Genomic DNA, 56937 nt, shown 5'->3' with positions numbered 1-56937 from the left:
CGATCTCGGGCCTCAACACCTCAAGATCTGCACGGGGGACGGCGTGTGCTGCGTCAGGCGCTCTGGATCCACCCACGGATGGAGCAGAAGAGCCCTTTTTAGCTGGCCGTTTAACCGTTTGTGGCAGTTCATCGGGGTTTGGTGCCCTTGTTGTCATGGGCGGGCCGGGCATACACCTCGCCGGTGGCCAGGACTTTGCCCACCTCGTAGCGGACGGCTTGAGCCGGGTGGCCGACCCGGTCCGGGGCGGGTAGGTGTGATACACGTGCTGGTGAACGTCCCTACGTGTGTAGGTTCCTGAGCTTGCGTCGGATGCGGGCGGGCGTGAGCTTGTTCGGTTCCGCCGGCCGTTCCCACGGGTGGCGGAGGTCGGCGACGAGCAGAACGGGCGAGACGGAGCTGGGTGTGGGCGGCGATCACCAGCCAGGTCCAGCGGTCGGCCGCCGCCGAGTCGCACAGGCGGGGGCGGGTCCAGCCCAGGGTCTGCCTGAGCAGGCGGAACGTGTGCTCCAGGTCGAAGCGGCGGAGGAACGCCTGCCAGCAGCGGTCCACGTCGGCCGGGGTGGCGCCGGTGCGCGACCACCACAGCCAGACCGGTCAGCTCACCCCGTCGCTGGGCAGCTTCTCCGCGGCCGGATCACGGTGCCCTCGATCACCGGCAAGGGTCCGTCGTGCTCCAGCCAGGCCTCCCGCCGGGTCAGGCGCGGGTGGAACCGGCCCCAGGTCCGCTCGATGGCAGTGCCGAAGCTGCGGGTCGCGGTGCTGCTCATCGCCTGCTCGTCGCCCCAGGTGGAACGGGATCGCCGAAGACGAACTCGCCGCCGTGCTTGGGCGGCCCGCCGTCGGCCGGATTCGCCGCCGCGAACTCCGCGCGGCTGGGCGCCGGGCGGCGCATCACCCAGTCCGAGCGAAGCCGGCCCAGCACCTGCACCGGCAGGTCGCCGAGCAGGTGGGCGATCCGCGGGGCTTCGTAGCCAGCGTCCATCATCACCAGCGCCTCCGGATCGCCCGCCCTCCACTGCTCGGCACCGATCAACCGCACCACCGTGTCACGGAGTTGGGCGGTGGCGCTGGCGTCCAGGTCTGCACCGGGCTCCAGCCGGACCGCGTCCAGCGTCGCCGTCCACGACATCCGCCCGGCCTTCAACGCGACCACGAACGGGTACGGCCAACCGGGGATCACCTGGTGCTTCGCACGGCCGCGGCCGAAGGTGTGGCCGAACGAGCGGTCCGGGCAGCTCTCCGCGTCCGGCCGCAGCCACGGCGAGACGTCCACCCGGCCGCGGTTCAGCGCGCCGTACAGGGCACCGTGCCCGCGCCGATGCTCGGGCACCGGCGCCAGGTCCACCAGCGTCCTCACTGGCCCGTCGCTGCACAGCACCGCGCCGGTCAGCTCGAGCAGCGCGTCGCGCCGCCCGGTCAGGCAATCGTAGAAGACCCTCCGGAGGCGGGACAGTTCTGCGAACGGCTCGTCCCGCACCCCCGTTCCAGCATCCTCACCACTGCGGCCTTCGCATCAAGTCCTGCAGCTCTTGGCCGACTTCAGGATCACGCGAAGGCCGCACCCACGTCCCGGAGACACCCGAACGAGTGACCAACGAGCCTCTTCGTTCGAAGCTGTGCGTGAAGGACGAGCTCAGTTGGCCGCTTTGCCGAGAGATCCGAAGGCCCGGGTCACGTAGCTATCGAGCTGGTCACCGAACGCTGCAGCCGAGTCGATGTCGGAGGTGGGAAGGGTGCCAGCATCATCGATACCCGCGAAGTACTCCACGTCCGTCCAGCCGCCACGAAACAGCACGACGGACAGTTCACTCCCCAGGCCGGTGAGAACGACTCCGAAGGAGTCCGGGTCCACCACGGCTGCTCGGTCTGACTCAAGCTGCTGGGGCCACTTCTGCTCCTCGTCGCGCCATGTGACCGGCTCGACCGTCAGCCCGGCCTCCTCCCAACGGCTCCTTCGTTGTTCCACCTCAAGGACAGCCTCGTCAAGATCGACAACTCGCTTCATGTCCCGATCATGCCGCAAGGTCCGCCCGTCGCGTCAGGTGGACTGGAGGGGCGGCGGAGCCCGGGGTGAGCGAGCACCTACCTGCTCGTTCGAAACGGAGCGCTAAACGGCAAGTTTAGAGCCGTGCGCGGTGCCACTCGATCGCTTCCCGGATCAACTCACGGCTCCGCTGCCTGCCCGGTGCGCGAAGAAGCAGCTCGTCCAGGACTTCCTTGTAGTCCTCGAACTCCGCCGAGCTGTCCTTCCTGTCGGGATAGTAGTAGTAACTGCTCTGCGGGCCCTGCTCGACATAGATCAGTTCGGGAACGGAGCCAGGCGCGCCGAAGACCAGCCTGGTCACGTTGGTGAGCTGGAACGCCAGTGGCAGCTCGACCGGGATGATCCGCACGCCGACACCGGCCGTCTCGGTCCACTCCAGCAGTATCTCCATCTGCTGGACCATGACCTCGTGGCTGCCCACCGCCCGGTAGAGGGCGGACTGGTGCACAAAGAACACCGCCCGCACGCCGGCCGCGAGAAAGTCGCGCTGTCGCTCCAGGCGCGCATCGACGATCTGCGCGACCCGGTGCTGCCGGCTGCGCACCAGCGTGGCCTTCGTGACGGCCACCATGTACGGCTCGGTCTGGAGCAGGCCGGGGACGACGTGCGCGTCCATGGAGATCATCAGCGTCGCACGGCTCACCATTCCGGACAGGCGTCGCAGAGCCTCCGGCTCGGCGTCCCGGTGGAACCCAGGCTGGCTCTTTATCGAGGCTGCCTGCGCGAGCTCCATCAGCCGGGCGTGGTCCGGTCCTCGCCGGAGCCCAAGGGCGTCGAGGATCTTCGCGATGTCGTTGGGGTCGTTCAGCCGACGGTGACCGCACTCGATGCGGCTGAGCTTGGAGATCGACATGTGGGTGCGTGACGCGACCCACCCCTGCGTCCGGGAGCCACGCAATTCCCTCAGCTCGACACCGAGCTGAGCGGCGGGAATGCTCCATTCCGGCTCGCCCTGCCTACCAGACAGGGAATTCGGACCGGTGTTCGGATGCCCGTCATCAAACAGGCTAGCGGCCACAGGGCCCCCCTTGCGGAAAAACTGAGCAGACTACGCTCAGCTTTCCACACGGGGGGCCCTGCCGTCATGCCGAGTCTCCCTTCAAGCGGGAAACCCTATTGCATCAGGCCGCCATTTCGTCGAAATCGCCATCCTTCGCCCCGTAGACCCACGCGCCGATCTCGAGGGCAGCGAAGATCAGGGCCGGCCCATCCGGGTCCGCGCTGTTGCGCACGGCCACGCGCCCGTCCGAAAGACGCCGCATCTCCACGCAGAGCCCCTCCTGCTGGCTCCTGCGGCTCTTCTGCCACGGATAGGGGGATTCGATGCCGCTCGCAGGCATCCCGTTGCGGTAGCCCTCACCGTCACCCATAGCCAGCCTCCTCCTGTGCGAACGATACCTACCAGTCATCTGGTAGCACTTTTCGGGAACTCCACAGGCCAGCGACCCATGCAATCCCACGTGCAAATTGCCCGGGACAAGCAAAATGAATCATTGCGCCCAGAAATCGAACGACGCTACTCCCCGATTGGGTGACATCAGAGCGAAACAACGACCACTTATCACTATTTCATAGGGGTAAGTGTGCAGATTTTCGGACATAAATGATTACTTGAAGCGACAAAGCTGTTCATGCCCGCGGCAAGCATGATCCGGCCCGTCCAACCCGGCGACGCAGAGGGGCGGCCCCAGATCGGCACGACAACAGGCCGGCCCCGCCCCGGTCGAACTCACCGCCGTCCTCCTCCACCGCCGGCAGGCTACCGACAGGTGACCGGCGGGCCCACCGGCCGCACGCGGTTCCGGCCCTGCCAGTACGTGGATGGCGGTTCAACGGCGAAGAATCCCGTGGGGATGACGGATTCGACGGCGCCGAACGGTCCGAACCAGGGCTTCGTTTGTGGGCGCCTACCCGTGTTGCCGCTCGGGTCACCGTCCGGGGCCTAGACGCCAGCGAAGCGACTCTGCCACAGAGCGCGAGGGCGTCAGTGACCCGGAAGCACAGTCTGTACAGCGTCGAAGCTGTAGTGACGCGGTTGGCCAGCGGTCCGTCGGGTGCTGTCAGGGTCGTCTTCAAGTTGGCCTACGAGCTTTTGGGCCATCCACGGACACAGAACGCCCAGGATGCGCCGGTGGGCCCACCGGCCCCTCCCGGGAACACCACCACCTGTCAGCACGTCAGAATGCCGTGTGGCCCGGCGGTGTGCCGGCAGGACCGAAGACAGGACGTCATGACCCTCTACAGCATCGACCCGGACCGTCGCGAGCTGATCGCCGCCTGGGGAACGGGCGAAGGCTCGCTCACCACCCGGGTAGCCGTCCTCCCGGCCGAGGCCGGCACCTCCGTCCTGCTGGGCCTGGCCCGCGCACTCGACCACCTGTCGGATGCCGCCTGGCGCACCTACACCCACCCCGCCAGCGCCGCCGGCTCCCTGGAGCCCAACACCGAGGGCTGGCGGCGCGAGGAGGAACGCAAGCACTTCACCGCGGTCCCCGACGCGATCGCCAAGCCGAACCTGCCCAGCGGCGGCTCGATGGTCGTCTCCTACAGCCCCCTGCTCGAGTCCGCCCACCAGATCGGCCGCGCCCTCCACGGCCTCGACAACCCCGAGCTCACCAAGGCCATCCTCGCCGAGACTGCCACCGAGCTCGCCGCCGTCGAGAACGCCGAACTGGGCGACCTGGCCGGCCGCGCCCAGCAGGCCGTCCTGCTCAGCCGTGAGGACGCCTCCCCCGTCCAGGTCGCCGCCGCCGACCGCCTCCTGGAGCAGAACCCGTTCGGGTCGGCCGAGCTGTTCTCCGCCGTCGACCCGACTGCGGCTGCCGTCGCCGCAGCCCACTGGCTCGCCGCCGCGGCCGAGGTCACCGCCGACGCCTCCGGACACGACCCCGCCCAGGTCGTCCTGGAAGCCGACAACATCGAGGCCCTCCCCCACGAGACCCCGACCCTCCTCCTCGGACTCATCGAGAGCGGCGCCACTCCCCACGAAGCCGTCACCGGCCTCGTCCGCCACGCCATGCGCATCGCCGACGGCCTCCTGCCCGACCCCGCCGCCCTGCGCGAACAGCTCGACGACCTGGAAGAGACCCTCGCCGACTACGGCGACGACGGACCCGACCTCGACGACGTCGAGCTGCGCCTGACCCCGCTCGACCCCCGGCGTCCCGCCCGCGACCTCCTCGAAGACCTCCTCACCGGCATCCACGCCTGCTGGCTCCTCCACAACGAGTACGACGACCTCGACGACGAAGACGACGACACCAGCGCCGAGGACTGGACCGACGAACAGGCCGAACAGCACCAGCAGCGCAACCGCGAGCGCTTCGCCCAGCTCGTCCGCGAAACCGCCGCCCACCGCGAACCGCTCATCTGACCAGCCCGCTCCCGGCCAGGGGCTGACAAGCGACCTCCCTCGGATCTCCCTTTGCCACTGGTCAAGGGAGATCCGCAGATCAGCGCGCGCTTTTCATGCCCGGTGGTCGCATGGTGATCGCCCGCGGGCGCAGACTGGAAGTGCGGACAACTCGCGCACGACCCTCCGAGGCGATCACCATGCGCTGCTCACCGAATCCCTCAGGCGACCAGAGTCGGGGGCGTGTCTACCGGCGCTGCGGCTGCCGCGACGACCACCACCGCCAACTCGGCACCCATTGCCCCAACCTCGCTGCCGACCCCCTCCACGGGACCTGGGCCTTCGCCGTCGACACGCCGCCCGTCGACGGCCACCGCCACACCGTCCGCCGCGCCGGCTTCCCCGACGAACTCGACGCCCGGATCGCACTGCGGCGCTTCAACGAGGGCCTGGCCCTGTGCGTCATCACCGACCCCCGACAGCGCACCGGCGACTACCTGAGGGACTGGCTGGACGAGAAGGAGCTGCGCCTCAAGCCCACCACCATGGCCCGCTACCGCTCCTACACCGAGCAGGACCTGATCCCCGCCATCGGCGCGATCCCCCTGGTCGACCTCACCCGTCGGCACCTGAGCGCGTTCGTCACCGCCCAACTACGTCGGGGCCGCGGCAAAGTCACCGTCTACCGGATCCTGGCCACCCTCTCCAGTGCCCTCAGCAGTGCCGTCTACGACGGCCTGCTGGCACGCAACCCCGCCAAGCCCCCGCTTCTTCCCCGCCCTGTCTCCGCCCCGCGCCGCTTGTGGACCGAGGAGCAGACCGCCCGCTTTCTACGATTCACCCACGTCACCGACCCCCTCTACGCCGACCTCGCCGAACTCATGATCGGCACCGGCATCCGCAAAGGCGAAGCCCTCGCCCTGCACTGGGACGACGTCCACCTCCCCGACCGCGTCCTGTTCGTCCGCGCGACACTCTCCGCCATCGACAACAACCAGCTCCTGCTCACCGCCCCGAAGACCAAGGCCAGCAGGATGTGGGTCGCCGTCTCCGACCGCGTCGCCTCAGCCCTCAACGACCGCGCCGACACTCCCTTCGGCAACATCACCGACGGCGGCGGGTACGTCTTCCACCGCCACGGACGCCCCCTCCACCCCAAGAACGTCCTCGACCACTTCCACCTGCTCTGCGACAAGGCCGGCGTCCCCCGCATCGCGCTGCACGACCTGCGCCATCTCATGACCAGCTTCGCCCTGGCCGCAGGCGTCCCCCTGCCCGTCATCTCCAAGACCCTGCGTCACCGCACCCTGTCGACCAGCGCCAACATCTACGCCGAGCTCACCAAACTCGCCGCCCGCGCGGCCGTCGACGCCGTCGCCTGGATCCTCGACAGTGCCGACCACGACGTCCTCGGACTCCCCACCTGCCGCGCCCAGCGCCCCTGGCGCCAGCGCCCGCGCCTCCACCGGCAACTGCCTGCCTACCAACACACCCGCGCAGCGGAGCCGGCCACGCCCTGGCCGATGTGGCCCGGTGACCACCATGCGACCACCAGCTGACGGAACAACAGGAAGAGCCGGCACTCGGTTTCCCAAGTACCGGCTCTCACAACCGACTTCACAGTCGGGACGACAGGATTTGAACCTGCGACCCCTTGACCCCCAGTCAAGTGCGCTACCAAGCTGCGCCACGTCCCGTGGTCTCGGTGCCTTCAGCTGGGCCTGGGGGGCTCTGCTGTGGGCTTCTCGACCTTGTCTCCGGTTGTCCCGGCGACGTGGAAAACAATACAGCACGTCGGGGGGTGCTCGCTGCCAGGTTCGGGGGAGTGGTTCAGGGGGTGGGGTGGCGGGCGTCGTAGGCGAGGAAGGCGGGGCGGCGGGCGGCGAGGAGGAGGACGGCGGCGACGCAGGCGAGGCCGCCGGTGATCACGGAGGTGGCGGGGTTGGTGAGAGCGGCGACGGTGCCGGACTCGAAGTCGCCGAGGCGGGGGCCGCCGGCCACGACGACGATGAAGATGCCCTGGAGGCGGCCGCGCATCTCGTCCGGGGCTGCGACCTGCATCATCGTGTTGCGGAAGATCATGCTGATGATGTCGGCGCAGCCCGCGACCGCGAGCAGCAGGAGGCCGAGCCAGAGGTTGTGGAGGGCGCCGAAGGCCGCGATGGCCAGGCCCCAGGCGGCGACGGCGGCGAGGACGGCGAGGCCCTGGCGGTGCACGCGGCCGACCCAGCCGGAGAAGAGCGCGCCGGCCAGGGCGCCGACGGCCGGGGCGGAGACCAGCAGGCCGACGGTGCCGGCGTCGCCGCCGTAGAAGGTGATCGCGATGGCCGGGAAGAGGGCGCGCGGCATGCCGAAGACCATCGCGGCCAGGTCGGCGAGGAAGCTGGTGCGCAGGTTGGGCTGCTCACGCAGGAAGCGCAGGCCGTCGAGGACGGAGGCGCGGCCCTTGCGCTCGCCGAGCGGCCGCATGGCGGGCAGGCGCCACATCGCGTAGAGGGTGGCGGTGAAGGCGACGGTGTCGACCAGGTAGGCGGCCTGGGCGCCGTACGCGCCGATCAGGACGCCGCCGAGCATCGGGCCGACGGTGAGGCCGAGGTTCATGCTGACGGTGTTCAGGGCGTTCGCCGCCGGGAGCTGGTGGCTGGGCACCAGCCGGGGGATCATCGCGGAGCGGGCGGGCGAGCTGATCGCGAAGAAGCCGGCCTGGACGGCGACGGCGGCGTACAGGACGGCGACCAGCCCGAGGCCGGCGAGCGCCTGCGCGGCCAGGACAGCAGAGACGACCGCCAGGCCCGTCGAGCCGATCAGGCCCAGCCGCCGCCGGTCGACGGTGTCGGCGATGGCGCCGCCGTAGAGGCCGAAGGCGACCAGTGGGACGAGGGAGAAGATGCCGACGAGCCCGGTCGCGAAGGCGGAGCCGGTCAGGTCGTAGACCTGGACGGAGACGGCGACGGCCGTCATCTGCTGGCCTATGGAGGAGATGGCCTGCCCGGCCCAGACCCGGCGGTAGTCCGGGTGGTCGCGCAGCGGGCTGAGGTCGGCGAACGCCCGCCGGTACCAGGGCGCACCGGCGGCCGCCTCCGGCCCGGGGCCGTCCCCCGGCCCGGGATCAGGTTGGGGTTCGGGTTCGGGCTCCGCGACGGACGGCGGAGGGGGCGAAGCGGGTGAGGGGGAGGAGGACGGGGTGGAATGTTGATTGTTCGACATAACCCCCCATGCTCCGCTCCGCCCCCGGACGCCCTCGCACTGGGGCCCCACCGCGGCGGCGGCCCGCAGTGGACGACCAGTGGACCACCAGTGGCCCGCCGGGGCTCGCGGCGGGGCCCTGCCCGCGCCCGGCAGAGGCCCGGCCCCGCCCCGCCCGCTACCGGCTCAGCACCTGCTTCTCCCCCGCCTCCACCGCGAAGTCCAGCCGGTTGCCCGGCGGCGGGAACGGGCAGATGAAGTGGTCCGAGAAGGCGCACGGCGGCAGGTAGGCCCGGTTGAGGTCGAGGACGGTACGGCCCTCGGCGTCGGGTGCCGGCAGGGTGATGAAGCGGAAGCGGTAGGTGTCGATGCCGCTGGTCGCGTCCGCGATCACGCCGCTGAGCCACTCGCCCGACCTGCTGACGGTCAGGGTGCGGTGCTCGCCCGCCACGGTGAAGGCGATCTGCCCGGAGACGGCCAGCGGGCGCTCCCGCCCGTCGGCGTTCGGGACCACGACCGACTGCGCGTCACCGTCCTCGAACGGGGTGAAGACGGCGGGCACCGCCCACTCGGGCGCGTACGGGTAGGCGGCGATGCCCGCGAACGCGGTCCGCCGGGGTGCCGCCGGGTCGAAGACCCGCAGGGCCAGCTCGCCCTCGCGTTCGATCGGGACGAGCAGCAGGGCGCCCAGGGTGGCGGTGTCGGCGGCCGGGTCGCTGTCCGGGCGGAGCAGCACGTCGCCGTCCACCGGTGCGCCGGCGCCGTCGACCGTGATGCCGTCGGACGCCTCCGCCCGGACCCGGATGCCCTCGGCGTCGGCCCACCAGCGCCCGGGCAGGCCGGGGATCTCGGCGGGCTCCGGCTCCAGCCAGTGCGTGCCGGTGAGTGCGAGCTGGCCGTGCGGCGCGCTCACCGACGCCGCCCGGCCGTCGCTCCAGTGCTTCCAGTCCTCCGCGGCCGTCGCCGTCATCGGTCCACCCTCCCGGTCTGTCCGTGGACGGCCCGCCGTTCGGGCCGCCCGTCTCGGTCATCCACAACACCGTCCACGCGGACGGATCATTCCCGTCGGCTCGAAACCGCCGAAACCGCAACACGGCGGCAACGCGCCGAAACGGGGCACAACACACGGCACGACACAGGGCCCGACGACACCGGGCACACCAGCACCGGGCACGCCGACACGGGGCACGGCGACACGGCCACGGGCTTCACCTACCCGTCGTGGCGCTTCAGCGGACGGAACAGCCCTTCCTGCACCACGGACACCACCAGTCGGCCGTGCCGGTCGAAGATCTGCCCACGTGCCAGGCCGCGCGCGCCGTGCGCGATCGGGGACTCCTGCTGGTACAGCAGCCAGTCGTCCGTCCGGAACGGCTGGTGGAACCACATCGCATGGTCGAGCGAGGCCATGTCGAAGTTCCGCTCGCCCCACAGTGGCTCGACCGGGGCCCGGACGGCGTCCAGCAGCGTCATGTCACTGGCGTAGGTGAGGGCGCAGACGTGTATCAGCGGGTCGTCCGGCAGCGGGCCGTTGGTGCGCAGCCAGACGCCGCTGCGCGCCTCGACTCCCGCCAGCTCCTCCTTGCTCCACCGCAGCCGGTCGACGTACCGGACGTCGAAGGGCTGGCGGCGGCTAATGAACGGGGGCAGCTCGCCGAGCCGGGAGCCGACCTCGTCCAGTGCGCTCGGCAGGCCCTCGGGGGCGGCGACGGCCGGCATCGGGTACTGGTGCTCGATGCCCGCTTCCTCGGGTCTGTGGAAGTCGGCCGTGAGCGCGAAGATCGACCGGCCGCCCTGGATGCCGAGCACCCGGCGGGTGGTGAAGGAGCGGCCGTCCCTGATCCGGTCGACCTGGTAGACGATCGGCACGCCGGGGACACCGGGGCGCAGGAAGTAGGCATGCAGCGAGTGGACCGGGCGCTCGTCATCCACCGTACGCCCTGCCGCGACCAGCGCCTGCCCGGCGACCTGACCGCCGAACGTCCGCTGCAGCGCCTCCTCGGGGCTGCGCCCACGGAAGATGTTGAGTTCGATCTGCTCGAGGTCGAGCAGATCGACAAGATCGTCGACGGGGGTACTCATGCGCGCACGCTTCCTCTCCTGACTCCGAACGAATTCTCCAGCTCACTCGAATTCTCCGGCGACCCTGGTCATTCCCGCACAGCGGCCCGGAATCCCCAGTTCACTCGAACGAGTAGACGAGTCGGTGAGTCGGCGAGTCAGTGAGTCGGCGAACTGGCAAGTCGGCGAACTGGCGAACCAGTGGCGGACGGGACGACCTCACGCCCCCAGGGAAACCCTCCCCGGCTACTCCCCCAGCCCCGACTCCCGCACCGTGATGTTGAGCCGCCCGGTCAGCCCCAGCGCCGGATCGGCCGTCCCCGGCAGCGTCCGCACGACCCCGTGGTACGCGAACCGGACCGGGCCGCCGAACACTAGCAGGTCCCCGCTGCGCAGCTCCAGGTTCGTCCACGGCCGGGTCCTGGTCTCGGTGTTCCCGAGCCGGAAGACGCAGCCGTCGCCCAGCGAGAGCGACACCACCGGCGCGTCGGCCCGCTCGTCGCGGTCCTGGTGGAGGCCCATCTTCGCGCCGTGCGCGTAGTGGTTGACGATCGCGATGTCCGGCGCGTACGTCGCCGCGCCCGCGATCTCCCCCACCGCGGCCCCGTACGCCTCGGCGACGGCCCTGCGCGCCAGGTCCCCGAGCAGCGACGGGAACGGCTTGACGGGCGCGCCGTCCTCGGCGACCCGCCGGTACCCGTACGGGTACCAGTGCAGGCCGAGGCTCACCATCCGGACGGACATCGTCCCGCCGGTGGGCATCCGCACGGCGTGCAGGCCGGCCGGCGGACGGGCCCACTCCCGGCAGGCACCGACCAGCCGGCGCTGCGCGTCGAGGTCCAGCCAACCAGGGAGCAGAACGGCGCCGGGGGCCGGCTCGGAACGATCGCGCCCGCCCGGGAACCCGCCCGGATCGCTGAACAACTCGCCCTGGATCACCCCACCATCCTCCCGCACCGCGACCGCCCGGGCCCGGCCCCACCACCGACGGCGGGCACACCCCGGGAGTCCCAACTCCCGCCCGCAGGAAGGCCGGCGACGCCGCCACGGTGACACCCGGGCACCACGCCGAACCCCTCGGAGCAGCGCCGAACACCACGAGACGCCGCGAAGCATCGCGAGAAGCCGCGAAACGCCGACGGCCGCTCCCCCGACCGGCGGGGGAACCCGCGCGGTGGAGAAGCGGCCGTGGGAGCCGAACGCCTCGACCCAGGAAGCCGAACACCTCGGCACGTCGACACGTCAACACCATGGCGCCCGACCGGGCACCGGCACCGTGAAGCCCGAGCAGCCGGTACCGGCTACGCAGGGGGCCTCGGGTGCTGGGCGAGACCTCAGATGCTGAGGGTCTGGCCCGGGAAGATCAGGTCCGGGTTGCCACCGATGACCTTGGCGTTGTTCTTGTACAGGTCGTGCCAGTCCAGGCCCTGCGCGGCGGCGATGGAGCTCAGGGTGTCACCGGCCTTGACGGTGTAGCTGCCCTTGTCGGCCGGCTTGGCGTCGTTCGAGCGGTTCCAGGACTTGGCACCCTGGTCGGCCTTCGGCGCGGACTTCTGGGCGTCGGCCTTCGGCGCGGCAGCGTCGTTCTTCGGCGCGGCCTGGGCCTTGGGGGCGGCCTTCGGGGCCTCGGCCGGCTTGGCGGCAGCCTTCGGGGCCTGCGCCGGCTTGGCGGCGGTCGAGCCCGCCGAGGTGTCGACGGCAGCCGGGGCGCCGCCCTTGGTCAGACCTGCCTTGACGGAGCAGACGGGCCAGGCGCCCGGGCCCTGGGAGGCGAGGACCTTCTCGGCGACGGCGATCTGCTGCGCCTTGGTGGCCAGGTTGGCCTGCGAGGCGTAGGCGGTGCCACCGAACGCGGCCCAGGTGCTGGAGGTGAACTGCAGACCGCCGTAGAAACCGTTGCCGGTGTTGATGGCCCAGTTGCCGCCGCTCTCGCACTGGGCGACGGCGTCCCAGGTGGCGACGGAGGCGGCGGAGGCCGAGGTGGCCGTGACGAGGCCGGCCACCGGCAGGGCCGCGACAGCGGCGCCCGCCACGACGGCCATCCGAACGCGGTTGCGCTTGGTGGCGGCGGAGGTGGTGGCAGCGGCGGTCTCGTTACGGAAGGTCATGGGGTTCCTCTCGACAGCCCCGGGCGGGCATGCGGAACCAGGCCCTGGAGAGGGCCGCGATCGCTTGCCGCGTCCGTCGGACGGCCGTGCACGTGTCGGACGTGCCGCTGCCGCCCCGGCCACCCAGCCGCTCGCCGAGCGACCTGTTCGAGCGATCGCGTCGGCGGGCACCAGCCACGCCCGGCGAACCGGGGAGCCGTGCGTCGGGGGTGAACCCGGGTGGCGCTCGTTGCGCCGACGAAGAAGCTACGAGCCGGTCGGCGGGGAAACCAAAACCTCGGCGGTCTGCCCAGCTCAGCCAAGGGTTACCGAGGGTAACAACCAGGCAATCATGCCCGAAATGTCCGCTTTGGCCGTCGATTCCTAGATCAAACATCCAGGCCGCGTGACTCACCTCACTGTTTGATTCCGGCAGTCCTGGCATCGACATCGACAGATTGCGACCACGAGAACACGCCGTGCGGTCGGATCCGACGCAATTCCCGTCAGCCTCGATGGGCACCCGTGACGCCTGACACAAGGGCCCGTTGGGCATGGCGACCTCCCCGTGTCCGCCCCCGAACCCCATCCACACCCATCCGAGGAGACCCTGTGCCGCGCATGCTCGACGTCAGCGACGAGGTCCGGTCCGAGATCGGCGACGACGAGGCCGACCGCCTGCTAGGCGGCGACCGCGCCCCCGACAGCTACGAGTGCACCTCCTGCCGGACCCCCGGCGACACGCACGTGGAACCCACCAGCACCGTGCTGTTCGTCGGCGACGAGACGGCCGTCCTCGCCTTCGCACATGCCCGCTGTATCCCCTCCCAGGTCGTACCGGTCTCCGAGGAGCAGCTGGCCGGTGCCGTCCGCAGCATCAGCCAGTCCCAGCCCGGCGGCCCGGACCTCGCCATCCCCACCGCCGTACCGCACGCCCCCGCCCCGGCCCCGGCCTCGCCCGCCGGTCCGGCCCCGACCCAGCCGAGCGCTCCCGGTCAGGCCGCCATCCTCGGCATCACCTGCGGGCTGGTCCTGCACGGCAAGGTCGGGCGCGCCTCGCTGGTGGTCGAGCCGACCGGCCCGGTCGGCCGCCCCGGCAGCACCTCGGGCGAGGACGAGTTCCTCGACCTGCTCCAGGACGCCGGCTTCCAGCCGGTCACCGACCTGGACGAGACCCCGGAACAGCTGCCCGGCTGGTCCGTCCTGGTCGCGATGGGCAAGCTGCACGCGGTCCTCCAGCCCGCCGCGGCCGGCGGCAGCACCGGCTGGTGGCAGGCCCACCAGCCGCTCCAGGTCACCGACGCCTGGCGGATGGCCGCGAGCCAGCTCTCCGAGGTGACGATGTACGCCGTGCCGGCCGGAATGGTCGGCCGGCAGCCCCGCGAGGACCTGCTGCGCCAGGCGCTGGAGCGGGCGGTGGCGCTGGGTCAGGTGGTGGCCGCCTCCCTCCCGCTCGCCGGTACCTGATCCGCCTGCGCGCCCGACCCGCCGGAAGGCGGCCGCCAACCCCCACGGCCGCCTTCCGGCGGGCGCATGCCCGCCGCGCCCCGGCGTGCCTGCACTCCGCCCGGCGCACCCGCCCCTTCCACGCCCCGGCGTGTGGGCGCGCCCGCACTCCCACGCCCCGCATCCCCCGCCCCTCTCGCTCGTTGGCCCCTACGTGTACAGCTACGACGTCTCCGCGTCCCCCGGCCGGTCCGCCACCGCCTCGCGCTCGATCCCGGGCATGCGCCCTTCGTACGACGCCGAGCACCCGCACTCCGCCACGCCGATCTACGACGAGCTGTACTCCGAGTACCGGCGCCTCTTCCGTGCCCTTCCCGGCGACCGCTCGGGCGAGGAGGACCTGAAGTTCACCGGGTTCGCGGTCCGCGACGGTTACCCGTTGCTCGGCGAGCAGCGCTCGTACCCGCCCCAGCAGCAGGCGTTCCACACCCTCGCGGGCCAGGTGCCGGGCCTGCCCCAGTTCGTTCCGGGCCCCCAGAGCCACGGCTCGGGCCCCACCGGCGGCCAGCAGCCCGGTCATACCGGTGGGCACGACCGGGGGCACACCAGCAGTCACACCGGCGCCCAGCAACACGGCCACTCCAGCGCCCACACCAGCCCCCACCCCGGTGGTCACACCGGCGCCCACACCAACCCTCACCCCGGCAGTCACACCGGCGGTCACACTGCTGAAAGCCACATCGGAAGCCACAGCACCGGCCACCACCGCCACGGCCACTCCGTCGGCCGTCCCGAGCCCACCGCCCCCACCAGCGACGGCCTCGGCCACACCACCTCGACCCCCGTCCAGGCCCAACCCGCCGTCCCCGCTGCCCAGTTCACCAACGGTCAGGGCTGGGTGGCGGCCGGCTACCTGGGCGCGGCCCCGCACTCGCTGCCGGTGCCGGCACCCGTACCGCCGACGCCGCCCGCGCCAGCCCCGGTGATGGGCACGGCCACCGGCCTCGCCCCCGCCCCTTCCTCGCCCAGCGGCGGCGGCCGCCACCGCCAGATGCTCTCCCTGCCCCCGGGCCCCACCGTCGACCACCGCTGACGCCCGGCCTGCACCCCGAGCAGGAGCCTCGAACGGGAACCCCGAGCAGGGACCGTGGACAGGAACCGCCAGCGGGAACCCTGGAGACCCGGGCGGGAGCCGCGCGCAGGAACCCCGGCCGAGCCCGGAAACGCCGGAGGGCCCCGCCACCACCGTGGCGAGGCCCTCCGGCCGGCGGTCGGTCGATCAGCGGACCGACCGCTCCTGCCCACTACTTCTTCTTGCGCTTCTCCCGGACCCGCACCGAGATCGAGATCGGGGTCCCCACGAACCCGAACTCCTCGCGCAGCCGGCGCTCGATGAAGCGCCGGTAGCCGGCCTCCAGGAAGCCCGAGGCGAACAGCACGAAGCGGGGCGGACGGATGCCCGCCTGGGTGCCGAACAGGATGCGCGGCTGCTTGCCGCCCCGGATCGGGTGCGGGTGGGCGGCGACCAGCTCGCCGAGGAAGGCGTTCAGGCGCGCGGTCGGGATGCGGGTCTCCCAGCCCTCCAGCGCGGTCTCGACCGCCGGGACGAGCTTCTCCATGTGCCGGCCGGTCTTGGCCGAGACGTTGACGCGCGGGGCCCACTGCACCTGGACGAGGTCGCGCTCGATCTCGCGCTCCAGGTAGTAGCGGCGCTCCTCGTCCAGCTGGTCCCACTTGTTGTAGGCGATGACGACGGCGCGCCCGGCCTCGACGGCCATCGAGATGATCCGGGTGTCCTGCTCGGCGAGGGTCTCGCTGGCGTCGATCAGGACGACCGCGACCTCGGCCTTCTCCAGCGCGGAGGCGGTGCGCAGCGAGGCGTAGAAGTCGGCGCCGGCGGTCAGGTGGACCCGGCGGCGGATACCGGCGGTGTCCACGAACTTCCAGGTCTTGCCGCCGAGCTCGATCATCTCGTCGACCGGGTCGCGGGTGGTGCCGGCCAGCTCGTTGACGACGACGCGCTCCTCGCCGGCGACCTTGTTCAGCAGGCTGGACTTGCCGACGTTGGGGCGGCCGATCAGCGCGATGCGGCGCGGGCCGCCGGGGGCGGCGTCGCCGAAGGTCTGCGGCGGGGCCTCGGGCAGGGCGTTCATGACGGCGTCCAGCAGGTCGCCGGAGCCGCGGCCGTGCAGGGCGGAGACCGGGTACGGCTCGCCGAGGCCGAGCGACCACAGGTAGGCGGCCTCGGCCTCGGTGGAGGGGCCGTCGACCTTGTTGGCGCACAGGACGGTGGGCTTGCCCGCCCGCCGGATGATCTTGATCAGCGCCTCGTCGGTGTCGGTGGCGCCGACGGTGGCGTCCACCACGAACAGCACCGCGTCGGCCTGCTCGATGCCCAGCTCGGCCTGGGCGGCCACCATGGCGTCGATGCCGAGGACGTCGATCTCCCAGCCGCCGGTGTCGACGACCTTGAAGCGGCGGCCGTTCCAGCTGGCCTCGTAGGTGACCCGGTCGCGGGTGACGCCCGGCTTGTCCTCGACGACGGCCTCGCGGCGGCCGATGATGCGGTTCACCAGGGTCGACTTGCCGACGTTCGGGCGGCCGACCACGGCCAGCACCGGCAGTCGGACGTGCTCGGCACCGTCCACGGCGTCGAAGCCGTCGAGGTCGAAGCCCTCCTCGGCGGCGAGCGCCATGAACTCGGCGTAGTCGGCGGCGTCCAGCTCACCCTGGCCGGTGGCGGCGTGCTCTGCGGTCATGTTCGTCTGTTCCGTTTCCCGGCCCGGCCCTTCCCAGGGGCGTGCCGTGCGTACCTGCCCCGCTCGGGGCAGCGCGGTGGTTGTCTCCGCGGCGCCTCGACGGCCCGCGGTTCACTCGTTGGTCGGCCCGAAGGCCCGAAGGCCGGTCGGACCGGTCCTGATCGGACCGGCGGCAGCCGGTCAGACCGCGGACAGTCCGGCCCGCTCCTCCACCAGCCCGGCGATCCGGTCGATCACCTGCTCCAGTGTGAGGTCGCTGGTGTCCACCAGGACCGCGTCCGCGGCCTGGGTCAGCGGGGCCGTCTTCCGCGAGGAGTCGGCGGCGTCGCGGCGGGCGAGGTCGGCGGCCATCGCGGTGATGGTCGCCTCGTCCACGCCCTTGGCGCGCAGCTCGGCCGCCCGACGGGCGGCCCGTGCCTCCTCGGAGGCGGTCAGGAAGACCTTGACGGTGGCGTCCGGGAACACCACGCTCCCCATGTCCCGGCCCTCTGCGACGATGCCGCGCTCGGCGACCTCGGCGCAGCCGCGCTGGAGCTCCACCAGCCGGGACCGTACGGCCGGCACCGCGGACACGGCGCTGACCTTGGCGGTCACCTCGGGGCCGCGGATCGGGCCGGACACGTCCTGGCCGTCCACCGTGATGGTGGGGCCGTCGGCGTCGGTGCCCGAGACGATCACCGGCTTGCCGCACGCGACGGCCACGGCCTCCGGGTCGTCGACGTCGACGTCGTTGGCCAGCATCCACCAGGTCATCGCCCGGTACATGGCGCCGGTGTCCAGGAAGCTCAGGCCCAGCCTGGCGGCGACCGCCCGCGAGACGGTCGACTTGCCGGAGCCGGAGGGTCCGTCGATGGCGACGACGACCGGGGCGTGCGCTCGGTCGGCAGTGTCCACGGGGCGAACCTCTCTCTGAGCATGGGAACCGGAGCCTGGGCAGGCTGACGGCCGGGATTGTCTCCACTCAAGGTTAATGGACCGCCGACGTGACCCACTCCGCACCGTCCGGCCCGACCGGTCGACCCGGCCCCCGACCCCCGACCCCGACCCCGACCAGTCGTCCCTGATCAGTCCATCCCGACCAGTCGGTACCGACCGCCCCCGGCCGCTACCCCGCCGCCTCCAGCACCGCCGTCCCCAGCCGCGGCCGCAGGTACTCCCCGTCCCGTTCGACCCCGAGGACCCCGCCGACCAGCACCATCGGCACCTCCCGCCCCAGCACCTCCCACACGAACGGCACGCTCGACAGGTGCGACGGGAAGTCGTTCACCTCGAACGCCTCCTGGTGGTACTCGCGACCCGCCGCCTCCCGCCAGTCGAAGGAGCGCCGCAGCCTGGGCCCGTCAGGCGTCTGGGTGTGGGCAAGGAAGGCGGTGAGCCAACCGGTCACCCGGGGCCCTCCGGACATCTCTCGCCACTTGAACAGCGAGCGCCAGAACTCCTCGTCCACCGGACCGCCGGCCGCCGTCGCGGCGATCTCGTCCACCACCGGCCGCAGCTGCGCGAACCACGGCGCCAGCCAGCCGAAGCGTCCCGCCAGCGCGCCCACCCCGGCCGCCAACCGCGCCCAGTCCCCGGCCGTGCCCTCCAGCCGCACCCTCGGGATCCCGCAGCGGGTCTCCCAGCGGAAGTCGTAGTACGGACTGACCACGTCCATCAGCGCCACCAGCGCCGAGGAGGCGTCGTCCGGCGTCGTGGTGGAGAAGTCCGGCCGGAACAGGTCCACCAGCTCCGCGCCGACGGCCGCCGCGAGCGGCTCCCGCACCAGTCGGACCGATCGCGACCAGTCCGGCTCCGACCAACCCGCCGACGGCCCCGCCAGGGTGTCGTCCCGCACCACGATCGGGCCCCGTCGCCCGCCGACGGCACCGAACAGCGCCCGGTAGCGCGGCGGGTACATCCGTACGTGCACCGCGACCTCGTGCACCACCGCGTACCAGAGCACGTCCGGGGACAGGCTCAGCGGCAGGTGCTCGGCGAACGCGGCGTGGGCGGCCCGCAGCAGCAGGCTGAAGGTCGGCTCCGGCTCGGCGAACTCCGGGTACGGCGGTACGGGCCGGAGCCGCTCGTACATCACCTCGACGCTGCGGTGGCGGATCAGGTGCCCTCCGCCCAGCACCGCCCGCAGGAACCGCTCGTTCCCGAGGTCCACCAGGCCTCCGGCGAACCCGTGCCCGGTCTCCCCCAACGGCAAGTCGATGATCACACCCGCCCCCTCCCCGGAACGCCCCACCCCGGAAACGTCTGCCCCGGGCACGTCCGCCCCGGGCTCGGCGACTCAGTCCCGGACGCTCCAGCCGCTCGCCCGCAACGCCTTGGTCAGCCGCTTCACCGCCGTCGGCGCCACCGACAGCTGGACGAAGCCGACCTGCTGCCCGGTCGAGTGCTCGATGACGACGTCCTCGATGTTGACCCCGGCGTCGCCGACCTCCCCGAACAGCCGGCCCAGCTCGCCCGGCTGGTCGCCCAGCACGACCGCCACGGTCTCGTACCGGGTGGGCGGCGCGCCGTGCTTGCCGGGGATGCGGGCCTGGCCGGTGTTGCCGCGCCGCATGACCGCCTCGATCCCGGCCGCGCCCGCCTGGCGCTCGCTCTCCTCGACCGCCTCCATCGCGCGCAGCGCGGTGACCGTCTCGCCGAGGTCGCGGGCGACCCCCTCCAGGACGTCCGCGACCGCACCCGCGTTGGCGGAGAGGATGTCGACCCACATGCCGGGGTTGGAGGCGGCGATCCTGGTGACGTCGCGCACGCCCTGGCCGGAGAGCCTTATGGCGGTCTCGTCTGCGTTCTCCAGCCGGGCCGCGACCAGCGAGGAGACCAGCTGCGGGGCGTGCGAGACCAGGGCGACCGCCCGGTCGTGCTCGGCCGCGTCCATCACGATCGGCACCGCTCCGCAGAGCGCGACCAGTTCCAGCGCGGCGTTGAGCGTCTCGGTGTCGGTGTCCGCGCTCGGGGTGAGCACCCAGGGGCGGCCCTCGAAGATGTCGGCGCGCGCGGCCAGCGGACCGGAGCGCTCGCGGCCGGCCATCGGGTGACTACCGATGTAGTGGACGGTGTCGCAGCCCAGCTCGGCGATCTCGCTGCGCGGTCCGGCCTTCACACTGGCGACGTCGGTGTACCAGTGCGCCAGGTTGCGGCGCTGGCAGTCGGCGAGCACGCTGCCGACCAGCGCGGGCGGGACGGCGATGATCGCCAGGTCGACCGGGCCGTCGACCGGGTCGGTGGTGCCGGCGCCGAGCGACTCGGCGGTGCGGGCCGCGTCCGGGTCCGCGTCCTCCAGATGGACGGTCAGCCCGCGAGCGGTCAGGGCGAGCGCGGCGGAGGTGCCGATCAGTCCGGTGCCGACGACGACGGCAGTGCGCATGGCGGGTCGCTCTCCTCATCACGATTCTCGACAGGTGCCGGGACCGTCCGGGAGCACCCGCGCCCCATCCTCCCTCATCAACCGCGCCGAAGTCCCCACCCGGCGCCCGGCAACCGGGACGACGGTCCGGCAGCTTCCGGCACCGGCAACCGCGACGGGCCCGCCCCCGTCCCACACAGTGCACTCACGCCGCACCGGAAATCCTGCGACGCCCGCCCCCGAGCCGGGCAGACTGGCCGCCCGGGGGAAGGCGACGGACAGGCCGGAACCCGCGCGGCACGACCAGCGGCAAACGGCAAACGGCAAACGGCAAACGACGAGTAACAAGCGACACGCACGAGCGACAAGCGACAAACGACGAGCGCCACGCGGCGGGCGACACGCGAACGAAGGGGTTGCGCATGGACGATCAGCACAGCGGCCGGAGCGGGCAGTCGAAACCGCCGGCCGTACCGGCCCACCCGTCGGCCCTGGACTCCGTCGTGGTGTACGCCGAGGGCGCGGTGTGCCGCCGACGGGCCACCGTCCCGCTCCCGCCCGGCGGCCGGCTGCGGCTGACCGGCCTGCCCGCCGCCCTGGACGGCCGCTCGCTGCGCGCCCGGGTGCTCGCCGGACCGGCCGGCACCGCGGTCACCGAGGCCCGGCTGGAACGACTCGCCGAACTCCGCGAACCGAACGAACTTCCGGACCTGCAGCGGGCCCTGGAGGAGGCCGCCGAACGCCGCAGCGCGCTCGCCGAGCGCCTCCGACTGGTCCTGGCCGCGATCGCCGAGACGGCCGCGCTGCGCGCCGTCCCGCCGCAGCGCCGACGCGACGAACCGCTGCGCCGCACGCCCGCCGACGCCTGGCTGGAGCTCGCCGACTTCGTCGACGAGCGGCTGGCCCGGCTGCAGGAGCGCGCCGAGGAGCTCACCCAGGAGCTGGAACTCGCCGACCACGAACGCGACCTGGCCGCCGACCGGCTGGAGCGGGCGTCCACGGCCGATCGGGCCGAAGCGGTCGGGACCAGCACTACCGTCCTGCTCACCCTCACCACCGCAGGCACCCCCGACGCCACCACGGCGGACACCGCCGAAGGCGCCGCCCCCGGCAGCGACCACCTCGACCTGGAACTGGAGTACGGCGTCCCCGCCGCCCGCTGGGTGCCCGCCTACCGGCTGTCCTACCGGACCGGCTCCGACACCGCCCACCTGGTCCTGCGCGCCGCCGTCGCCCAGCGCACCGGCGAGGACTGGACGGGCGTGCGCCTCGCCCTGTCCACCGCCGACCTCGACCGCCGCACCGACCTGCCCCGGCTCGCCTCGCTGCGGATCGGCCGCAGCCAGCCCGCCCCGCCGCCCTCCGGCTGGCGGGAGCCCCCGGCCGGCCTGACCGACCTCTTCACCGGCTACGACGCGGCCGGCTCCGACCGCCCCGCGCCGCGCCGCGCGCCCCACCTCGACCTGTACCGCCCGATCGCCGCCGCCGCCGTGGCCCCGACACCTTCCCCCGTCCTGGCCACCGCCCGCTCCGCCCGTCTCGGCGGCGCCCGTCCGGGCGGTCCCCGGGCCGAGGCCTTCGCGGCCGACGACCAGATCGCCCCCGCCGCCGGACCGTACGGCGGTGGCCTGCTGAGCGCCGACCAGCCGATGCCCCCGCCCCCGGGCGCCCCCGGCGGCTTCGCCGGCTACGGCGCCCCACCACCGCCACCGGCCCCGGTCGCCCCCGCGGCGCCGCTGCCGAAGGCCCCGGGCGGCCTCCCACCCACGGAAGCCCGTCGCCGCGCCGGCCACGCCGCCCCGCCCACGGAGGCCGGCCTCGCCCCGGACGCCGCCCTGCTCGACTACCCCGACCTCGTCCTGGCCGGCCCCGAGGAGCCCGCCGGCCGGCGCGGCACCCTGCATCCCCGCGCCGAGCGGACCGAGCGCGCGGAGGCGTTCTGGACACCGCCCGGCGCCGGCGGCACCAGCCGGCTCCGTGACCTCGCCCTGCCCCGGCACGCCGTCCCGCCCCGCGAGTCGGCCGGCTCCTTCGACCACCGCTTCGACGCCGCCGCCCCCGCCGACATCCCGTCCGACGGCACCTGGCACACCGTCACCGTCGGCGAGATCCCGCTCGCCGTCCGGCCCGAGTACGTCACCGTCCCCGCCGTCGAGGAGAAGGTGTACGCGACCCTGGTGCTCGCCAACCGCACCGACCAGGCCGTCCTGGCCGGCCCGGCCGAGGTCACCGTTGACGACGAGTTCCTGCTGACCGCCGCCCTGCCCACCCTGGCGCCCGGCGGCACCCGGCGGCTGGGCATCGGCGTCACCGAGAGCATCGAGGTGGCGCGCCGCACCGAACTGCACGAGTCCACCACCGGCATGCTGAAGGGCAACAGCACCGTCCTCGACCACCGGGTGCACGTCCTGCTGGCGAACCGGCTCGGACGCGCCGTCACGGTGGAGGTCCGCGAACGGGTGCCGGTCACCTCCGACGCCGAGATCCGGATCGAGGAACGGGCCGACTGGCACGCCCCGACCGTCTCCACCCCGGACTGCCCGCCCAGCACCCGGCTCTGGCGGGTCGACCTGCCGCCGGGCGGCCGCACCGAACTGGACGGCGGCTACCTGATCAAGATCCCGGCCGGAAAGGCCATCGTCGGCGGAAACCGGAGGAACTGAGCGATGACCGTCGAGACCCTTCCCCTCCCCGTCACCGCCGTGACCTGCCTGGAGGACCGCAGCCAGGTCGAGCGCACCAGGACGGTCGGGCTCGCCGCGGGCGTGCAGCGGCTGCGCCTCGGCCCGCTCACCGCCCTCGCCGTCGACCGCACCCTGCGCGTCGAGTCCGCCACCGACGGCGTCCGCGTGCTGGACGCCCGGCTGGTGCGCAGCTGGGCCCCGCGCGCCCCGCTGCCGCCCGGCCCGGAGGACTCGGAACTGCGCCACCGGCTGCACCGGCTGGACGCCGAGACCCGGCTGGCCGACCAGACCCGGGCCCGGCTGGACGCCCGGCTGGCCCTGCTCGCTCAGCTGTCCGCCGATCTCCTGCGCGAGATCGGCGAGGGCGCCGGCCTCGGCGAGCTCGAACCCAACCGCTGGGCCAGGGAGCTCGGCCGGGTGGACGCCGAGCGGGAGCGCTACGGCGAGGAACTGCGCGCCACCCACTCCCGCCTGCGCCGCCTGGAGCAGGAACGCTCGCAGGCCCTGACCGCCCTGGACGAGGCCGAGGAGGAACCGGTCGAGCTGACCGCCCACCTGGAGCTCACCGTCGAGGCGGCGCGGCCCGGCCCCGCCGAGCTGACCGTCTCCCACCTGGTGCCCTGCGCACTGTGGCGCCCCTCCTACCGGGCGACCCTGGACGGCGGCGAGCTGCGCCTGGAGTCGGAGGCGGTGGTCTGGCAGCGCACCGGCGAGGACTGGACGAACGCCCGGCTCACCTTCTCCACCGCCCGCTCCGCCCTCGCCGCCGCCCCGCCCGCGGTCGCCGAGGACGTCCTGGTGCTGCGCGAACGCACCGACGAGGAGCGCCGTACGGTCGAGGTCGAGCTGCGCGAGGAGGCGGTCGCCACCCTGGGCCCGGCCTCCGGGGTGCCGGGCGTGGACGACGGCGGCGAGGTCCGGGTGCTGCCCGCCCCCGCGCCCGCGACGGTGCCCTCCGACGGCCGCGCGCACCGGGTGCCGCTGGGCTCCTTCACCGGCCCGGCGACCGGCGAGTACGCCTGTGCCCCGGAGCTGTCCCCGCTGGTCACCCAGGTGGTTCGGTTCCGCAACGCGGCCGGACACCCGCTGCTGTCCGGCCCGGTCGAGCTGGTCCGCGGCAGCGGCTTCACCGGCCGCGGGGAGCTGCGCTTCTCCGCCGCCGGCGCCGAGGCCGAACTGTCCTTCGGCAGCTCGGACGGCTACCGGGTGGTCCGGGAGACCGAGGAGCGCCAGGCCACCGGCGGCCTCACCGGCCGCCAGACCACCACCCGGACGGTCCGGCTGCACCTGTCCCGCTTCTCCGGCCCGGAGGAGCACGACGAGCGGGTCGTCACGGTGCGCGAGCGGGTCCCGGTCTCCGAGGTGTCGGCGGTCGAGGTACGGCTGCGCAAGGAGGACTGCTCCCCGGCACCGGACTCCTTCGACTCCGAGGGCATCGTCCGCTGGAACGTCCCGCTCGCCCCCGGCGCCCGGCGCACCCTCACCCTGGTGTACGAGGTGTCGGCCTCGGCCAAGGTGGCCGGGCTCTGACCGCTGCGGCCGGTCGGTGGCGGACACCGCCGTGGCGATGACGGCCGCTCAGGACCAAACCGGAGACAACGGGTAGAAAAGGAAGCATGATCCTCCACCTTGCTCCCCTGGACGACTGGCTGGCCGACCCCGGTCGCCCGTACGCCACCGCGTCGCTGCTCACCGACGGGTTCATCCACTGCTCGGCGGACGAGCAGACGGCGCTCGCGGTGGCCAACGCCTTCTTCGCCGACACCCCCGACCCACTGATGGTGCTGCTGATCGAGGAGTCACTGGTGGAGCCGATGGTGAAGTGGGAGGCCCCGCACGGCGCCCCGCCGCCCGGGGCCACCCCCGGCGTGCTGTTCCCGCACATCTACGGGCGACTGAACCGCACCGCCGTGGTCGGCCTGGAGAAGGTCGAGCGCGGCCCGGACGGCCGCTGGGCCTCGCTCAGCCCCTGGAGCTGACGGGGGCGCGGCCGGGAAAAGTTATGACAATTCCCGTGGATCCCGTGGTTCCGGCGACTCCCGCCGAACACACGGGCCGCCACGACTCCGCGAACGGCCACAACCCCCGGGAAAAGTTATGACTTTTCTCGAAGATCCCGTGGTTCCGGCGGCTCCCGCCGAACACGCGGACTGTCGCAACACCGCGGACAACCACGCCCCCGCACCCGTCGCGACGCCAGGAATTGTCACAACATTCCCTACAGCCACCCCCGCTCCCGGGCCGCCATCCCGGCCTGGAAGCGGGTGGTGGCACCCAGCGAGCGCATCAGGCTCTGGAGTCGGCGCTGGGTGGTCCGGGCGCTCCAGCCGAGCGACCGTGCGATCGACTCGTCGGTGAGCCCGGCCGCCAGCAGGCCCAGCAGCTTGCGGTGGTCGGCCTCCGGCCCCGACGGGGCGTCCCCGGTGCCGGCCTCCGCCTGCAACCGCACGGCCCGCTCCCACTCCGCCTCGAACAGCGTGTCCAGCGCCTGGAGCAGGGCCGAGGGGTGGATCACGTACGCGGCGTCCAGCACGCTGTCGCCGACGCTGATCGGAATGATCGCCATCCGGTCGTCCGAGATGATCATCTTCATCGGCAGCGTCGGCCGGACGCGCGCCTCCTCGCCGTCCGCGACGCCGACCAGGATGTTCTTCTCCAGCCGCCCCGGCCAGGCCACCGCCTCCCGGTCGTAGACCGTCCGGAACTTCACACCCTCGCGCAACCGCCGCCGCTGCAGGGGCATCGGTGCCACCGGGTCCTGGATGTACGGCGGGCGGTCGAAGCCGCGCACCTGGTACTGGCTGGTCTCGGTGATGTGCTCCAGCCGCTGCGCGATCGCCTCGCCGCCCGTCAGCACCTCCACGGAGTGCGCCGGGTCGGTGTACCGCGAAGCCTCCCGGAAGGCGTCCATCAGCCGGTGCATCTCGGCCCGGGCGTAGCGCAGTTCCGACTCCCGGTGGCCGATCAGGGTGCCGATCGCGACGTCCGGCGGCACCGGCAGGTAGCGGTGCCGGTCCACCGGCGCCCGGGTGGCCATGCCCTGCTGCGCCAACCGGTCCAGTGCGCGCACGCTCTGCTGGAACGTCAGCCCACAGCTCTCCGCCAGTTCCTCCGCCGTGGACTGCGGGTTGGCCACCAGCGCCGCGTAGACCTGCCCGTCCGGCTCCGCCAGTCCCAGCGCGCCGAGGGCCTGTCCGCCGGCCCGTCCCAGTGCTGCATCGGACACGACGCCCTCTCCCCCTGCTCGCCCGTTCCCGTTGGCCCTGTCCAGTCGGCCCGGCCCCGCCCCGACCCCGCACGCCGCGCGTACCGGCGCCGCCCCGTGCCGACGCGGTCCCGTACTGGCGCGGTCCCGCCACACGGCGGGGTGGTGCTCCGGTGGCCATCCTCGGCCACGGATCATGACGCTGACAAGGCCGTGACCAGCGGTTGCGTCCCGGCTCACACGACTCGTCCGAAACGTGGACATCCGCACCCGAACGCCCGCGTGCCACTCCCACCCCAGCCCACACCACCCCACCGCGGCTCCCACACCCGCCCCACACCCCCGCCCCCGAGAACGCCGGAGCCCCCGGCCGCAGCGCGCGTGCGTCCGGGGGCTCCGGTGGAGCGGAAGGGCCTACAGGCCGACCTCGTGCATCAGCTGACCGACCTCCGGGTTGGTCAGCCGGCGCAGCCAGCCCGACTTCTGGTCGCCCAGGGCGATCGGGCCGAAGTGGGTCCGCACCAGCTTCTCGACCGGGAAGCCGACCTCGGCCAGCATCCGGCGGACGATGTGCTTGCGGCCCTCGTGCAGGGTCACCTCGACCAGGTAGTTCTTGCCGACGTTGGAGATCACCTTGAAGCTGTCGGCACGCGCGTAGCCGTCCTCCAGCTCCACGCCCTGGGCGAGCTGCTTGCCCAGGTCGCGCGGGATCGGGCCCTGGATCGCGGCCAGGTAGGTCTTGGTCACGCCGTAGCGCGGGTGGGTCAGACGGTGGGCCAGCTCGCCGTGGTTGGTGAGCAGGATGATGCCCTCGGTCTCGGTGTCCAGGCGGCCCACGTGGAACAGCCGGGTCTCCCGGTTGGTCACGTAGTCGCCCAGGCACTGGCGGCCGTCCGGGTCCTCCATGGTGGAGACCACGCCGGCCGGCTTGTTCAGCGCGAAGAACAGGTAGGACTGGGTGGCGACGGTCAGACCGTCCACCTTGATCTCGTCCTTCTGCGGGTCGACCCGCTTGCCCTGCTCGGTGACGCGCTTGCCGTTGACCTCGACCCGGCCCTGCTCGATCAGCTCCTCGCAGGCGCGACGGCTGCCGACGCCGGCCCGGGCCAGCACCTTCTGGAGGCGCTCGCCCTCGGGCTCGCCGAAGGTCTTGGGCAGCTTGACGGCGGGCTTGTCGTGCCGGGCGAGGACGGCGTCCTCGATCTTGGCCTGGAGCTCGCGGGAGCGCTGCGGCTGACGGCGCGGGTCGCCCGGGGCGCCCTGGCCCTCGCGACGCGGACGCGGGGCCGGGCCGGGGCGCCGGCCGGCGTAGCCGCCGCGGGCCGGGGTGGCGTTGGGGCCGCCGCCGTACTCGGGGCGGTCGTACTTGCGCTCCTCGGGCCGCAGCGGGCGGTCCGGGTAGCGCTGGTCGTCGCGACGGTCGTCCCGGCGCCCCTCGCGCCGGTCGTCACGACCGTACGAGCCCGAACCCGAGCCGCCACGACCGCTCCCGCCGCCGTACGAACCCCCGCGCGAGCCCGAGCCGCCGCGACCGCTGCCGCCGCCGTAGGAGCTGCCGCCCCGGCCCCCGCCCTGTCCGCTGCGACCGCTCCCGCCGCCGCTGCTGTTCCTGCCGTTGCCACTGCTACGCATCAAAGTGTCCGTACGTCGTTCCGTCTGGGATGTGCGGTCGTTTCGGCCGACCTCACCGCCCCCTACCGATCGGGCCCGGCCCGACCGGCCTCGCCACTGCCGTCCGCGGCCTGCGCGGCAGCGGCGGCGACCGCCTCCGCGATCATCGTGCCCTCCAGGGACTCCGCTTCCACGTCGTCGACCTCGGGCAGGAAGGGAGCGAGCTCCGGCAGCTCGTCCAGGCCGCGGAGCCCCATCCGTTCCAGGAAGTAGTTCGTCGTCCGATACAGGATCGCACCTGTTTCGGGCTCGGATCCGGCCTCTTCCACCAGTCCTCGCTGTACCAGGGTACGCATCACGCCGTCACAGTTCACACCGCGGACTGCGGAAACCCGCGATCTGGACACCGGCTGCCGGTAGGCGACCACCGCGAGGGTCTCCAGCGCGGCCTGGCTGAGCCGGGTCTGCTGGCCGTCCAGGAGGAACCGGTCGACGGCCGCGGAGCAGGTGTCCCGGCTGTAGAACCGCCAGCCGCCCGCGACCAGCCGCAGGTCGAAGCCGCGGCCCTGGGCCGCGTACTCGGCGGACAGCTCGCGCAGCGCCGCGGCCACCTCGGCCCGGGGCCGTTCCAGCACCCCGGCCAGCCGCTCCTCCGCCACCGGCTCGTCGACGACCATCAGGACGGCCTCCAGGTCGGCCCGCAGCCCGGCGTCGGCGGGGCCCACGGCACCGGAAGTCGACGGGGCCGACTTCTGGTGCACGACACGCACCTCCGCCCCCACCCCGGCCGGCTCCACGGACTCCGCCGACCCGTCCGACCCGACCGGCTCCACTCGCACCCCGGGCCCCACCGGCTCCCCGGGCTCCCCAGGCCCCACCGGCCCCACCGGCTCCCCGGGCTCCACCACCCCCGCCGTCCCCACGGCCTCCACCGGCTCCGGCAACAGCTCGAAGACCGGCTCCAGCCACTCCTCGGCCCGCGGCCGCCCCGGCAGCCCCAGCGGGCGCCGCACCGGCCGCCCGCCCTCGTTCCCACCGCTCGTCACCGCTCCTCCTCCTCCTCGACCTCGCCGGCCGGCCGGTCGAACTCGTCCGTCACCTCGACCGCCTCCCGGCCCTCCTCGGCCACCCAGCGCACCAGCAGCTCGCCGAGCGCCTCCGGCTGCTCGAAGGCGAGCACCCGCTCCCGGTACAGCTCCAGCAGCGCCAGGAAGCGGGCGACCACCACCAGGTCGTCCGGCGCGTCCTCGACCAGCCGCTGGAACGAGGCCTCGCCCAGCTCGGTGAGCAGCCCCACGACCAGCCCGGCCTGCTCGCGCACGCTCACCGGCGGGGTGTGGATGTGGTCCACGTACACGACCGGCGCGGGCCTGGGCTCCATCGCCTTGGCCGCCAGCTCGGCGAGCCCCTGCGGCCCGACGGTGAGCACGACCTCGGGCAGCAGCTCGGCGTGCCGGGGTTCCAGGGCGGCCGTCCGGGGCCGGCGCAGCAGCTCGGCCGCCCAGCGCTCGCCGAACAGTGCCGCCGCCCGCTTGTACGCCCGGTACTGGAGCAGTCGCGCGAACAGCAGGTCACGGGCCTCCAGCAGGGCGATGTCCGCCTCGTCCTCGACCTCGGCCACGGGCAGCAGCCGGGCGGCCTTGAGGTCGAGCAGGGTGGCGGCCACCACCAGGAACTCGGTCGTCGCGTCCAGGTCCCAGTCCGGGCCCATCGCCCGGATGTGCGCCATGAACTCGTCCGTCACCGTGGCCAACGCCACTTCGGTGACGTCCAGCTTGTGCTTGGCGATCAGGCTGAGCAGCAGGTCGAAGGGGCCCTCGAAGTTGTCCAGTCGTACCCGGAAGCCGCCCCGCGACTCGTCCTCGGTCGATCTCACGGCAGTGGCGGCTGGTTCGGCGGTACTGGGCATGGCGGTACTGGGCATGGCGGTCCATCTTCACCCGTCCCGGCCGCCGGCCCCGCCCCGGGGCCACCCGACACGCCGTCCCGCCGGGCCCGGACCGGACGACCACCCGGCACCCACGGGCCGGTACGAGGCCCTCGGAACGCGCGCCCGCCCCGACTGTCCGACCAACCGTCCGACCAACCGACCGTCCGACGGGACGACTACCCGACGGACCGACCATCCGACCGCAGAGCCCCGCCAGAAGCCCCCCACGCCCCCAGGAGCGGCCCCGCGGCGCCCGACACGCCCCCTCGTGCCCCGAGGCCCGCCCCGGCCCCGCCCCGCACCCCTGAGGCCTCTCGCCTACCCCTCCAGCGTCCGCCGGCACCGCCGACACCCGGCGCCCCACCGCTCGACCGGCGGCCTCCCCACGCCGGGCCCGCGGCCCCCTCGACGCCCGATGCAAACCCGTCGGCCGCCCTCCACACCGCGTACCACTCAGCGCCTGACGCTCAGCACGCACCGCTCAGCGCGCACCACTCAGCACACAACGCACCACTCGGCGCCGGCCGCCTACCGGCCGCGCAGCCGCCGAACCAGGATCGAGGCCTCGCCACGCTGCTCCAGGTCCGCCAGGACGACCGCGATGGCCTCCCGGACGATCCGCCCGCGGTCCACGGCCAGGCCGTGCTCCCCGCGCAGCACCAGCCGGGTGTGCTCCAGGTCCATGAGCTCCTCGGCGGACACGTACACCGTGATCTTCTCGTCGTGCCGCTCGCGCCCGCTGGGCCGGCGCGGCGCGCGGCCACGCGGCCGGGCACGTCCGGCGGCACCGGGCTGCTCCTCGGCGGCGCCCTGGTGCGTCCGGGGCGCCGGGGCGGAACCGGCACCGCGACCGCCCGAGACGCCCTTCCCGGCCGCGGCGGCGCCCGCGGCACCCACGGTGCCCGCAGTGGACGCGGGCCCGGCCGGGCCGGATCGCTGGACGGGCGGCTGCGCGGCCGCCGGCACCCCACCGGCCGCCTGCTGCTCCGGCGTCACCTGCCGGTCGCCCCGGTCGCCCTGTGCACCCTGGGCGCCCTGGCCGGACTCGGCGCCGTCCGCGCCGTCCGGTTGGCCGTTGACGGTCCGCGCGGTCTCCGGTCTGGATGCCTCGGCGGCCGGACGCGGCGCGAGGGAGGGCGACAGCGCCATCCCTCCCGTGGTCCGGAACAGCTCGTCGGCACCCGGGAGACTCACTCGGCGGGGCGGCACCGGTCGAGCACCTCCCTGGCGAGCTGGCGGTAGGCGGCGGCACCGACCGAGTTGGTCGCGTACGTCGTGATGGGCTCGCCGGCGACGGTGGTCTCCGGGAAGCGCACGGTCCGCCCGATGACGGTGTGGAAGACGTGCTCGCCGAACGCCTCGACGACGCGCGCCAGCACCTCACGGCTGTGCACGGTGCGCGAGTCGTACATGGTGGCCAGGATGCCGTCCAGGCGCAGCTCGGGGTTGAGCCGCTCGCACACCTTCTCGATGGTCTCCGTCAGCAGCGCGACACCGCGCAGCGCGAAGAACTCGCACTCCAGCGGGACGATCACGCTGTGAGCGGCCGTCAGCGCATTGACCGTCAGCAGGCCCAGCGAGGGCTGGCAGTCGATGATGACGTAGTCGTAGTCGGGCAGCAGCGGCTTCAGGGCGCGCGCCAGCGCGGACTCCCGGGCCACCTCGCTGACCAGCTGCACCTCGGCGGCGGAGAGGTCGATGTTGGACGGCAGCAGGTCCATCCCCGGGACCGCCGTCTTCAGCAGCACTTCATCGGCCGTCAGGCCCCGCTCCATGAGCAGGTTGTAGACGGTGACGTCGAGCTCCATCGGGTTGACGCCGAGGCCGACCGAGAGAGCGCCCTGCGGGTCGAAGTCGACGAGCAGCACCCGGCGGCCGTACTCGGCCAGCGCCGCGCCCAGGTTGATGGTCGACGTGGTCTTGCCGACGCCGCCCTTCTGGTTGCACATGGCGATGATCTGGGCGGGGCCGTGCTCGGCGACCGGCGCGGGGATCGGGAAGTACGGCAGCGGGCGGCCGGTCGGGCCGACCCGCTCGCGGCGCTGGCGCGCGGCGTCGGGGGCCAGCGTGGCGGCGTACTCCGGGTCCGGCTCGTACTCGGCGTCCGGGTCGTCGTAGGCGCCGTAGGCGAACTCGCCGTAGGCCAGGCCGTAGGCCGCCAGGTCGGCGTCGTGATCGGTCACCGTGGTCACCTGTGCTGTGTTCTGGCGTGCTTCGAAAGTACGGAGTGCGACCGAGCCGACCTCGGCCGAGCCCACGGAGGGCTGCCGGGCCCCGGGCTCCTCACTCGGCTGGCCGGCGGTGAGTTCCGCCAGTCCTGGCTGACCACCCCCGGGAGCAATTGTCGACTCATTCACAAGTCGTCTTACCTCCTTGGGCATCCAGGACTCTATGTCGATTCGTCAGCGTGGCAGCATGCCGACGGTTTGCGACTCTAGGCCGTTCAAGGCGTTCGCAGCAACACAATCCACGGTAGTGGGCAGGATGTGTCGACTATCGAGCGGGCCGCTGTCAAGGGATGAGAGGGTCACTGGCCCCAACGTTTCTGCGGGCGGGTGACATGACCGACGGATATTGACGACAGAGCGACGTAGCCGGCCGACCCGCTGATCACGGGCATGGCGAAGCCCCCGGCCCGAAGAGATCGGGTCGGGGGCGAACGACCGCCGGGCGGTCAGGGTGTTCAGGCGAGCACGCTCTCCAGGGAGACCGACTCCAGGCCGAAGGCCTCGGCCACGGCCGGGAAGGTGATCTGGCCCTCGTGCACGTTCAGGCCCTTGGCGAGCGCGGCGTCGCGGCGCAGCGCGTCCTTCCAACCGCGGTTGGCCAGCTCCAGCACGTACGGCATGGTGGCGTTGGTCAGCGCGTAGGTGGAGGTGTTCGGGACCGCGCCCGGCATGTTGGCCACGCAGTAGAAGACCGAGTTGTGGACCTTGAAGGTCGGCTCGTCGTGCGTGGTGGCGTGCGAGTCCTCGAAGCAGCCGCCCTGGTCGATGGCGATGTCGACCAGCACGGAGCCCGGCTTCATGCGGGAGACCAGCTCGTTGGTGACCAGCTTCGGGGCCTTGGCGCCCGGGATCAGCACGGCACCGACGACCAGGTCGGCCTCGAGGACGGCCTTCTCCAGCTCGAAGGCGTTCGACACGATGGTCTTGACCTTGGTGCCGAAGATGCGGTCGGCCTCGCGCAGCTTGTTGATGTCGCGGTCCAGCAGGGTCACCTCGTAACCCATGCCGACGGCGATGGTGGCCGCATGCCAGCCGGAGACGCCACCGCCGATGACGACGGCCTTGGCCGGGTGGGTGCCGGGAACGCCGCCCGGCAGGGTGCCGCGGCCACCGGCCGGGCGCATCAGGTGGTACGAGCCGACCTGCGGGGCCAGGCGGCCCGCGACCTCGGACATCGGGGCGAGCAGCGGCAGCGCGCCGTTCGACAGCTGCACGGTCTCGTACGCGATGGCGGTGGTGCCCGAGGCGATCAGCGCGTCGGTGCCGGCCCGGTCGGCCGCCAGGTGCAGGTACGTGAAGAGGGTCTGGCCCTTACGCAGCCGGTGGTACTCCGAGGCGATGGGCTCCTTGACCTTCAGCAGCAGGTCGGCGGTGGCCCACACCTCGTCGGCGGTGGGGAGGATGGTGGCGCCGGCGGCCACGTACTCCTCGTTCGGGATCGAGGAGCCGACACCGGCGTTGTCCTCGATGTAGACCTCGTGTCCGTTGCGGACCAGCTCATGCACGCCGGCGGGCGTGATGGCCACGCGGTACTCGTGGTTCTTGACCTCGCGGGGGATGCCGACCTTCACGGCTAAACACGTCCTCTTGCCATGGGGGTCCCGACCGGAGAAGACCGGTGGGCGACGCGCACGTGGGGAAGCCTCCGGGGCAGCCCGGGGCGGGGATCGCTGCGCGACTGAGTCCGAGTGTAATGAAGCCCAGTCGGCGTGTCAGCCTTCCAAAGTGAATAATTTTCCCGCGCGCATTGGCAGGTTCGTAGGCTTCCCCTGCGACTTACCCACCGAAGAGGTCTTAACCGGGCATCTTCGACAATACCTCCGAAACGCCCATCACCACGCGGCGTCGGCACGTTCCCGCAGGTCCGCGAGGGCAGCCCCGACGGCCTCCAGGGCCCGCTCGTCGCCCACCCGGCGCAGCACCGCGAGCGCGGCCCGGTACTCCCGGTCCGCCTCGTCGAAGCGGCGCTGCGCGGTGTGCGCCTCGGCCACCCTGGCGAGCAGCCGGCCCTCGGAGGCGTGGTCCCCGAGGGCCTGCCGCAGGCCGAGCGCCCGGCCGTACCAGTCCGCGGCACGCACCGCGTCGCCGAGCGCCCGGTGGCAGTTGGCGGTGCTCTCCAGGGCCCGGGCGCACAGCGGTTCGTCGTCGGCCCTCCGGGCGTGCTCCAGGGCGGCCCGGTAGTGGACGGCGGCCGGGGACCAGCGGCCGGCCGAGGCCTGGAGGTCGCCCAGGTTCAGCAGCGCGGCCGAGGCCCGGCGCGGGCGGCCGTTGCGCTCGGCGACGGTCAGCACCAGCTCGTGCAGCCGGTACAGGTCGATGGGGGCGGCGGCCCCGGTCAGCGGCAGTGCCCGCAGCAGCGCGGTGACCAGCCGCCCGGCCGAACCGTCCAGGTCCCCCTGGCCGATCGCGTCGGCGACCGCCCCGAGCAGCAGCTCCCGTTCGCCGAGCAACCACTCGCGGGCGTGCGCCGCCGAGCGCAGCCGCAGCGGGGCGGGCAGCGGCTCCGGGGCGGGGCCGGCCGTCGGGTCCAGCAGCGCGCGGGCCGACTCGGTGAGCCGGACCAGCCGCTCCAGCAGCCGGGCCCGGGCCAGCTCGGTCTCGGCGGGCCGGTCCTCCTGCTCACACAGCCGGACCAGCCGGGGGTAGAGCCGCCCGGGCACCCGGTAGCGCGGGGTGCCGTCGGCAGCGGGCGCCTCCTCGCCGAGCAGCTCCCGCTCGGCCAGCGTGGCGAGCGTCACGGCGGCGTCCGGCACCGGGCAGCCGACCAGGGCGGAGGCGGTGCGCGGGTCGGCGGTCTGGGCCGGGGCCAGGGTGAGGGTGCGCAGCATCCGCGCCTGGGCGGCCGGCAGTCCGCGGTACAGCAGGGTGAACGCACCGAGCAGCGGGTCGTTGTCGGGGACGGGCACCGGCTCGGCCGGCCCCGGACCGGGCTTCACCCAGGCCGCCGGGTCACCGGCCGACTCGGTCACCGCGCCGGCGGCCGCCACGACGGGCTCACCGGCCCGGCCCTCGGCCGCCCTCCCCGAGAGCGGCTTCCCCGGAACCGGCGTCCCCGGGACCTGCTTCCCCGTGAGATCCCCCACAGCCGCGACGGGCCCCGCCGCCCCGGCAGACCGTACGGGCCCCGCCGCCCCGGCCGCGGGAGCGCCGGGAGACTTCGCCCCCCGCTCCCCCTCCTTATTGTTCTTCCCCGCTCCCCTGCCCTGCCCCTTCCCCTTCGAGGTTCCCGCCCCGGCCCCCGTCCGCGCCCCCGTCCCCTTTTCCTTCACCGCCGCCACCATGGCCTCAACGGGCGCGGCGGGCGCAACAGGCTCCGCGGAGCCCCTGCCCACCACCGTCTCCTCCCCCACCACCCGGTTGAGCTCACGCGCCGCGTCCGTGACCGCGATCTTCGGGTTCCCGCGCAGCCACCCCGCCATCAGGCGCAGGGCGGCCGGCCGGGCGGCGCAGGCCTCAGCCAGGTCGGCCCCGCCGACCGGGTCGCAGGAGATCCGGGTGCCGCCGACCAGGTCGGCCAGCAGCTCACCGGAGGCCGGCCGGTCCAGCCCGCCGAGGATCACCGGGTCGATGTCCTCGATTCCGGTGAGCGGCCCGGCCGTGGTGGCGAGCACCAGGCAGCCGGGTTCGTCGGCCAGCAGCGGCCACACCTGTCCGGCGTCCCGGACGTCGTCCAGCACGAGCAGCACCCGCAGCCCCGCGAGCGCCTCGCGGAGCGCCACGCAGCCCGGCTCGTCCCGCCCGTCCTCGCCCGCCCCGGGCAGCGGCACGGCGGTCTGCGGGTCGAGCTGCTCCAGCAGCAGCCGGGCGGCCCGGGCGGGCGGCATCCGGCCGCCGTCCGGGGCGGACAGCCGTACGAAGAGCACGCCGTCCGGATAGTCGGCGGCGACGGTACGGGCGAAGCGGGCGGCCAGCGTGGTCCGTCCGGACCCGGGGCGCCCGGCCAGCACCAGTACGGGGCAGCGCCCGCTCGCCGGGCGGGCGGCGGCCGCCCGCAGCGCGGCCAGTTCGGCGCGCCGTCCGACGAACAGCGCGGGCCCGGCCGGCAGCCGCTCCAGGCCCGGGACGGCCCCGGCGGGCGTGCCGGGGCCGGGGTCCATCGTCGCCGTCTTCCTCGCCACCCGTGCCACTCCCGATGTCGTCCCGCGCTCGGCATCCGACGCTCGGCATCCGGTGCCCCGCCTCCGGAGCTCGCCCGGAGCCCAGCGGAGGCGGCCCGGGACGGGCGCCCTGTCTGCGAAGCGTAGTTCGACCGTCCGGCTCAGCCGAGGTGACATCCGGTCGTACGAATCCGCAAATCACCCCAACGACTCAACGCACGGACCCGGTCACCCCTCGACCGGCCCCTCGACCGGTCCCTCGGCCGGCCGCCCGACCGGCCCGACCCGACCCACCCCGGTCTGCCGGGACCCGACCCTCTCAGGCCTCGAAGGGCCGGGCCGGCCACGGCGAGTCCGCCGGGCGCAGCGCGTCCAGCCCGTCCGGGCCGGTGAGCGCGGCGTGCACCGCGAGGGTGCCGGTGACCAGCGTCGGGTTGTGCAGCCCCCCCGCCTGGATCAGCCGGATCAGTTCCGGCACCGGCACCCAGGCGACCTCGATCTCCTGCTCCTCGCCCTCGGCGGCGTAGCGCTCGCCCTCGGCCTGCGCCAGGTCGGTGGCGAGGAACATCCGCAGCGCCTCGTCGGTGCCGCCCGGGGAGGTGTAGTAGTCGGCGAGGATCCGCCAGGTGCCGGCCTTGCAGTACGCCTCCTCGTACAGCTCGCGCTGCGCGGCGTGCCACGGGTTCTCGCCGGGGACGTCGAGCAGGCCGGCCGGCAGCTCCCACAGCCGCTGGCGCACCGGGTGGCGGTACTGGCGCAGCACCAGCACCCGCTGCTCGTCGTCCAGGGCGAGCACCGAGACGGAGCCGGGGTGGGTCTGGTAGTCGCGGCGGGCCCAGCTGCCGTCGGGCATCCGGACCTCCTCGCTGCGCACCCCGGTGACCTTGCCCTGGAACGGCGTCCCGCTCGCCCGGACCTCCCACTCCTCGGCCACGTCGAAGATCCCCTGGCGGCCCTGCTCGTCCATCGCTCTCCCCTTTTCGTCAGTACGACACAATCTAACGCCGAACGGCGGCCCCGCGGGAATCGCGGGGCCGCCGTCCGGTGAACGACCGCTGTCGACGACGACGGCCGACTGCGGCGGAGGAGAACTACTTCGAGGCCGCGGTCTTGATCTCGATGGCCGCCTTGACCAGGCCCGCGAACAGCGGGTGCGGGCGGGTCGGACGGGACTTCAGCTCCGGGTGGGCCTGGGTGGCCACCAGGTAGGGGTGCACCTCGCGCGGGTACTCGACGTACTCGACCAGGTCGCCCTTGGGCGAGAGGCCGGAGAACACCAGGCCGGTCTTCTCCAGGTCCGCGCGGTAGGCGTTGTTGACCTCGTAGCGGTGACGGTGGCGCTCCTCGACGTACTGCTCGCCGCCGTAGACCTCGCGGACGATCGAGCCCTCGGCGAGCTTGGCCGGGTACAGGCCCAGGCGCATGGTGCCGCCCAGGTCGCCCTTGCCGTCGACGATGGCCAGCTGCTCGGCCATGGTGGAGATGACCGGGTGCTTGGCGGCGGCGTCGAACTCGGTGGAGTTGGCCTCCGGCAGGCCGGCCAGGTTGCGGGCCGCCTCGATGACGACGCACTGCAGGCCCAGGCACAGGCCCAGCAGCGGGACCTTGTTCTCGCGGGCGTAGGTGATGGCGCCGACCTTGCCGTTGACGCCGCGGTCGCCGAAGCCGCCGGGGATGCAGATCGCGTCGACGTCGCCGAGCTGCGCCTGGGCGCCCTCGGGGGTCTCGCAGTCGTCCGAGGTGACCCACTTGATCTCGACCCGGGCGTTGTTGGCGAAGCCGCCGGCGCGCAGCGCCTCGGTCACCGACAGGTAGGCGTCCGGCAGGTCGATGTACTTGCCGACCAGGGCGACCTTGACGATGTGCTGCGGCTCGTGGACGCGGCGCAGCAGGTCGTCCCAGGTGGTCCAGTCGACGTCGCGGAACGGCAGGTCCAGGCGGCGCACCGCGTAGGCGTCCAGGCCCTCGCCGTGCAGCACCTTGGGGATGTCGTAGATCGACTTGGCGTCGATGGCCGCGACCACGGCCTCCTCGTCCACGTCGCACATCATCGAGATCTTGCGCTTGATCGCCTGCGGGACCTCGCGGTCGGCGCGCAGCACGATCGCGTCGGGCTGGATGCCGATGTTGCGCAGCGCGGCGACGGAGTGCTGGGTGGGCTTGGTCTTCAGCTCGCCCGAGGGGCCGATGTACGGCAGCAGGGAGACGTGCACGAAGAACACGTTGTCCCGGCCGACCTCGTGGCGGACCTGGCGGACGGCCTCCAGGAACGGCAGCGACTCGATGTCGCCGACGGTGCCGCCGACCTCGGTGATCACCACGTCGACGTCCTCGGTCGCCATCCGGCGGATCCGGGACTTGATCTCGTTGGTGATGTGCGGGATGACCTGGACGGTGTCGCCCAGGTACTCGCCGCGGCGCTCCTTGGCGATGACGGTCGAGTACACCTGGCCGGTGGTGACGTTCGCCGAGCCGTGGAGGTTGGTGTCCAGGAACCGCTCGTAGTGGCCGATGTCCAGGTCGGTCTCGGCGCCGTCGTCGGTGACGAACACCTCACCGTGCTGGAACGGGTTCATGGTGCCCGGGTCCACGTTGAGGTACGGGTCGAGCTTCTGCATCGTCACGCGCAGGCCGCGGGCCTTGAGCAGCGCGCCGAGGCTGGAGGCGGTGAGCCCCTTTCCGAGAGAAGAGGCGACACCCCCGGTGACGAAGAGGTGCTTGGTCGTCACGGCGCGGCCGTTCGCTGCCTTGCCGGAATGGGGCTGTGCCAAGAGGGGGCTCCCGTGGGTCGCGTGTCGAAAGTGACGTGGGCGGGAGGCTCGGGGTTCGCCGGGCGACGGGAGGCCGGCGTGGTGCGCGGCGCTCTTTGGGTCGTCGGTTCGGCTGGTCCGGGGCGTTTTGATCCCGCCGGTCCACGGGATACCAGGGTAACAGTGACGCGGACCGGACGCCGTTCGGGCCGCGCGCGCCGCGCCGGGAGCGCGCGCGGGGCGCACCACCGGCGCATCACACGCCGCTCGTGTCACACCGGTCGCACAACCCACCGGACCGGGCCAGAGCGCGCCATCCGTCCGGACCATCCCGGCTCCTCCGGCCGGACCAGGCGGAGGTGATCCTTCCGGACCATCCTGCGCCGCGCCCTCACGATGCACGGCATTTCCGCCGAATTGCGGCGCCACACCGGGCTGCGTCCACGTGCTTCGCCCCTTTCGTCCGTCGTAAGCTGCACGGACGCATCGCCGACAGCACGAGCACGCGGAGGGCGTGGGAGGGTCAGGACACTCCCGGTCCCCGATGCGCGACCGGACCTCCCCGTATTCCCGCTCATCCCTACCCACTCCAGGGGCTCGACCGAGCCCCGCGGACACTCCAGCAAGGCCCGCCACCACCCCCGGCAGGCCGGACGTCCCGGGGTGGACCTCCGGCCCCGCAGACCGCTCGCTCCCTCCGCTCGCCGATGCCCTGACCACATTGCGAACTGGAGATCCACGTGGCCGGCCGTATCGAGGACTACGCACTCATCGGGGACATGCAGACCGCTGCCCTGGTCAGCAGGGACGGGGCGGTGGACTGGCTCTGCCTTCCCCGCTTCGACTCGCCGGCCGTGTTCGCCGGCCTGCTCGGCACCGATGAACACGGTTTCTGGCGGATCGGCCCGGCCGAGGCCGTCCTGACCGAGGTCCCCGCGCCGGCCGCCGCCACGCCCCCCGCCGGCACCGGCCGGATCCGCATCGCCGACACCGCCGACCTGCGGGTGCCCCCGCCCACCGCCGCCGCCCCCGCCCTGCCCGCCGACCGCCGCCGCTACCGGGGCGACTCGCTGATCCTGGAGCAGGAGTGGGACACCCAGGGCGGCACCGTCCGGGTGATCGACTTCATGCCACCGCGTCCGCTGGCCGGCAAGGACGCCGTCCCCCAGGTGATCCGGATCGTCGAGGGCGTCTCGGGCACCGTACGGATGCGCTCGGCCCTGCGGATGCGCTTCTCCTACGGCCGGGTGGTGCCCTGGGTGCACCGCGTGGCGCAGGCCGACGGCGGCCACCGCACCGTCGCCATGGCCGGCCCCGACTCGGTCTGGCTGGACGGCGAGGCCGAGACCTACGGCCGCGACCTCACCACCTACGCCGACTTCACCGTCACCGCCGGCGAGCGGATCGCCTTCGCCCTCACCTGGCAGGCCTCCCACCTCGACCCGCCCAGGACCCCGGACGCCGAGGAACTGCTCGACGCCACCGCCGACTTCTGGCACGAGTGGGCCGACCAGTGCACCTACCAGGGCCCCTACCGCGAGGCCGTGATCCGCTCCCTGATCACCCTCAAGGGCCTCACCTACGCCCCCACCGGCGGCATCGTCGCCGCCCCCACCACCTCTCTCCCGGAGGACATCGGCGGCGAACGCAACTGGGACTACCGCTACACCTGGCTGCGCGACGCCGCCATCACCCTCTCCTCCCTGCTGCGCACCGGCTACCGCGAGGAGGCCCGCGCCTGGCGCGAGTGGCTGCTGCGCGCCGTCGCCGGGGACCCGGAGAACCTCCAGATCATGTACGGCATCGCCGGCGAGCGCGAGCTCACCGAGTCCTCGCTGGACTGGCTGCCCGGCTACGAGGGCTCCCGGCCCGTCCGGGTCGGCAACGGCGCCGCCGGACAGCTCCAGCTCGACGTCTACGGCGAGGTCGTCGAAGCCCTCCACCTCGCCCACATGACCGGCCTGGTCCGCAACGACCACGCCCTCCACCTCCAGCTGCGCCTGATCGAGTACCTGGAGGACCACTGGCAGGAGCCGGACGAGGGCATCTGGGAGGTCCGCGGCCCGCGCCGGCACTTCGTCCACTCCAAGGTGATGGCCTGGGTCGCCGTCGACCGGACCATCAAGCTGCTGGAGCAGACCCCCGAGGACGAGCCCTCCGGCGGGCACCTGGAGCGCTGGCGGGCACTGCGCGCGCAGATCCACGCGGACGTCTGCGAGAAGGGCTACGACCCGGAGCGCAACACCTTCACCCAGTACTACGGCGGCCGGGAGCTGGACGCCTCGCTGCTGCTGATCCCCCAGGTCGGCTTCCTCCCGCCGGACGACAAGCGGGTGATCGGAACCATCGAGGCGATCCAGCGCGAACTGTCCACCGAGGACGGCTTCGTGCTGCGCTACCCGACCCACGACGAGTCGGGCAACAACGTCGACGGCCTCTCCGGCCACGAGGGTGCCTTCCTGGCCTGCTCCTTCTGGCTGGCCGACGACCTCGCCATGATCGGCCGGGTGCAGGAGGCCCGCGAGCTGTTCGACCGGCTGCTGGCGCTGCGCAACGACCTGGGCCTGCTCGCCGAGGAGTGGGACCCGCGGCTCAAGCGCCAGGTCGGCAATTTCCCCCAGGCCTTCAGCCACGTCCCGCTGATCGACACCGCCCTGCGGCTGACCGCCTGCGGCGCCGCGTATCTGTCCGCCCAGCCGGACGGTCCGGCCGCCGACCGGGTCGAGCGGGCCACCGTCTAGCGGGCGACCCTCCAGCCGGCCACCCTCCGGCCGGCCTCGGGCGACGGTCCGCCCGGCGCGGACCTACCCGCGCTGCACCAGCTCGTCGTAGGTGCTGAGCACCTGGGCGACGGTGGCGGCCTCGTCCGGCCAGGTCTCGGCCTGCTGCCGGCCGGCCGCCACCAGGTGCTCGCGGCGGGCCGGGTCGGCCAGCAGGGCGCGCACCGTGCGGCCGAGCGCCGCCGGGTCGCCGGGGGGCACCAGTTCGGCGGCGTCGCCGACCAGTTCGGGGATGCCGCCGACGGCGGTGGCGACCACCGGCACGCCGGCCCGCATCGCCTCCTGCACCACCAGCGAGCGGGCCTCCCAGCGGCTGGGTACCACCACGACGTCGGCGGCGGCCAGCAGGTCGGGCACGTCGGTGCGGTAGCCGAGCAGCCGCACCGGCAGCTTCTCCGTGGCCGCCCGCTCGCGCAGCGCGCCCGCCTCCGGGCCGTCCCCGGCGAGCAGCACCAGCGGCTCCGGGTCCAGCGTGGACAGCTCCCGGGTGGCGTCCAGCAGCAGCCCGAAGGCCTTCTGCGGGACGAGCCGGCCGACCGCCAGCAGCAGCGGACGGTCCGGGCCGCCGTCGAGCAGTTCGGCGCGCGCCTCGGCGCGGCCGAGCAGGCCCTCGGGCATCGGCGGGGCGGCCACCGGGCCCAACCGGGCGTCGGTGGCGCCCAGTTCGCGGGCCCGGGCGACCAGGTCGGAGGAGGCGCCGAGGACCAGGTCGGCGGCGCGCGCCACCCGGCGCTCCATCAGCCGCTGCAGCCGCCGCTCCAGGCCGGTGGCCAGCAGCGCGTGGTGCGAGGTGACCACCAGCGGGGTCTCCGGGCGCAGACCCGGGAAGCGGCCCGCGGTGCGCAGCGCCAGGTCGGACAGCAGCCCGGCACGCAGCCCGTGGGCGTGCACCACGTCGGCGCCGGTGAAGGCCCGGCGCAGCTCGCCGATCGCGGTGGCGTCGCTGCGGGCGCCCGCGGTGGGGGTGATCTCGACGGTGTGGAACCTGGCGCCCGTACGGGAGAACCCGAACAGCGCGTCCGCGCCGGCCGGCGCGCAGACCGTGACGTTCACGCCGTGCGCGACCAGGCCCTGGGCCAGGGAGCGCACGTGCGCACCGATGCCGCCGCTGCTGGCGGCCAGGACGAGTACCACCTGCAGCTGCCCCGGTTCGGGGACGGCCGCGGTGGCCCGGGCGGCGGAATGGTCCACGTCGTCTCGCATCCGACTCGATCGGGTTCGCGCGCCGCTTCGCGAGGATTGCCCGCCGGGCGGCGCTCGGGGCTGGGAAGCCAGTGTCCAGCCGCCACCATGCCAGGTCGGCGGCCCTCTTGGACAGTCGGCGCCACCGGGGCGCGTCGCCGACGTCCGAGGGGCCGCCGGCGGCCGCTACCGGCGGCGCGGGGCCCGGGCCGTGGCCAGCAGTTCCTCGGCGTGGGCACGGCCCAGCTCCGAGTCCTCCAGGCCGGCCAGCATCCGGGAGAGCTCGCGCACCCGCTCCTCGTCGTTCAGCACCTTGACGCCGCTGCGGGTCACGGTGCCGTCGTGGGTCTTCTCCACCACCAGGTGCCGGTCGGCGAACGCGGCGACCTGCGGGAGGTGGGTGACCACCACGACCTGGGCGGACTCGGCCAGCTTGGCCAGCCGGCGGCCGATCTCGACCGCGGCCTTGCCGCCGACGCCCGCGTCCACCTCGTCGAACAGGTAGGTGGGGACGGGGTCTGCGCCCGCGAAGACCACCTCGACGGCGAGCATCACGCGCGACAGCTCACCACCGGAGGCGCCCTTGGCGATCGGGCGCGGCTGGGCGCCCGGGTGCGGGGCGAGCAGCACCTCCACCTCGTCCACGCCGTGCGGACCGTAGGCGACGGTGCGCCCATCGACCTCGATCCCGGCCAGGTCGTCGACCTGGCTGATCGAGAAGGTCACCCGGGCGTGCGGCATGGCCAGTTCGGCGAGTTCGGCGGAGACCGCCTCGGCGAACCGCCCGGCCGCGGCGTACCGGGCCCGGGAGACCTCGGTGGCCAGCTCGGCCAGTTCGGCCCGCAGCTCGGTCTCCCGGGCGCCGAGCTCGTCGATCCGGTCGTCGTCGCCGTCGAGCTCGGCGAGCCGGGTCGCCCCGGCCTCGGCCCAGGCGATCACCTCGGCGAGCGAGTTCTCCTCGCCGCCGTACTTGCGCAGCAGCTGGGCGAGCACGGCCCGGCGGTCCTCGACGGCGGCCAGGCGCACCGGGTCGGCGTCCAAGTCGTCCGCGTAGCCGGCCAGGTCGCCGGCCACGTCGGCGAGCAGGTAGCCGACCTCGTTGAGGCGGTCGGCCAGGGCGGCCAGCCGCTCGTCGTGGTGGCGTACGGCGTCCAGGGCCCGGCGGGACTGGGCGAGCAGGGTGCCCGCGTCCAGTGCCTCCGGGTCGACCGGGTCGCCGGCCAGGGCAGCGTGGGCGAGGGTCGCGGCGGAGGACAGCGCGTCGGCGTGGCCGAGCCGCTCGGCCTCGGCGGCCAGCTCCTCGTCCTCGCCGGCCACCGGCTCGGCGGCGGCGATCTCGTCCAGGCCGAAGCGCAGCAGATCGGCCTCCTGGGCGCGCTCGCGGGCCCGGGTGGTGAGCTCCTCCAGGGTCGCGGAGACCTCGCGCAGAGCGCGGTAGGTCTCCCGGTAGCGGGCCAGCGGCTCGGCCACCGAGGCTCCCGCGTACCGGTCCAGCGCGCCGCGCTGGCGGGCCGGGCGCAGCAGGCGCTGCTGGTCGGTCTGGCCGTGCACGGCGATCAGGTCCTCGCCGATCTCGGCGAGCAGGCCGACCGGGACGGACCGTCCGCCGACGTGCGCCCGGGAGCGGCCCTCGGCGGAGACGGTCCGGCTGATCAGCAGCGCGCCGTCGTCCAGTTCGGCCCCGGCCTCGATCGCGCGGGCCGCCACCGGGGAGCCGGCCGGCAGTTCCAGCCGGCCCTCCACGACGGCGCGTCCGGTGCCGTTGCGCACCAGGCCCGGATCGGCGCGGCCGCCGAGCAGCAGGCCGAGGCTGGTCACGACCATGGTCTTGCCGGCGCCGGTCTCACCGGTCACGGCGGTGAAGCCGGGAGCCAGCTCGACCACCGCGTCGTCGATGACCCCAAGATCCCGTATCCGCATCTCGTCCAACACGGAGACGACCATACGAGGTTCCACCCCCGGCGCGCGACGAGCGACAACGGCGCGCGGCAACTCCGTGCCCCGAAGTTCACCCCTTCCGGGAGTCCCCGGCGGGCACCGGCACCGTGCACCAGGGCAGGAAGAGCTGCACCATCGGGCCGATGGCCAGCGCGTACGCGACGGTGCCGACCCCGACGGTGCCGCCGAGCAGCAGGCCGACGGTGAGGACCGTCACCTCGATGCCGGTGCGGATCAGCCGCAGCGAACGTCCGGTGCGCCGGTGCAGGCCGGTCATCAGGCCGTCGCGCGGGCCGGGGCCGAGCCGGGCGCCGATGTAGAGGCCGGTGGCCAGGCCGTTGAGGGCGATCGCCGCGGCCGACAGCGCGATCCGCGCGGGCAGGGAGCCGGGGCTGCCGAGGGCCTCCAGGGTGAGATCCATGGCCGCGCCGATCACCAGCACGTTGGCGACGGTGCCCAGGCCCGGGCGCTGGCGCAGCGGGATCCACAGCAGCAGGACGAGGGCGCCGCAGATCGTCACCCAGCCGCCGACCGAGAGCCCGACGGTGCGCTGCAGGCCCTGGTGCAGGACGTCCCAGGGGTCGAGGCCGAGGCCGGAGCGGAGCATCAGCGCCATGCTCACGCCGTACAGGGCGAGGCCGGCGAACAGCTGCGGGATCCGGCGGCCCAGGGCCCGGGTGTCACCGAGCACCCGAACGGCGAGGCCGGCACCCCGGGCGGCGGCGACCGACGCGGCCGGTACGGGCGTGGCGAAGTCCGACGTCGGTGGCGGTGCGGTCGAGGCGGCGGCCGGCGTCGGCGGTGTGGTCGCGGTGGCCAATGGTGCTCCTGCGGTGGTGCTGCACCACCGGGGCTCCCGGTGGTGGCGGCCAGCATGGCCGCCCTGCCATGATGGCCAGGCCAATACGACCCACTCCAGGGCCAATACCGAGCAAGTGGACTGATCGCCATGGCCGACTGGCACACCACCGTCACCCCGCCCGCCCTGGCCCGGCTGCTCGCCACCGCCCGGCTCCCCGAGCCGGCCGCCGCCCGCCGCCCCGCCTACCGCACCCTGGCCGGACAGATCCGGCTGCTGGTCACCGAGGGCCGGCTGCCGGTCGGCGCCCGGCTGCCCGCCGAACGCGAGCTGGCCACCGCCCTGGCGATGAGCCGCACCACCGTCGCCACCGCGTACGAGACCCTGCGCGGCGACGGCTACCTGCGCAGCCGGCGCGGCGCCGGCAGCTGGACCGCCCTGCCCGAGGGCGCCCCGCCGCCCAGCGAGGCGCTGCACCCCGTCCCGCCGGACGAGCAGGGCCGCATCCTGGACCTCGGCGTCGCCGCCCCGCCCGCCCCGCAGCCCTGGGTCGGCCAGGCCGCCGCCCGGGCCGTCGAACAGCTGCCGCACTACACCGCCGGACACGGCCACTACCCCACCGGCGTCCCGGTGCTGCGCGAGGCCGTCGCCCGCCGCTTCACCGAGCGCGGACTGCCCACCACCCCCGACCAGATCCTGATCACCACCGGCGCCATGGGCGGCCTGCACCTGGTCCAGCGGGCGCTGATCGGCCGCGGCGACCGGGTCGCCGTCGAGGCGCCCAGCTACGCGAACACCCTGCAGGCCCTGCGGCTGACCGGCGCGCGCCTGGTCCCGGTGCCGTACGCGTGGACTCCGCAGCCCTCCTGGGACCTCGACGAGTGGCGGCGGGTGCTGCGCGGCGCCGGCCCCAAGGTCGCCTACGTGATCCCGGACTTCCACAACCCGACCGGCGCGCTGATCGACGAGGAGCAGCGCCGCCGGCTGCTGGCCGCCGCCCGGGCCGCCGGGAGCATCGTGCTCGCCGACGAGACCACCGCCGAACTCGGCTGGGGCGTACCGCCGTCCACACCGCTGCCGCGCCCCATGGCGGCACTGGACCGCTCCGCCCAGGTGGTCACCGTCGGCTCGGCGGGCAAGCTGCTCTGGGGCGGGCTGCGGATCGGCTGGGTCAGGGCCGCGCCCGCGCTGGTGCGCCGGCTGGCCACCGAGCGGGTCTACAGCGACGTCGGCACCCCGGTACTGGACCAGCTGATCGCCGCCGAACTGCTGGGCGAACTGCTGCCCGACGTCCGGGAGCACCAGCTGACCCGGCTGCGGGCCACCGCGCAGGCCTTCGCCGCCGCTCTGCCCGAACGGCTGCCCGGATGGAGTTTCACCATGCCGCCCGGCGGCCTGTCCCTGTGGGTCTCCACCGACGGCCTGTCCGGCGCGGCACTGGCCCGGGCCGGGGAGCGCGGCGGGGTCCGGATCGCCTCGGGCAACCGCTTCGGCGTGGACGGCGCCTTCGAGCACCACATCCGCCTGCCGGTCACCGTGCCCGCCTCGACCGTCCCCGCCGCCGTGGAACGCCTCGCTGCCCTGGCCGCCCACGCCGCGAACGGCGGACGGCTCGAACCGGCCGACGAGGCCCAGCCACTGGCCGTCTGACGACAAGTCAGCATCCGGTGCGCGCCCCAGGCCGGGTGAAAGGCCTTGGCGCGCACCGGATTCGGCACATGTGTACGGGCGTCGGCCGACCGTACGGCCGTCGACCGGCGCTAGTGGTGGTCGGCCCGGCCGCGCCAACCCGTCACCGGCAGCGCGAACTTGGCCACCAGCCGGTCGGTGAACGGCGCCCGGTGCAGTCTGGCCAGCCGCACCGGGGTCCGACCCCGACGTACCTCCACCCGTGCCCCGGCGGGCAGTTCGACCGAACGCCGCCCGTCGCACCAGAGCACGCCGTGCGGGGTCTTGGGCTGCACCTCCACCGCCAGCACCGACTCCGGCGAGGTCACCAGCGGGCGCGCGAACAGCGCGTGCGCGGAGATCGGCACCATCAGCAGCGCCTCCACCTCCGGCCACACCACCGGCCCGCCACCGGAGAACGCGTACGCGGTGGAGCCGGTCGGCGTCGCACACACCACGCCGTCACAGCCGAAGTTGGAGACCGGACGGCCGTCCACCTCGGTCACCACCTCCAGCATCCGCTCCCGGGACGCCTTCTCGATCGAGGCCTCGTTCAGCGCCCAGTCCTCGTGCACCACATCGCCGTTGGTGCGGACGATGACGTCGATCGTCATCCGCTCCTCGACCTCGTAGTCGGCGTCCACCACCCGCTCGACCACCACGGCCAGGTCGTCCCGCTCGGCCTCGGCGAGGAAGCCCACCCGGCCCAGGTTGATCCCGAGCATCGGCAGCCCGTGCGAACGCGCCAGCTCCGCCCCGCGCAGCAGCGTCCCGTCCCCGCCGGCCACCAGGATCAGCTCGCAGCCGTCCGCCGCCCCGGGGCCCTCGGACACCTTCTCGACGCCCTCCGGCAGATCCAGGTCCACCGCCTCGGCCTCCAGCAGTCTGATCCGGAGCCCCGCCTTCAGCAGCCCGTGCACCAGACCCTCGACGCTGCGCAGCGCCGCCTCCCGGCCGGTGTGCGCGATCAGGAAGACCGTACGTTCTTCATCGCTCATGCCGCTGCCCTCTCCCTAACGCCTACCGGGTCGCCCTTGGCCCCGGTGCGGCCGCGCCATACGACATGACGCGCCGGACGCTCGCAAGGCACCCTACCGGGGCCCCTCCGCCACGGCCCGGTCCGCCTCCGCGGGGTCCAGCTGAGGAGCGTCCCGGCGCAGCCAGAGGAAGTACTCGACATTGCCGGACGGCCCCGGCAGGGGGCTCGCGGTCACCGCGCGCACGCCCAGCCCAAGCTCCCACGCCTGCCCCGCAACCTGGCGCACCATCTCGGCGCGCAGCTGCGGGCTGCGCACCACCCCGCCGCTGCCCAGACGCTCCTTGCCGATCTCGAACTGGGGCTTGACCATCAGCACCAGGTCCGCGTCCTCGGCCGCGCAGGAGGCGAGCGCCGGGAGCACCAGACCCAGCGAGATGAACGACAGGTCGCCCACCACCAGGTCCACCAGGGTGCCGCCGATCAGGTCCGGGGTCAGCTCGCGCACATTGGTGCGGTCCATCACCGTGACCCGCTCGTCGCTCTGCAGCGACCAGGCGAGCTGCCCGTAACCGACGTCCACCGCCAGCACGTGCGCGGCCCCGGCGCGCAGCAGCACGTCGGTGAACCCGCCGGTGGAGGCGCCGGCGTCCAGCGCCCGGCGGCCCTCGACCACCAGGCCCTGCGGCACGAAGGCCGCGAACGCGCCGGCGAGCTTGTGGCCGCCGCGCGAGACGTAGTCGGGGTCGTTGTCGTCCTTCGCCACCACGACCGCCGCCGAGGTCTCCACCTGGGTGGCCGGCTTGGTCGCGGTGGTGCCGCCGACGGTCACCCGCCCGGCGGCGATCAGCTCGGACGCGTGCTCACGCGATCGGGCCAGCTTGCGGCGGACCAGTTCCGCGTCGAGTCGGCGTCGTGCCACTGCCACTGGTGTTTCAGCTCCTACGGATCCTGCGGGTCATTCCTGGTCGAGCGCGGCCAGTGTGTCGACGAGCCGCTGGTGAACATCTTCGTACACCGCGACGTGTGCCTCGGCCGGGACCCCGTCCAAGGCCTCCAGCCGGGCCAGGCCCGCGTCCACGCCGGGGTGGCCCGTGGGCGCCAGCTCGACGCCCAGCGGCTCGGTGCCCAGCGGCTCGACACCCAGCGGCTGGGCATCCCGGACGGGCTCGGTGTCCCGTACGGGCTCGGGAAGGCGGGAAGGCTCGGGCGGGCGGGCGGCCGCGGGCGGTTCACTCGTCGTGGGCATCGGGCTTCTTCGTGCTGGTGGCCTTGCGGACGGTGGTCTTCCTGGTCGCCGCACGCTTCGCGGGCGTCCCCGGCTGGGCCTCGGCCTGCTTGGCGGTGGCGGTCTTCTTCACGGTGGTCGTCTTCTTCGCGGCGGCCTTCTTGGCCGTCGCCCTCTCGGGCGCCGCCGTCTTCTTCGCCGCGCTCTTCTTGGCCGCGGACTTCTTGGCCGCGGACTTCGCCGTTCCCTTCGCAGCCGTGTCCTTCGCGGCGGTGCTCTTCCCCGCGGCAGCGGTCTCCGGCGCAGCGGCGGCCTCCTCCTTCGGGGCCTGGGCGGTCACCGACACCGGCGGGACCGGCGGATCGACCTCGACCGGCTCGTCCACCTCCACCCGCTCGGCGACTATCGGCTCGTCCGCCGTCCGGGCGGCCGACCGCTCCTCCTCGAACTCCCAACCGCGCCCGAACAGGTCGCCGGCCCGCGGCGCCGGCACCGGCTCCTCGGCCTCGTACGCCCCCGGCCCGGACGCGGCCGCCGGGGCCTCCTCCTCGACCTCGCGCAGCTTGGTCTCCAGATACGCCAGCACCACGCCGACCTTGGTGACCTGGTCGCCGACCTTCTCGAAGACCTTCTCCGCCTCGTTGCGCGCCACGCCGACCGCCAGGTCCACCCCGGCGCGCCCGGCGGTGACCGCCTCCCCGGCCAGGGTCTGCAAGGTCTCCACGGACGGCGGGAACTGACCGCCCAGCCGGCGCTCGACCCCGGCGACATCGACCCCGGCCTTCTCCAGGATCGAGGTCGCCGTCCCGACGACCATCTTGCCGACCTCCTCGACCACCCCGGCGGCGGTCTCCACCACTCCCCGAACCGTCCTCGGCAGCATCCGGGTGCCTCCCAATCGCCTACGCGCGTCGCTCCGTCGCCCTCAGTACCCGGGCGCCGTCGCGGGCACCCCACTGACGACGCTACCGCCAAAACCCTCCTGAGGTACCGTGGCCCGCAGTCAGCACCGCAGCGACCGGGGGAGGGAGCCGCCCCGTGGCGAACGCCGAGGAGTGCCGGGAGGCACTGGAGCAGCTCAGCCGGAACATGGCGAAGTCCACCGGCGACGTCCGCAAGGCCGCCGCCCTCGACCGCTCGCTCAGCTGCCGGATCACCGACCTCGACCTGACCTTCACCGGGCGGCTGCGCGACGGCCGCATCCAGGACATGGTCGCCGCCCCCGGCCCCCCGGCCGGGAAGGCGGCGATCCGGCTCACCATGAGCAGCGACGACCTGGTCGCGATGGTCGGCGGCGGGCTCAACTTCGCCTCCGCGTGGGCGAGCGGCCGGGTCAGGCTGGAGGCGGGCTTCCGCGACCTGCTGCGGCTACGCACCCTGCTCTGAACCCGGCACCGCCGAACCTGGCGTTCCCGGACCGGGCACCGGACCGGACCGGACCGGGCATCGGAGCAGGGGCCACCGAGCCGGGCTCAGCCGAGGGCGGCCCCCGTCGACCGCGGAACCGTCCTCAGAACCCGAGGTCGGCCAGCGACTTACGGCCGTCCACCGGCGCACCGCCCGCGTCCAGCACCGTCCACGCCGCCGCGCACAGCGCCCGCAGGCCGTCCCAGCGGTCCCCGGCACCGGACAGCCGCAGCACACCGGCCTCCACGCCCGCGACCAGGCCGCCGCACGCGAAGCCGCCGTCGACGGCCGTCACCTCCGGGTGCGGGACGAGCAGTCCGCGCAGGTCCTCCGCCAGGTACGTCGGCCGGTGCTCGACCGGGGCCGACAGCAGCTGCTCCGGGGTGGTCACGCCGGTGAACACCAGCAGGCTGTCCACCCCGCCGTTGAACGCGCCCTCGATGTCGGTGTCCAGCCGGTCGCCGACCACCAGCGGCCGCTCCGCGCCGGTGCGCAGCACCGTCTCCCGGTGCATCGGCGGCAGCGGCTTGCCCGCCACCTCCGGCTCCACCCCGGTCGCCGCCCGCACCGCCGCCACCAGGGTGCCGTTGCCGGGCGCGATGCCGCGGGCCCTCGGCACCGTCAGATCCAGGTTGGACGCCACCCAGGGCAGTCCGCTCTGCACCGCGTACGAGGCCTCCGCGAGGTCCGTCCACCCCACCGAAGGATCGAAGCCCTGCACCACCGCGAGCGGCCCGTCGGCCAGCGAGCGGACCGCGATCAGGCCCAGCTCGGCCAGCGCCTCCTCCAGCCCGAGACCGCCCACGACCAGCACCTTCGAGCCGGCCGGCACCTTCTCGGCGATCAGCCGGGCGGCGGCCTGGGCCGAGTTGATCACGTCGGAGGGCTCGGCCGGGATGCCGAGCTCGGTCAGGTGCTCGGCCACCACCCGCGGCGGGCGGGAGGCGTTGTTGGTCACGTACGCGAGCCGCATCCCGGCCGTCCGGGCGGCGTCCAGTGCCTCCACCGCGTGCTCGATCGCGTGCGCGCCCGTGTAGACCACGCCGTCCAGGTCCAGCAGCGCGGTGTCGTAGGCGTCGGTCAGCGGCCGCTCGCTGCCGCCGGGGGCGGTCCGTCGCACGGGGGTGGCCGTCTCGGTCATGGCTGCGCTACCTCATTCACTGCGTCGTCGTTCACTGCTGCGTGCACTGCTTCCACTGCGTCGTACGTTCCGGCGTACGGGTCGCCGCGTACGGGTCGCCTCGTCCGTGACGCACCGCGTCGTACGTCAACGGCGTCCGCCCGGTCAGGCGCCGCTGTCGGTGCCGGCACCGGCGTCGTCCGCCGTTCCGCCGGCCGGGTCCCCGGCGTCCGCCGGGGGCGCCACGTACCCGGGTGCTCCCGGCAGCAGCGGGCCGTAGGCCCCCGCACGGGCCGCCAGGGTCGCCCGGGTCTGCCGCAGCGCCTGCCGGTAGTGGTCGGACTCCGGCCGCATCGCCACGGCCAGCGCCAGGTGCTCGGCGGAGGTCTCGAAGTCGCCCAGCCGGGCCGCCGCGACTCCCCACCCGAACTGAGCGTAGTCGTCCGCCGGATCCGCCAGCGCCACGGCGCGGAAGTTCTCCAGCGCCGCCGCGTACGAGCCCGCGTCGAACTGGGCCCGCGCCAGCGCCTCCCGAATGCTGCGCGAGTGCGGCTCGGCCGCCACCGCCCGGGCGAGCAGCTGCTCGGCGGCCGCCGGATGCCCCTGGGCCAGCAGCCGGGCTCCCCGGCGGAACCACTCGTACACGTCCCCGGCGGGCTCGCCGGAGCGGCTCTGCGGCGGCACCCCGCCGACCGGCGCGCCACCGCCCGGAGCCCCACCGACCGATGCGCCGTCGCCCGGTGCGCGGTCCGGTACGCCGTCGGCCGGAGCGTCCCCGCGGGCGGCACCCACCGGCCCGCCCGACTCGGCCGGGCCGCCGCCGTCCACCCGTTCCTGCCCGTCGTCCATGCCGTACCTCGCCCTCGGTCCCACACCCGCCCCACAACCCGGCGCAGGCATTCCGATCTCTCAACAACGCGTACCCGGTTACGATGCCCAGAATGAGCACACCCAGTGCAGAAGACGGAGTCGAGACTCCCGAGGGCGGCCCCGGCGATCCCGGGCACGTCGCCACCGCCGGCCTGTCCCTGTCCCCCTTCCGCGGCCTGCGCTACGTCCCCGACCGGGTCGGCACCCTGGCCGCGGTGACGTCCCCGCCGTACGACGTCGTGGACCCGGGCCGCCGGCTCGACCTGGAGACCGCCGACCCCCACAACGTGGTCCGGCTGATCCTGCCCAGGCCGGAGCCCGAGGACGCCGGCGACCGCCCCGACCGCGACACCCGCTACCGGCACGCCGCCCGGCTGCTGGCCGCCTGGCAGCGCGAGGGCGTCCTGGCCGCCGACCCCGAGCCCGCGCTCTACGTCTACGAGCAGCGGGTGCCGGCCACCGACGACTCCCCCGAGCTGCTCCAGCGCGGCCTGATCGGTGCCCTCGCCGTGAGCGGCCGCGAAGGCGGCGTGGTGCTCCCGCACGAGGACGTGATGCCGCGGCCGGTCGCCGACCGGGTCGGCCTGATGCGCACCACCCGCGCCAACCTGGAACCGCTGCTGCTCACCTACCGGGGCAACGGCGGCGCCTCCGGCGTGATCGAGCGGACGGTCGAACGCGAGCCGCTGCTCTCCACCGCCACCAGCGACGGGACCCACCACCGGCTGTGGGCGGTCACCGACCCGGCCGAGATCGCCGAGATCAGCCGCGACCTCGCCACCTGCCGGGCGCTGATCGCCGACGGCCACCACCGCTGGGAGATGTACCTGCGCCTCCAGCGCGAGCACCGCCACCTGCCGCGCAGCCCCTGGGACCGCGGCATGGTGCTCCTGGTGGACACCGCCCGCTACCCGCTGCGGGTCCGCGCCATCCACCGCGTGCTGTACCGGCTGCCTGTGGCCGAGGCGCTGGAGCGGCTCGGCGACCAGTGGAAGGTCAAGGAGGTCCCGGGACCGCTGTCCGCCGCGCTCCAGGCCCTCGCCGAGCAGAAGCGGCACGGCGGCAACGGCTTCGTCGTCACCGGAGGCGACGGCGTCTACTGGCTGCTCGGCGAGCCCGAGGAATCCCTGCTCGACGCCACCGTGCCGCACGGCAGACCCGAGGAGTGGCGTCACCTGGACGCCACCGTCCTGCACGCCACCCTGCTCGACCACACCTGGCACGTCCCCGACGGCCCGGACGACATCGGCTACCTGCACACCGCCGTGGCCGCCGAACAGGAGGCCGCGCGCACCGGCGGCACCGCCGTCCTGCTGCACCCGGTCCGGGAGTCCGTGGTGCGACGGCTCGCCGAGCAGGGCGTCACCATGCCGCGCAAGTCGACCTCCTTCGGACCGAAGCCGGCCACCGGGCTGGTGCTGCGCAACCTCGCGCTGGGCTGACACCGCGCCGTCGGCCCGACCCAGGCCCGAACGCCGTGAGGCCCTGCCGTTCCCGAAGTTCCGGGAAACGGCAGGGCCTCACGGCGTTGACCGGGGAGCTGATCAGCTCTTGTCGGCGTCGGCGTCGGCCTTGACCTTGGCGGCCTCGGTCTCCTCGGCCTCGGTCTCCTCGGCCTTGGACTCCTCGGCCTTGCGGTCCTCGGCGTCCTGGGCACGCTCGGGGACGACGCCGTCGAAGTCGTCGTCGATCTCGAGGTCGTCCTCGTCGTAGTACTCCTCGACGTCCTCCTCGTCCTCGAAGATCACGCGGTCGTCGGCGTTGTCGCCGCCACCACGCTTCTTCGCCGGGGCGTCGACCGACTCGGCCTCGTCCTCGTCCAGCTCCGGGTCGAGAGTGTCGGTGAACTCCACGCCGTCGATCTCGGCCAGCCGCTCCGAGGCGTTGGTGGTGCCGTCGGTGTCGGCCTCGGCGGCCTTGGCGAACCAGTCACGGGCCTCGTCGGCGCGGCCGGCCGCGATCAGGGCCTCGGCGTAGGCGTACCGCAGGCGAGCGGTCCACGCGTGCACGGTGCTGGAGGCCAGCTCCGGGCTCTGCAGCGTCACCACGGCGGCGTCGAACTGCTCCATGTCGGTGCGGGCACCGGCCGCCACCAGGCGCATCTCGACCTGGCCGGCCTTGTCCAGCTGCTTCACCTCGGGCTCACCGGCCATCGCCAGCGCCCGCTCCGGGCGGCCCAGACCGCGCTCGCAGTCGGCCATCACCGGCCACAGGTCCGCACGGCCGGTCATCCGACGGGCGGCACGGAACTCGGTCAGCGCCTCGGAGTAGCGCTGCGTCATGTACGAGGCGAAACCGGCGGCCTCACGGACGGCGGCCACGCGGGAGGCCAGACGGAGCGCGACACGCGAGTACTGGTAGGCCTCCTCCGGCTCGCTGTCGAGCAGGCGGGCCACCATCACCAGGTTGCGGGCGACGTCGTCCGCGAGGGTCTTGGGCAGGCTCTTGAGCTCCTGACGCACGTCCGCGTCCAGCTCAAAGCCGGTGACGTCCTCCGGGATCGGCAGACGCTTGACGGGCTCGTAGTTGCCCCGGCGGTCGTCGTAGTCCCGACGGTCACCGCCGCGGTCGTCCCGGTCCCGGCGGTAGCCGCCGCCCTGGCGGTCGTCACGACGGAAACCGCCACGGTCGCCACCACGGTCGTCGCGACGGAAGCCGCCGCGGTCGTCACGGTCGCGGTTGAAGCCGCCGCCCTGGCGGTCGTCACGGCGGAAACCGCCGCGCTCGCCACCACGGTCGTCGCGGTCGCGGCCGTACCCGCCCGACGGGCGGTCGTCACGACGCGGACGCTCGTCACGGTCGTCACGACGGAAACCACCCGGACGGTCATCGCGACGGAAGCCACCGCCGGCCGGACGGTCGTCACGACGGAAACCGCCACGGTCGTCACGGTCACGGTTGAAACCACCGGAGGGACGGTCATCCCGGCGGAACCCACCGGACGGGCGGTCGTCGCGACGGAAGCCGCCGCGGTCACCGCCGCGCTCGTCACGGTCGCGGTTGAAGCCGCCGCCCTGGCGGTCGTCACGGCGGAAACCGCCGCGCTCGCCACCACGGTCGTCACGGTCGCGGCCGTACCCGCCCGACGGACGGTCGTCACGACGCGGACGCTCGTCACGGTCGTCACGACGGAAACCACCCGGACGGTCATCGCGACGGAAGCCACCGCCGGCCGGACGGTCGTCACGACGGAAACCACCGCGGTCGCCGCCACGGTCGTCGCGGTCACGGTTGAAACCACCCGACGGACGGTCGCCGCGGTCGCGGTTGAAGCCGCCGCTCTGGCGGTCGTCACGGCGGAAGCCGCCGCGCTCGCCGCCGCGGTCGTCGCGGTCGCGGCCGTACCCGCCCGACGGGCGGTCGTCACGACGCGGACGGTCGTCACGGTCGTCGCGACGGAAACCACCGGACGGGCGGTCGTCGCGGCGGAAGCCACCGCCGGCCGGACGGTCGTCACGACGGAAACCGCCACGGTCGTCACGGTCACGGTTGAAACCACCGGAGGGACGGTCATCGCGACGGAAACCGCCGCGGTCGCCGCCGCGGTCGTCGCGGTCGCGGCCGTACCCGCCCGACGGACGGTCGCCGCGGTCGCGGTTGAAGCCGCCGCCCTGGCGGTCGTCACGGCGGAAGCCGCCGCGCTCGCCGCCGCGGTCGTCGCGGTCGCGGCCGTACCCGCCCGACGGGCGGTCGTCACGACGCGGACGCTCGTCACGGTCGTCACGACGGAAACCACCGGACGGGCGGTCATCGCGGCGGAAGCCACCGCCGGCCGGACGGTCGTCACGGCGGTCATCGCGACGGCCGCCACGGTCGTTGGACCAGCCGCCACGGGACCGGGGCTCGTAGCCTCGGCCGTCGTCCGATCGGCGCTCGGGACGGTCCTGGGGCTGGTTCGACATCGTGGTGACTCCTTCTGCTGCTTCAGCTCAACCGCGGGCCGAGCGAGCAACTTCGCTGCCGCCACGCGGTTTCGACGCCGGCCTGCTGGCCCGCGTACCTTCTCCATTGTCCGGCATGCCCGGACCCTCCGCGTCTGGGCGGAAGTCCCGGATCTGCCGGCCTTCTTCACGTTCGCAAAACACAAAAAGGCCGCGGCCCCAGCGAGTCGCGGGGGCCGCGGCCTTGAATAATTGTTCGGCGGCGTCCTACTCTCCCACAGGGTCCCCCCTGCAGTACCATCGGC

The 56937-nt window shown here is 73.6% G+C and carries 42 protein-coding genes, 1 tRNA gene and 3 pseudogenes; 11 read left to right on the top strand and 35 right to left on the bottom strand.

What is annotated here, in order from left to right; all coding sequences use genetic code 11:
• Window positions 1-128: 128 nt before the first annotated feature.
• From ACGF0D_RS34335 to ACGF0D_RS34320, 4 genes and pseudogenes are all read right to left on the bottom strand, one after another.
• A pseudogene (locus tag ACGF0D_RS34335) lies at window positions 129-1480 on the bottom strand (transposase).
• A 156-nt stretch (window positions 1481-1636) separates the two neighbouring features.
• Window positions 1637-2008 (bottom strand): hypothetical protein, encoded by a 372-nt coding sequence (locus tag ACGF0D_RS34330; RefSeq protein ID WP_392922915.1) that lies wholly within the window; start codon window positions 2006-2008, stop codon window positions 1637-1639.
• 115 nt (window positions 2009-2123) lie between these two features.
• On the bottom strand, window positions 2124-3065 hold the full coding sequence (locus ACGF0D_RS34325) for a helix-turn-helix domain-containing protein (RefSeq protein WP_392922912.1): 942 nt from the start codon (window positions 3063-3065) through the stop codon (window positions 2124-2126).
• Window positions 3066-3168: 103 nt separating this feature from the next.
• The gene (locus ACGF0D_RS34320) at window positions 3169-3417 is read right to left on the bottom strand and encodes a DUF397 domain-containing protein (RefSeq protein ID WP_392922909.1); all 249 of its coding nucleotides are present in this window, start codon (window positions 3415-3417) and stop codon (window positions 3169-3171) included.
• An 860-nt stretch (window positions 3418-4277) separates the two neighbouring features.
• Here ACGF0D_RS34320 and ACGF0D_RS34315 point away from each other — a divergent pair.
• Both ACGF0D_RS34315 and ACGF0D_RS34310 read left to right on the top strand, forming a co-directional pair.
• Window positions 4278-5420: a Voldacs domain-containing protein gene (locus ACGF0D_RS34315; protein WP_392922907.1), complete on the top strand. Its 1143-nt coding sequence runs from the start codon at window positions 4278-4280 to the stop codon at window positions 5418-5420.
• A gap of 179 nt (window positions 5421-5599) precedes the next feature.
• On the top strand, window positions 5600-6958 hold the full coding sequence (locus tag ACGF0D_RS34310) for a tyrosine-type recombinase/integrase (RefSeq protein WP_392922905.1): 1359 nt from the start codon (window positions 5600-5602) through the stop codon (window positions 6956-6958).
• A gap of 64 nt (window positions 6959-7022) precedes the next feature.
• Here ACGF0D_RS34310 and ACGF0D_RS34305 read toward each other — a convergent pair.
• The 6 genes from ACGF0D_RS34305 to ACGF0D_RS34280 form a co-directional block, all read right to left on the bottom strand.
• A tRNA-Pro gene (locus tag ACGF0D_RS34305) sits at window positions 7023-7096 on the bottom strand.
• A gap of 133 nt (window positions 7097-7229) precedes the next feature.
• Complete coding sequence (locus ACGF0D_RS34300) at window positions 7230-8606, bottom strand: MFS transporter (RefSeq protein WP_392922903.1); 1377 nt, start codon at window positions 8604-8606, stop codon at window positions 7230-7232.
• A 157-nt stretch (window positions 8607-8763) separates the two neighbouring features.
• The gene (locus ACGF0D_RS34295) at window positions 8764-9555 is read right to left on the bottom strand and encodes a DUF1684 domain-containing protein (RefSeq protein WP_392922900.1); all 792 of its coding nucleotides are present in this window, start codon (window positions 9553-9555) and stop codon (window positions 8764-8766) included.
• Between the two features lie 242 nt (window positions 9556-9797).
• Window positions 9798-10667, bottom strand: coding sequence for an acyl-CoA thioesterase (locus ACGF0D_RS34290; RefSeq protein WP_392882786.1), 870 nt, complete (start codon window positions 10665-10667; stop codon window positions 9798-9800).
• 225 nt (window positions 10668-10892) lie between these two features.
• Complete coding sequence (locus tag ACGF0D_RS34285) at window positions 10893-11582, bottom strand: alpha-ketoglutarate-dependent dioxygenase AlkB family protein (protein WP_392922921.1); 690 nt, start codon at window positions 11580-11582, stop codon at window positions 10893-10895.
• A gap of 398 nt (window positions 11583-11980) precedes the next feature.
• Window positions 11981-12754: a transglycosylase family protein gene (locus ACGF0D_RS34280; protein ID WP_392882785.1), complete on the bottom strand. Its 774-nt coding sequence runs from the start codon at window positions 12752-12754 to the stop codon at window positions 11981-11983.
• 600 nt (window positions 12755-13354) lie between these two features.
• On the opposite strand from ACGF0D_RS34280, the gene ACGF0D_RS34275 reads away from it, so the two are divergent.
• Window positions 13355-14200, top strand: coding sequence for a hypothetical protein (locus ACGF0D_RS34275; protein WP_392922898.1), 846 nt, complete (start codon window positions 13355-13357; stop codon window positions 14198-14200).
• Between the two features lie 193 nt (window positions 14201-14393).
• Window positions 14394-15272 (top strand): hypothetical protein, encoded by an 879-nt coding sequence (locus tag ACGF0D_RS34270; RefSeq protein ID WP_392922895.1) that lies wholly within the window; start codon window positions 14394-14396, stop codon window positions 15270-15272.
• Between the two features lie 211 nt (window positions 15273-15483).
• On the opposite strand, the gene der is transcribed toward ACGF0D_RS34270, so the two are convergent.
• The 4 genes from der to ACGF0D_RS34250 all read right to left on the bottom strand — a co-directional run bounded on the left by der (window position 15484) and on the right by ACGF0D_RS34250 (window position 20299).
• Complete coding sequence (der, locus tag ACGF0D_RS34265) at window positions 15484-16938, bottom strand: ribosome biogenesis GTPase Der (RefSeq protein WP_392882779.1); 1455 nt, start codon at window positions 16936-16938, stop codon at window positions 15484-15486.
• A gap of 180 nt (window positions 16939-17118) precedes the next feature.
• A complete protein-coding gene (cmk, locus tag ACGF0D_RS34260; protein ID WP_392922892.1) occupies window positions 17119-17832 on the bottom strand; it encodes a (d)CMP kinase in 714 nt (237 codons plus the stop codon).
• A gap of 211 nt (window positions 17833-18043) precedes the next feature.
• Window positions 18044-19141 carry a DUF4419 domain-containing protein gene (locus ACGF0D_RS34255; protein WP_392882775.1) on the bottom strand — a complete coding sequence of 366 codons (1098 nt, stop codon included), beginning with the start codon at window positions 19139-19141 and terminating at the stop codon, window positions 18044-18046.
• A 72-nt stretch (window positions 19142-19213) separates the two neighbouring features.
• Entirely contained in the window at window positions 19214-20299 is a 1086-nt protein-coding gene (locus ACGF0D_RS34250; RefSeq protein ID WP_392882773.1) for a prephenate dehydrogenase, read from the bottom strand.
• Between the two features lie 401 nt (window positions 20300-20700).
• Here ACGF0D_RS34250 and ACGF0D_RS34245 point away from each other — a divergent pair, with 401 nt between their 5' ends.
• The 3 genes from ACGF0D_RS34245 to ACGF0D_RS34235 all read left to right on the top strand — a co-directional run bounded on the left by ACGF0D_RS34245 (window position 20701) and on the right by ACGF0D_RS34235 (window position 24941).
• Window positions 20701-22941, top strand: coding sequence for a DUF4139 domain-containing protein (locus ACGF0D_RS34245; RefSeq protein WP_392922889.1), 2241 nt, complete (start codon window positions 20701-20703; stop codon window positions 22939-22941).
• Window positions 22942-22944: 3 nt separating this feature from the next.
• Window positions 22945-24492, top strand: a complete 1548-nt coding sequence (locus ACGF0D_RS34240) for a mucoidy inhibitor MuiA family protein (protein WP_392922887.1) — start codon at window positions 22945-22947, stop codon at window positions 24490-24492.
• An 86-nt stretch (window positions 24493-24578) separates the two neighbouring features.
• Window positions 24579-24941, top strand: coding sequence for a DUF952 domain-containing protein (locus ACGF0D_RS34235; RefSeq protein WP_224284232.1), 363 nt, complete (start codon window positions 24579-24581; stop codon window positions 24939-24941).
• 239 nt (window positions 24942-25180) lie between these two features.
• Here ACGF0D_RS34235 and ACGF0D_RS34230 read toward each other — a convergent pair whose 3' ends face one another.
• From ACGF0D_RS34230 to ACGF0D_RS34185, 10 genes are all read right to left on the bottom strand, one after another.
• Window positions 25181-26188, bottom strand: a complete 1008-nt coding sequence (locus ACGF0D_RS34230) for a helix-turn-helix domain-containing protein (RefSeq protein ID WP_392922884.1) — start codon at window positions 26186-26188, stop codon at window positions 25181-25183.
• Window positions 26189-26581: 393 nt separating this feature from the next.
• Complete coding sequence (locus ACGF0D_RS34225; protein ID WP_392882763.1) at window positions 26582-27799, bottom strand: pseudouridine synthase; 1218 nt, start codon at window positions 27797-27799, stop codon at window positions 26582-26584.
• Between the two features lie 62 nt (window positions 27800-27861).
• The gene (locus ACGF0D_RS34220; RefSeq protein ID WP_392882995.1) at window positions 27862-28455 is read right to left on the bottom strand and encodes an SMC-Scp complex subunit ScpB; all 594 of its coding nucleotides are present in this window, start codon (window positions 28453-28455) and stop codon (window positions 27862-27864) included.
• Window positions 28456-28820: 365 nt separating this feature from the next.
• A complete protein-coding gene (locus ACGF0D_RS34215; protein WP_392922881.1) occupies window positions 28821-29702 on the bottom strand; it encodes a segregation and condensation protein A in 882 nt (293 codons plus the stop codon).
• A 534-nt stretch (window positions 29703-30236) separates the two neighbouring features.
• Window positions 30237-30857 carry a hypothetical protein gene (locus ACGF0D_RS34210; RefSeq protein WP_392922878.1) on the bottom strand — a complete coding sequence of 207 codons (621 nt, stop codon included), beginning with the start codon at window positions 30855-30857 and terminating at the stop codon, window positions 30237-30239.
• A gap of 41 nt (window positions 30858-30898) precedes the next feature.
• Window positions 30899-31966, bottom strand: coding sequence for a ParA family protein (locus ACGF0D_RS34205; RefSeq protein ID WP_030245868.1), 1068 nt, complete (start codon window positions 31964-31966; stop codon window positions 30899-30901).
• 425 nt (window positions 31967-32391) lie between these two features.
• Entirely contained in the window at window positions 32392-33507 is a 1116-nt protein-coding gene (gene ald / locus ACGF0D_RS34200; protein ID WP_392882756.1) for an alanine dehydrogenase, read from the bottom strand.
• Between the two features lie 261 nt (window positions 33508-33768).
• Window positions 33769-36054 carry an AAA family ATPase gene (locus tag ACGF0D_RS34195; protein ID WP_392922876.1) on the bottom strand — a complete coding sequence of 762 codons (2286 nt, stop codon included), beginning with the start codon at window positions 36052-36054 and terminating at the stop codon, window positions 33769-33771.
• A 298-nt stretch (window positions 36055-36352) separates the two neighbouring features.
• Entirely contained in the window at window positions 36353-37000 is a 648-nt protein-coding gene (locus ACGF0D_RS34190) for an NUDIX domain-containing protein (protein WP_392922873.1), read from the bottom strand.
• A gap of 124 nt (window positions 37001-37124) precedes the next feature.
• Window positions 37125-38804 carry a CTP synthase gene (locus ACGF0D_RS34185; protein WP_392882748.1) on the bottom strand — a complete coding sequence of 560 codons (1680 nt, stop codon included), beginning with the start codon at window positions 38802-38804 and terminating at the stop codon, window positions 37125-37127.
• Between the two features lie 719 nt (window positions 38805-39523).
• On the opposite strand from ACGF0D_RS34185, the gene ACGF0D_RS34180 reads away from it, so the two are divergent.
• Window positions 39524-41524 (top strand): glycoside hydrolase family 15 protein, encoded by a 2001-nt coding sequence (locus ACGF0D_RS34180; RefSeq protein ID WP_392882745.1) that lies wholly within the window; start codon window positions 39524-39526, stop codon window positions 41522-41524.
• A 63-nt stretch (window positions 41525-41587) separates the two neighbouring features.
• On the opposite strand, the gene ACGF0D_RS34175 is transcribed toward ACGF0D_RS34180, so the two are convergent.
• The 3 genes from ACGF0D_RS34175 to ACGF0D_RS34165 all read right to left on the bottom strand — a co-directional run bounded on the left by ACGF0D_RS34175 (window position 41588) and on the right by ACGF0D_RS34165 (window position 45299).
• A complete protein-coding gene (locus tag ACGF0D_RS34175) occupies window positions 41588-42766 on the bottom strand; it encodes a glycosyltransferase family 4 protein (RefSeq protein WP_392882742.1) in 1179 nt (392 codons plus the stop codon).
• A gap of 165 nt (window positions 42767-42931) precedes the next feature.
• Entirely contained in the window at window positions 42932-44689 is a 1758-nt protein-coding gene (gene recN / locus ACGF0D_RS34170; protein ID WP_392882739.1) for a DNA repair protein RecN, read from the bottom strand.
• Window positions 44690-44753: 64 nt separating this feature from the next.
• Window positions 44754-45299 (bottom strand): YitT family protein, encoded by a 546-nt coding sequence (locus ACGF0D_RS34165; RefSeq protein ID WP_392922919.1) that lies wholly within the window; start codon window positions 45297-45299, stop codon window positions 44754-44756.
• 333 nt (window positions 45300-45632) lie between these two features.
• On the opposite strand from ACGF0D_RS34165, the gene ACGF0D_RS34160 reads away from it, so the two are divergent.
• Window positions 45633-47132: a PLP-dependent aminotransferase family protein gene (locus ACGF0D_RS34160; RefSeq protein WP_392882736.1), complete on the top strand. Its 1500-nt coding sequence runs from the start codon at window positions 45633-45635 to the stop codon at window positions 47130-47132.
• Between the two features lie 110 nt (window positions 47133-47242).
• On the opposite strand, the gene ACGF0D_RS34155 is transcribed toward ACGF0D_RS34160, so the two are convergent.
• The 4 genes from ACGF0D_RS34155 to ACGF0D_RS34140 form a co-directional block, all read right to left on the bottom strand.
• Window positions 47243-48148 carry an NAD kinase gene (locus ACGF0D_RS34155; protein ID WP_392882735.1) on the bottom strand — a complete coding sequence of 302 codons (906 nt, stop codon included), beginning with the start codon at window positions 48146-48148 and terminating at the stop codon, window positions 47243-47245.
• A gap of 93 nt (window positions 48149-48241) precedes the next feature.
• Entirely contained in the window at window positions 48242-49048 is an 807-nt protein-coding gene (locus ACGF0D_RS34150; protein WP_392922917.1) for a TlyA family RNA methyltransferase, read from the bottom strand.
• Between the two features lie 36 nt (window positions 49049-49084).
• Complete coding sequence (locus ACGF0D_RS34145; protein ID WP_392922870.1) at window positions 49085-49375, bottom strand: hypothetical protein; 291 nt, start codon at window positions 49373-49375, stop codon at window positions 49085-49087.
• A complete protein-coding gene (locus ACGF0D_RS34140; RefSeq protein ID WP_392922867.1) occupies window positions 49359-50213 on the bottom strand; it encodes a hypothetical protein in 855 nt (284 codons plus the stop codon). Before ACGF0D_RS34140 ends, ACGF0D_RS34145 begins: the two co-directional genes overlap by 17 nt.
• Window positions 50214-50392: 179 nt before the next feature.
• Here ACGF0D_RS34140 and ACGF0D_RS34135 point away from each other — a divergent pair, with 179 nt between their 5' ends.
• Window positions 50393-50740, top strand: coding sequence for an SCP2 sterol-binding domain-containing protein (locus ACGF0D_RS34135; protein ID WP_392882727.1), 348 nt, complete (start codon window positions 50393-50395; stop codon window positions 50738-50740).
• Window positions 50741-50864: 124 nt separating this feature from the next.
• Here the strand turns inward: ACGF0D_RS34135 and ACGF0D_RS34130 are convergent, their stop codons facing one another.
• Together ACGF0D_RS34130 and ACGF0D_RS34125 are read right to left on the bottom strand one after the other, a co-directional pair.
• Window positions 50865-51902, bottom strand: a complete 1038-nt coding sequence (locus ACGF0D_RS34130) for an HAD-IIA family hydrolase (RefSeq protein ID WP_392922865.1) — start codon at window positions 51900-51902, stop codon at window positions 50865-50867.
• 144 nt (window positions 51903-52046) lie between these two features.
• A complete protein-coding gene (locus ACGF0D_RS34125) occupies window positions 52047-52730 on the bottom strand; it encodes a tetratricopeptide repeat protein (protein WP_392922863.1) in 684 nt (227 codons plus the stop codon).
• 92 nt (window positions 52731-52822) lie between these two features.
• Here ACGF0D_RS34125 and ACGF0D_RS34120 point away from each other — a divergent pair, with 92 nt between their 5' ends.
• Window positions 52823-54193: a DUF1015 family protein gene (locus ACGF0D_RS34120; RefSeq protein ID WP_392882719.1), complete on the top strand. Its 1371-nt coding sequence runs from the start codon at window positions 52823-52825 to the stop codon at window positions 54191-54193.
• A gap of 359 nt (window positions 54194-54552) precedes the next feature.
• On the opposite strand, the pseudogene ACGF0D_RS34115 reads toward ACGF0D_RS34120, so the two are convergent.
• Together ACGF0D_RS34115 and ACGF0D_RS34110 are read right to left on the bottom strand one after the other, a co-directional pair.
• Window positions 54553-55267 (bottom strand): annotated as a pseudogene (locus ACGF0D_RS34115) (hypothetical protein); the annotation flags it as partial.
• A pseudogene (locus tag ACGF0D_RS34110) lies at window positions 55259-56674 on the bottom strand (hypothetical protein); the annotation flags it as partial. The pseudogenes ACGF0D_RS34110 and ACGF0D_RS34115, both read right to left, overlap by 9 nt.
• Between the last annotated feature and the right edge of the window lie 263 nt (window positions 56675-56937).

It is taken from the genome of Kitasatospora sp. NPDC048298 (genome assembly GCF_043201465.1).
GTDB lineage: Bacteria > Actinomycetota > Actinomycetes > Streptomycetales > Streptomycetaceae > Kitasatospora.
The sequence above is the reverse complement of the archived record's forward strand: the minus strand, read 5'-3'. Positions and strand labels throughout refer to the sequence as shown.

Bases quoted from the DNA above. Each gene is read 5' to 3' on its own strand.
- ACGF0D_RS34250 (WP_392882773.1), bottom strand. From the start codon at position 20,299: ATGCGCACTGCCGTCGTCGTCGGCACCGGACTGATCGGCACCTCCGCC.
- ACGF0D_RS34315 (WP_392922907.1), top strand. From the start codon at position 4,278: ATGACCCTCTACAGCATCGACCCGGACCGTCGCGAGCTGATCGCCGCC.
- ACGF0D_RS34225 (WP_392882763.1), bottom strand. From the start codon at position 27,799: ATGCGTAGCAGTGGCAACGGCAGGAACAGCAGCGGCGGCGGGAGCGGT.
- ACGF0D_RS34245 (WP_392922889.1), top strand. From the start codon at position 20,701: ATGGACGATCAGCACAGCGGCCGGAGCGGGCAGTCGAAACCGCCGGCC.
- ACGF0D_RS34165 (WP_392922919.1), bottom strand. From the start codon at position 45,299: ATGGCGCTGATGCTCCGCTCCGGCCTCGGCCTCGACCCCTGGGACGTC.
- ACGF0D_RS34300 (WP_392922903.1), bottom strand. From the start codon at position 8,606: ATGTCGAACAATCAACATTCCACCCCGTCCTCCTCCCCCTCACCCGCT.
- ACGF0D_RS34220 (WP_392882995.1), bottom strand. From the start codon at position 28,455: ATGGTCGTCGACGAGCCGGTGGCGGAGGAGCGGCTGGCCGGGGTGCTG.
- ACGF0D_RS34210 (WP_392922878.1), bottom strand. From the start codon at position 30,857: ATGGCGCTGTCGCCCTCCCTCGCGCCGCGTCCGGCCGCCGAGGCATCC.
- ACGF0D_RS34215 (WP_392922881.1), bottom strand. From the start codon at position 29,702: ATGCCCAGTACCGCCATGCCCAGTACCGCCGAACCAGCCGCCACTGCC.
- ACGF0D_RS34155 (WP_392882735.1), bottom strand. From the start codon at position 48,148: ATGAGCGATGAAGAACGTACGGTCTTCCTGATCGCGCACACCGGCCGG.
- ACGF0D_RS34330 (WP_392922915.1), bottom strand. From the start codon at position 2,008: ATGAAGCGAGTTGTCGATCTTGACGAGGCTGTCCTTGAGGTGGAACAA.
- der (WP_392882779.1), bottom strand. From the start codon at position 16,938: ATGACCGCAGAGCACGCCGCCACCGGCCAGGGTGAGCTGGACGCCGCC.
- ACGF0D_RS34120 (WP_392882719.1), top strand. From the start codon at position 52,823: ATGAGCACACCCAGTGCAGAAGACGGAGTCGAGACTCCCGAGGGCGGC.
- ACGF0D_RS34290 (WP_392882786.1), bottom strand. From the start codon at position 10,667: ATGAGTACCCCCGTCGACGATCTTGTCGATCTGCTCGACCTCGAGCAG.
- ACGF0D_RS34320 (WP_392922909.1), bottom strand. From the start codon at position 3,417: ATGGGTGACGGTGAGGGCTACCGCAACGGGATGCCTGCGAGCGGCATC.
- ACGF0D_RS34240 (WP_392922887.1), top strand. From the start codon at position 22,945: ATGACCGTCGAGACCCTTCCCCTCCCCGTCACCGCCGTGACCTGCCTG.
- ACGF0D_RS34160 (WP_392882736.1), top strand. From the start codon at position 45,633: ATGGCCGACTGGCACACCACCGTCACCCCGCCCGCCCTGGCCCGGCTG.
- ACGF0D_RS34190 (WP_392922873.1), bottom strand. From the start codon at position 37,000: ATGGACGAGCAGGGCCGCCAGGGGATCTTCGACGTGGCCGAGGAGTGG.
- ACGF0D_RS34145 (WP_392922870.1), bottom strand. From the start codon at position 49,375: ATGCCCACGACGAGTGAACCGCCCGCGGCCGCCCGCCCGCCCGAGCCT.
- ACGF0D_RS34275 (WP_392922898.1), top strand. From the start codon at position 13,355: ATGCTCGACGTCAGCGACGAGGTCCGGTCCGAGATCGGCGACGACGAG.
- ACGF0D_RS34235 (WP_224284232.1), top strand. From the start codon at position 24,579: ATGATCCTCCACCTTGCTCCCCTGGACGACTGGCTGGCCGACCCCGGT.
- ACGF0D_RS34125 (WP_392922863.1), bottom strand. From the start codon at position 52,730: ATGGACGACGGGCAGGAACGGGTGGACGGCGGCGGCCCGGCCGAGTCG.
- recN (WP_392882739.1), bottom strand. From the start codon at position 44,689: ATGGTCGTCTCCGTGTTGGACGAGATGCGGATACGGGATCTTGGGGTC.
- ACGF0D_RS34175 (WP_392882742.1), bottom strand. From the start codon at position 42,766: ATGCGAGACGACGTGGACCATTCCGCCGCCCGGGCCACCGCGGCCGTC.
- ACGF0D_RS34295 (WP_392922900.1), bottom strand. From the start codon at position 9,555: ATGACGGCGACGGCCGCGGAGGACTGGAAGCACTGGAGCGACGGCCGG.
- ACGF0D_RS34310 (WP_392922905.1), top strand. From the start codon at position 5,600: ATGCGCTGCTCACCGAATCCCTCAGGCGACCAGAGTCGGGGGCGTGTC.
- ACGF0D_RS34280 (WP_392882785.1), bottom strand. From the start codon at position 12,754: ATGACCTTCCGTAACGAGACCGCCGCTGCCACCACCTCCGCCGCCACC.
- ACGF0D_RS34130 (WP_392922865.1), bottom strand. From the start codon at position 51,902: ATGACCGAGACGGCCACCCCCGTGCGACGGACCGCCCCCGGCGGCAGC.